We start from the raw sequence: 56,799 nt of genomic DNA on the forward strand, positions 1-56,799 counted from the left end.
GCCGGTATTGACCCAACCGACGGTCGTGCCCGTCGCATTCGGGTCAGTCTGGTAAAACATGTTCCAGGTATCGGCATGGCCCGCGCCGAGCGAGGCGCTGTCGGTCTTGGCCCAGCGCAATTGCAGGTTCACCGGCGTGCCGGCCGCGTTGTAAGCGGTCACCGCGCCACCGCTGATCGATTCCTTGGTGAAGGTGGCGATGTCGTTGCCGATCACGCCGCCGGTGCCGGCAACGCCACCACCGTCACGATTCTTGATGATGGTCGAGGTGAAGCCGAGCGCGGCGAAGGCGGCGCTGTTGGAGCTCGCCACCGAAAGGTTGGAAGCTGTGCCGGTGTTCAGCGTGATCACGCCCCCACTGCTGACTGACGACCCCGTTGCACCGGAGAGAGTGTCGATCTTACCGAGCAGCATCGTGATGTTGTCGGTGACGTTGATTTGGTTCGGGCCTGACGCGCCGGAGGCCATGAAGGTCAGCGACTGACCATTGACGGTGATGACGTCGCCGGCGGAGAAGCCCGATGTGAGCACCTCGGCGCCGCCGGCAGCCGCCGCGCCGCTCAGCACCGTGGCGCCCGAGATCGCGGGCGATGACAGCACGTTGCCGCCGCGCGTCACGCTGCTGATGCCAAGCGCCGTGGCCACCTGGCCGCTACCAACCGGTACGTCGGTGGTGGTGCCGCTGGAGATCACGATGTTGCCGCTGGGGCTGAGCGATGCGGTGACGCCGGGGCCGCCGGCCAACTGGATAGCGGAGATGATGCTGGCCACCGTTGTGTTAGTACCCGAGCCGAGACCAATCGCCGTGCCGCCAAGACCGTCGGGAGTGCTGGTCAAGCTATTATCGAAGACAATATTGTGACCGTTGACGACCAGCGTCTGGCCGCTCAGCTGAGCGAGAATGCTGGAGGCGAGATGCGTACCCAAGGAGTTGTCGAGCGAGGTGGTGCTCGATGCCACCGCCGCGGAGTTATTCTGGAGCGCCGTTGTGCCGGTCGCAGTGGTCGACGAGTATGGCGAGCGGACATTGCCGGTCGCGGCAGCGCCGGACGTTGTGGCGTTTGCATAAGGCGGAGGCGGCGTGCCGACCGGCAGCGGGTTGGCCGCGAAGTCCGACGGGTTCAGTCCGCCGGCCGCCAGCAGCGTCTTGGTTGCCGCCGTCGTGCTCGCCACGGTGTTCGGCTGGGTCGGCAGGTTGGCCGCGTACTGGATCGATGTGGTCGCCTGCGCCGGGATGAAGTTGTTCTGGAATTTCAGGACCGTCGCAACGTTGCCTTGCGGGTTGCCGGTCTTCGGGTCGACCGTGACGCCCATCAGGTAATAGCCGGCGCCGTTGACCAGATTGCCGTTGGCATTGAGCTGGAAGTCGCCGCGCCGTGTGTAATAGGTGACGCCGCTGAACACCGGCGCATTGTCGACGACGCCCGTGGCCTTCTGGATCGAGAAGAAGCCATCACCGGTGATCGCCATGTTGGTGGCGACGCTGGAGCCCGAGATTGTGCCCTGCGTGGTGATGGTGGCCTTAGCGTTGGCGGTCACGCCGCCCGCGACCTGCTTGCTCGGGACCGAGGAGTCGGGAATGAGATCGACGAAGCTGGTGCCGATGCCCTTGTAAGCGGTGGTGGAAGAGTTCGCGATGTTGCCGGAAATGTTCTGCAGCGCGTAGGACTGCGCCTGCAGGCCACCCACCGAGGTGTTCATTGCATCGAAGATACCCATAACTTTGTCTCCAGATCCGATCTCGGCGGCCGGTCGACCACGGCCGCAGTCGGAGGAGACTGTCGCAAGGGCTATGCCAATGCGGGTTTTCTCATCAAATCAATGGCTTGACGAAAAAGCCCCGGCCTGATGACCGGGGCACAATTGCCGGGACCGGCAACAATTGCCGGGACAAAAGCTAGGTTGCGGACGCCGCCGCGGGATGGAAGACCAGCCCGAAACCGTCGATGCAGTAGCGCAATCCGGTCGGCTTTGGACCGTCGTCGAAGACGTGGCCGAGATGGCCGCCGCAGCGCCGGCAATGCACCTCGGTGCGGAGCATGCCGTAGGTCCGGTCCTCGGTCTTGCCGACATTGCCCTCGATCGGCTGGTAGAAGCTCGGCCAGCCCGTACCGCTCTCGAATTTGGTGTCGGAGGCGAACAGCGGCAGGTCGCAACCGGCGCAGGCGAAGACGCCCTTGCGGTGCTCCTTGAGCAGCGGGCTGGAGCCCGGCCGCTCGGTGCCCTCCTTGCGAAGGATCTCATATTGCTGCGGCGTGAGCTGGGCACGCCATTCGGCGTCGGTCTTCTCGATCTCGAATTTCTGCGCGGCTTTCTCTCCAGCCTCCGCGGGCGATGCTCTGAGCCAGCGGAAGGCCGCAAGGCCGAACAGGCCGGCGACAGTCGTCAACAGGATGCGGCGGTCAAACATCTCATTCTCCATGCGGGAGCGTCTACGCCCTGAGATACGGGCTCTAACCGTCGACGTTACACTTCCGGGCGGAGTTTTTCTCACCTTATCGCGAGGCGCTGTCGTCCTGCGGGACTGGTTCCACGGCTTCCGCCACAGGCTTCGGCGGTGGGGCCGGCCGGGGCCGAACCCGGGGCGGCGGACGGCGCGGACCGGTCCCGGCGGCCCGGTTGGCTTCGGCCAGGCGCGCCTCGCGTTCCCGGTCCTTGACCCTGGCACGCTCGCGATAGCGGGCAAGCGAGCCTGCGGCGGCGGAACTCGCCCTGCCCCAGATTCCGACCAGTTGCCCGGCAACCCGCCCCGTCGTTCCCCCCGCCCAGACCAGCTCGAACGGCGAGAACAGCTTCCAGCGCTCGTCGCCCCACAGGATGCTGCGGGCGATCATCTGCCCGGCCATGGCCGAGGTGTTCATGCCTTGGCGGCCGAAGCCGCTTGCGACCCAGAGGCCTTTGCGCAACTGGCCGATCTGCGGCATGCCATGCACGGTCTGCCCGGTGACGCCGCCGAACATCTCGCTGATCTCGACATTGCCGAGCTGGGGGAAGATCGACCGGATCCGCCGCCTGACGCTGCCTGCAAAGCGCTGCGGGCGTGCGGCCCAGGTGGTCTCCGGACTTTCCCACATCAGCCGGTCGCCATCGACGATCCGGAAATGATCGACGCCGTCGGAATCCATCACCGATCCCTTGAAGGCGATGATCTCGTGCACGCGCTCGCCGAGCGGCGCGGTGATGCCGGCATAGCGCCAGACCGGCAGCAGCGTGTCCGACAGGCGCCGCAACGGCGCGCCGAGATGGATGTTGCCGGCGAGCACGATATGGGTGGCGCGCAGCCGCGCCGAGGGCGTGACGATGCGCTTGCGGATGCCGGAATGATCGATGCTGACGACCGGCGTGTCCTCAAAGATGCGGGCGCCTGCGCGCCGCGCCAGCGCCGCGAGGCCGTGCACATATTTGCGCCCGTCGACCTGGAACGCCTTCGGATAATGCACGCCGTGGAAGTAGCGATCGGTCTTGAGTGCGGCGCGGACGCGATCGACCTGCCAGCCCTCGGCCTCGGTGTCGAAATCCTCGTTCAGCATCTGCAACCGGCTGATCAGCCGGTCGCCGGCATCGACGTTGGAGACCTCGAGCACGCCGTCGGTCGGGCCGATCCCGGGCATGTTCTCTTCGGTGGCGTTGGCCCGGACGAACTCGGCGCCCTCTTTCGACAGTGTCCACAATTCCCGCGCATCCTCGAAGCCGATGCGCTCGATCAGCTCGGCGAGCGGCAGCGCGAAGCCCGGCATCACGGTGCCGAGTTGATTGCCGGAAGCGTTCCAGCCGATGTGGCGGCCCTCGAGCACCGCGACGCTGGCCCCCAGCCGGGCCGCCTCGAGCGCAATGGAGAGCCCTGCAAGCCCCGCCCCGATCACGCAGATGTCGGCGTCGAGATCAAACGACAGTCGCGCGCGTTCACGAAAGCCGGCTCCTTCCTGGGACACGCTTGTGAAAGTCTCGCTCATGTCGTTTCTTAGAGCATGATCCGGAAAAGTGTGCAGCGGTTTTCCGAAAAGATCATGCTCAAAACAAAAATTTAAAGCGCGATGGGGATTGTCCTAATCTCATCGCGCTTTAGAGGACTGTGCAGGCCCTTGTCACCTTGCCCTCAACCGGCACCTGTAGATTATTCTGGAACGCGTAACGATTCGAGAGTGCCATGCGCCGTTTGATGCTGCTGCGTCACGCCAAGACCGAGACTGACGCGCCGAGCGGCCGTGACCAGGACCGCCGGCTCGACGACCGCGGCCACAAGGATGCCGCCGAAATCGGCGACTGGATGGCCGCCCATCCCCCCTTTCCCGAGGCCGTACTGGTATCGCATGCCGTCCGGGCTCGGCAGACCTGGGACATTGCCTGGGAGACCATGAAGGACCGCGTCGCAGCGCCGCAGGTCGAGGTCCTGCCGGAACTCTACGCCGCCGATCCCGCCCAGATCCTGGAATCCATTCGCACTGCAACCATTCCGGCTGATCCGAGGCAATTGCTGCTGGTCGGCCACAATCCGGGCATGCACGAGATCGCCCTGATGCTGACGGGCGGCGGCGATCCGGCCGCCGCCAAGGCGCTCGCCGACAACCTGCCCACGTCGGGGCTTGCGATCTTCGATTTTGACGTCAAGGATTGGGGTGACGTGGCTTACCGCCGCGGTAGGCTGGTGCTGTTCGTCAGTCCAAGGCTGCTTCGAAGCTAAGGCTACTTCGAAGTTAAGGTTGATTCGAAGCTAAGGCTGTTTCGATCGGGTTGATCGCGCGACGTGCCGGCAAGACGTCCTGACTGGAAGATTTGGAGGCGCAGATGTTCAAGTCGATCCTCGTGCCCATCGACCTCGCCGACACCGACCTGGCCAAGCCGGCGATCGCGACCGCCGCAACGCTGTCGCAGACCTGGAGCGGCGTGGTGCGCCTGCTCAACGTGCTGCCGATGACGCCGGTGATGCTGGCCGAATACGTGCCGGCAGATTTCGACGAGCAGCAGCGCCAGACCTCGGAAGAAGCCCTCGCCATCGTCGCACGCGAGTCCGGCATCGAGCCTTCCCGCATCTCCAGCGTGGTGCGCCAGGGCGGCATCTATCACGAGATCCTGGAGGAAGCCGTTCACATGAAGGCCGAGCTAATCGTGATGACCTCGCACCGGCCGGCGATGCGCACCTACTTTCTCGGCTCCAATGCCGGGCATGTCGTGCGCTACGCAAAATGCTCCGTGCTGGTGGTGAGGCACTGAGCTCGGAGCAATGTCGTGAAGCAATGGTGGCGGAGATGGACGTACGAGATCCCGCTCGCGATCGGCGATGCTTTGTGGCAGGTGCTGGTCGTGCAACTGGCCGCACTGCTGGACAGGCTGACGGTGCGGAAGGTGATCGCCTTCATCCCCGTCGTGATCCTCGTACTGGCTTACTACCACAGGATCCCAATCCCGCCGGAATTGATGCTGGTCGGCGACTTCCTCGCCTATATCGACATCTTCTCGGTGCTGATCCTGCTCGGCGCGCTTAGCCGCGTCACGACGATGCTGTTCGTCCTTAAACAGGCCGCCGCACGTATCGCCAAGTTCGCGGGCAACGTCGCTGCGCATTTGCCGGGTCGGGATGTCCGGCATCGGCGCCAACGCGGCGCAGCGACACGACCTCACCGCAAGCCCGAGCGCTCTGAAGACGATCGGCGGTGTTTGGGACCAGGCCGCCTTCGCCTGAGCCATATACAAGCTCGTAGCCCGGATGAGCGAAGCGATACCCGCGACGACTCGTATCACGATTCCCGGATATCGCTTCGCTCATCCGGGCTACGAGCCCTTGCATTGCCCGTCGGGCAAAACACCCAAGCTGTCGGTCAACGCCCGCCGCTGAAAATATTCCACTTTACCGAAATTCGGAAACGGCGTATGTGTCGCCGCAACCCGGCCCAAGGAAGAGGGGCGTATCGCGATCGTCACGAACGCGGGCCGGACAGCGGCGGACGCTGGGCCACACCGGCGCGAATGGTTTCGCAGGGCGGGCAACCGTGAGCGAAGGCGTCGCGCACACGACCGGTGCTGACAGCGTACGGCAAAACCGTGTCGTCCTGGCGCCCGGGGTCTGTGCGTCAAGTCTTGTGGTGATGTGGCGGCCCGACCGGGTTCGCGCATCAGCCATCCATGAGGCGACGGGGGCAATAGTGCATCGCTCCTCGGGGAGAGCACGGCATAAGCCGTAAAACCGCTGCGCAGGGAAGGCCGGACGTTTTGGCTTCACCTGTATGCCGCTGTGCAGATTTTTTACTGCAACTTCGCACAGTGGACCGCGGGTGCCAGCCGACGCCCGGTCTTCCCTGCGCCCTCTTTCATTCGAGGGTGAGGCGATCAAGCAAAGCTCGGGCGAACAAGCCGCGAGAGGGAAAGTTGTGTCTGCAATGAAAGCGCGAGCTAAAGGAGCGACAGTGCTATCCACAAAGGCCGTCATTGCGAGCGCAGCGAAGCAATCCAGGGTCTTTCCGCGGTGGGATTTCTGGATTGCTTCGCTGCGCTCGCAATGACGATGTTGAAGCAGGCGTGCCCGAAACGCCAGTCTCGTGCCCCGGACGCAGCGCAGCAGCCTCAGAACGCTGCTGCGCGTCCGGGACAAGGGCGAAAGCGTCCTACAGATACCGCGTTAGCTCTGCTTTCGCCTGACCGTAGACCGCGTCCTCGATCTGGCTGCGCGTGATGCCGATGTCGCGCAAGGCGCGGTCATCGAGGTCGTTCAGCGTCTTGACGGCGGAGCGGCGCTCCAGACTGTCGAACAGCGCATAGGCGCCGTTGGCCAGCTTGCGGAAAAATCCGTTTGACGAGGATGAGCGTAAACTCCGCCCGGCGGTCTGCGAGATCGTGGTCATTGTCCTTCTCCGGCCTGTTGTCCACGCGGCGAAGCGGATGCCGTTGGCGCAAGCGCCTGAACGCATGCACCTCATTTGCCGTCGGATTGCTCTCGCTCTCCTCGGCTCAATCGTGAAGCTTGATGGAACTTAAATGCTCCAGTACACTACTCGGAGCAAGTGAAACATTGCTCTCGGTGCAATAATGTCCAAGTTCGAGTACGTGAAGCTTGCCGATGCCATTGCCTCGGATATCTCTAACGGCACGTTAAGGCCCGGCGACCGGCTGCCGCCGCAGCGCAATTTTGCCTATGACCGCGGCATCGCGGTCTCGACCGCGAGCCGGGTTTATACGGAGTTGCTCCGCCGCGGCCTCGTCGTCGGCGAAGTCGGCCGCGGCACCTTCATCTCCGGCGCCATCAGGCGCGAGGTCGAGGCGCTGAGCGAGCCGCGCGACGCGCGGATCGATTTCGAGGTCAATTACCCGCTGCTGCCGCAGCAATGGGCAATGATCGCCAAAAGCCTTGCGGGCCTCGAGCGTGTCGAGGCGCTCGAATCCGCATTGCGCGTCTCCACCAGCACCGGGACCAAGAGCGCGCGCAATGCAGCCGCCGCCTATCTCGCGCGCAAGGATTTCGCCCCGCAGGCCGAGCAGATCGTCTTCACCGCCAACGGCAAGCAGTCGCTCGCGGCCGCCCTCGCAGCCCTCGTTCCCACCGGCGGCCGCTGCGGCGTCGAGGCGCTGACCTACCCTTACGTCAAGAGCATCGCCGCGCGGCTTGGCGTGACGCTGGTCCCGATACCGATCGACGAATTTGGGGCGCGCCCCGACGCCATCCAGAAGGCGCATCGCGAGGCGCATCTGTCGGCGCTGTATCTCCAGCCCATCATCCAGAACCCGCTCGGCGTCACCATGAACGCGACGCGGCGCGCCGATATCATGCGCGTCGCCGAGAAGCTCGATCTCACCATCATCGAGGACGCCGTCTACGGCTTCCTGGCCGACGACACGCCGCTGGCCGCGCTCGGCCCCGACCGCTGCATCGTGATCGACAGCCTGTCCAAGAAGGTCGCGCCGGGCCTCGCGCTCGGCATCCTGGTCGCGCCGCAGCGATTGCGCGAGGGCGTCATGAGCGCGGTCCGCACCGGCGGCTGGATCGCGTCCGGCCATGCGCTCGCATCCGGGCAGCGGTTGATGGCAGACGGCACCGTCGCCGAGCTGACGCGGCTGAAACGCATCGACGCCGCGCGCCGCCAGCAGACCGCGGCAAGGCTGCTCACCGGCTACCAGCTCGCCGCCGATCCGCGCTCCTATCATCTCTGGCTCACGCTGCCGGCACACTGGCGCTCGCAGACCTTCGTCGCCGCGGCAGCCCGGCGCGGCATCGCGCTGACACCGTCCTCGACCTTCGCGATCGCGCATGGCCACGCACCGAACGCAGTGCGGCTCGCGCTCGCCCCGCCTTCGTTCGAGCAGCTCGATTCCGGCCTGCGCACGATCGCATCGCTGCTCGGCACCAAGGAAGAGGATTTCGACTCGACGGAGTAACGCGCGCTTGCCCCAAGCTCAGGCCTCCGGCCATTCCGCGATGAAGCCCCTCGCCTTGTAAGGCTCGATCTTGTCCCATTCGTGCAGCATGCGGCGGCAAAATTCGGGATCGGTGTGCCAGAGCGCGCGCGACGTCGCAAAGCTGTCGACCGTGAGCAGCATTTTCTCGACCTCCGGCCAGTGCCGGTGCAGCGTCATCGGATAACGCCGCGCGGTCCAGGTGTTGCCGAGGCAGATCACGCGGCGGACATTGTGCAGCCCGAGCGCCGCGTCGATGATCGGCAGCGAGAGGATCACGTTCTCGCCGGTGTTTAGGGCACGATGCTCCTCGAGGATTCGCTCAGCCGGAATGCCCGCCGCGACCATCGCCGCCTTGATGATCGTGCACTCGGATTGCTCCGAGCCCGCCGTCACGCCGCCGCTGACAATCGACCAGCGGAAATAGCCCTGGCGCCACAGTCGTCCCGCCGTATCGGCCCGCAGCGCCACGTCCTCTCGCGTGCCGAACATAAACAGGAGGTCCGCCGGCTGCAGTGGCGTATTGATCAGATGCACGCGATTGATCTCGGAGATCTCATCCGCCGAAGGCCCTCGCGTGCTGCGATCCAGGGTTGACATGGCAGCACGATGCGACACCGCCGCAACGGCGCGAAGTCACGTTTGATTGCGGCCCATTGCACCTAGGGCAGCAAGGCGCTCGGCACGCGATCGAAGCTGTAGCTCCGCGGCTGGTTACGCCGCACGAAGCCGCCGATCTGCCAGACGAACAGCGCGGCAAAGCCGATGATGAACAGCGCGCCGGCGAATTCGCCGATCGCAAGCGCCCGGATCAGGAGCCCCGTCATCGCCACTGCAAGCACCGCAAGAAAAGCCAGCATTGTCACGTAGGTTCTGCGGCCAAGCCCCGCGGTCAACTCGGCGTGGCTGCCGGCCTGCGCCATGCGCGCATGCAACGCGACGATGAAGTGGCGAAAGCCATTGTCCTGCGGCGCCATCAGGGCCGCGGTCTGCCAGCTCGTCGAGAGGATTGCGATGCGGCCGCCACTGGCATGGCTGACATCGGCGCGAAAGCGGTGCTGTTGCATCGACACGGGGCGGAACGACAGCCGAATTGCACTGATCTCGTCATAACGCCACAGGCCCGAACGGCCGGCGATGTGCCAGGACAGCCCCTGCTCGGTCAGTTCGAAGCGATGCGCCGAGCCGATCAGCGACGCCTTGTAGGCATAGCTCGCACCCGCAGCCGGCTCAGCTCCCGAATCCCGCATCTTCACAATCGATCCTATCCGGGCGATCCAGTCTGCGGCCCGCTTGCGTGAGCGCCCTGCCCCATCCTACAAGCGAGACATGGCTGAGACGATTTTTTTTCCGCGCCGCCTGATTCTCGGCGCCGCCGTGATCTCCGGCGTGCTGCTCGCGCTCGCCGTGCACATGCTGGGCGCGCGCTACGGGCTCGATCTCGGCGGCCTCTGGCACTCGGACTCGCACGAGTTCATACCGGCGGGCGCGGCGATCGCCTGGTGGCTGATCGCCTCCGTCGGCTTCTCCGGCGGCTATTTCACGGCGACGTTGATGCAGAGCGCCGTCTCGGGCCAGATCCCGCAACGGATGCGGCAATTCCTGATCGCGGTCGGCGTGCTGCTGCTTGCGGGGGCTGGCCAGGTGGCCTCGGCGCCGAGCCCGGTCCCGACGGTCTCAGGCGTGCTGGCCGGGATTGCCGCGCTGGGCCTCGGTGCCGTGATGGCGTTCTGCGGCGCGCATTTCGCACTGCGCCGCGGCTAATTCCTCCGCACAGTTCATCCGCGCGACGGCGCGCCGATCCCGATCACGGCGGCAGCAAGCACGAGGACGGCGGCCGATACCACCAGCGATGCGTGCAGGCCGGTCATGAACGCGCCTTCCGAGGCCACCAGCGAACCGAACAGCGCAACGCCGAGCACGCTGCCTGTCTGCCGCGTCGCGTTCAGGACGCCCGCCGCGATGCCGGAGCGTGCCTTCTCGACGCTGCCCAGCAAGGTCGAGGTCAGCGGCGGCACCAGCAGCCCAAGCCCGCTGCTGATCGCGATCATCTGCGCAAAGATCGCCCAATAGCTTGTGCCGGCCTCGATCCACAGCAGGCCGAGACAGCCGAGCGCCGAGACGCAGGCGCCGACGACGATGGTCGGGCACGCCCCGATGCGCTCGGCGAGACGCGGCGCCAGCAGATTGACCGGCAGCACCACCGCCATCATCGGCACGAAGGCGAGACCGGTCCACCACGCCGACAGGCCGTTGATCCTCTGGAAGTAAAGGCTGAGCACGAAGATCAGCCCGTAAATCGCGACGTTCACGAGCAGGCCGACGAGCGCGGTCAGGCTGAACAGCCGGTGATCGAACAGGGACAGGGGCAGCATCGGCTGCGTCGCGCGGCTCTCGCGCCAGACGAACAGCACCGCCAGGAAAGCGGCTGAAGCGAACGCCGCGAGCACAGCCGGATGCTGCCAGCCAAGCGCGCCCCCCTCGATGATCGCGCCGGCGAGCGCCCCCAGCGCACCAATTGCCGCGAGCTGGCCGGGCAGATCGATCTCGCGTGAGGGCGCGCGCGTGGTCTCGGTCGCATAGCGCCAACTCAGCCAAAGGCCGATGAGGCCGATCGGAAGGTTGACGAGAAAGATCGCGCGCCAGCCGACCAGCGTGATCAGCGCGCCGCCGACGAAGGGGCCCGCGGTGAGCGCGAGGCTCGCACCGGCGGCCCAGATCGCGACGGCGCGGCCGCGCTCGCGGTCGTCCGGATAGGCATGATTGAGCAGGGCAAGAGAATTCGGCACCAGGATCGCCGCCGCCAGACCCTGGACCAGGCGCGCCCCAATCAGCACGGTCGCATTGGGCGACAACGCACAGGCGAGCGATGCGGCGGTGAAGATTGCGAAACCCGCCATGAAGACGCGCTTGGCGCCGATGCGGTCGCCGAGCGCGCCGGCCGTCAGGATGAAGGCGGCAAACGCAATGGTGTAGGCACTGACAACCCATTGCAGCTCGGCGACGCCGCCGCCGAGCGTCCTGCCCATCGCGTCGAGCGCGGTGTTGACGATGGTGACGTCAAGCTGCACCACGCCATAACCAAGGCTCATCGCGGCAAGGGTGAGGGACGTCGCAAGGCGGGAGCCGGAATGCGGCGCGCCGGCTTCGAAGGCTTCGTATCTGGCGGTGCTTACTCGCATGCTGCCATCTCGGTTGCAGCCCCATGCGAACGATACGCTTCCTGCCCCTCGTCATGTTACGACAAGGGTCGAATGATGGATGCGGGACGGATGCGTCATGTTCGAGCGTCGCGCGGATGACCGCGCGACGCTCGATCCTGGCTACGCCTGGCCCTCAGCTCGCAGCGCGCAGATTCACCTTGCTCTCGGCGATCGTGGTCAGCTTCTTGTCGGTCGCCTTCTCTTCTTCCAACGTCTTGGCGAGCACGCTGGCGCAGTCGTTGCGGCCGAGTTGCTTGGCCCAGGCGATCAGGCTGCCGTAGCGGACGATCTCGTAATGCTCCGCCGCCTGTGCCGCGTTGATCAGCGCGGCGTCGAGCACCGCCTTGTCGGCGACTTCGCCGGCGGTCTCGTCGGCTTCCTCGATGATGCCGTCGATCGCGGGGCAATCGACCGCCTTCACCTGCGCACCGTGCATCTTGAACACTTCCTCGAGGCGCTTGACGTGCTCCCTGGTTTCTTCGAGGTGCGTCAAAAAGCCCTGCTTCAGCTGCGGATCGGTCGCCTTATCCGCCATTTTAGGCAGAGCCTTGGTGAGCTGCTGCTCGGCGTAATAGATGTCCTGGAGCTGATGCACGAACAGGTCGTTCATGGTCTTGATGTCTTTTGTGAACAATCCCATCGGTCCGATCCTCTCGGGTTGTGGGAACACGGAGGCACCGGCTCGCAGGAGAAGCCGGTTATTCCGCCATGCTCGATTGCTGATGGGGCACTAACCAGCGCACGGCATCGTCGTTCCAAAAAAGCCCGCATCCCTTGCGCTGGAACAATGCCGGCCATGCAGGGTCTGAGACTATGTCACGGACGGACGCGACCGGTGCCACGACTCATATGCTTAACGCGCGTCCGATGTGAACCGCGTATGACAAAGTAGCTGGTCCAAGGCAGAACCAATCCTTGTCAAGGGCTGCACAAGTCACTGTTTTTGCCTTAAATGAGCTACATCATGCCTAGCGATCCAAGCCCACATCGGGCACTGATCGCATCCGACCGGCCAATGTCTGGCCTGGTCGGTCTTGCCCCCCGCCGGGAGGATGAATGCACGGACTGCTGACCGCGCTGAAGCGCGGCTTCAAGAGATGGATCGGCTGGCGGCGACTCGGCGTTGCGGCGAGCGTCTTCATCATCGCGTTCGCGATCACCACGCTGGTGCGGACGCTCAAGGGCATCGACACCGGGGTCATCCTGACCGCGTTGACCGAGATCCCCCGCGGCAATATCGGGCTGGCGGCGATCTGCGTATGCTTCGCGTTCTGTACGCTGACCTTCTACGACTTTTTTGCACTGCGAACGATCGGCAAGAGGCACGTGCCTTATCGCATCGCAGCGCTCTCCAGCTTCACGTCCTATTCGATCGGCCACAATATCGGCGCCACCGTCTTCACCGGCGGCGCGATCCGCTTCCGGATCTATTCGGATTACGGGCTGAATGCGATCGACGTCGCAAAAATCTGCTTCCTGTCGGGCCTGACCTTCTGGCTCGGTAACATCTTCGTGCTCTCGATCGGCATGGCCATCCATCCGGATGCCGCCTCCTACATGGATCAGCTGCCGTCGTCGATCAACCGGCTGATTGCGATCGGCGGCCTCGCCTCGATCGGCGCCTATCTGGTCTGGCTGTGCATGGGCGAGAAGCGCCGCGAGCTCGGCCAGAAAGGCTGGAAGGTGGTGCTGCCGTCAGCGCCGCTGACGTTGGTGCAGATCCTGATCGGCGTCGTCGATCTCGGATTCTGCGCGCTGGCGATGTACCTTCTGGTGCCGGCCACTCCGCAGATCGATTTCCTGTCGCTCTCCGTGGTGTTCATTTTGGCGACATTGCTCGGCTTCGCCAGCCATGCTCCCGGCTCGCTCGGCGTGTTCGACGCCGCCATGCTGGTGGCGCTGCCCGAATTCGGCCGCGAGCAGCTTCTGGCCACGCTCCTCGTCTTCCGCATCCTCTATTTCGTGATCCCGTTCGGTCTTGCCATCTCCATCATGGGCGCACGCGAGCTCTGGATGAATGTGGTGGAGCCCTGGCAGGAGCGCCGACGGCTGGCGGAGGCCTGCGCGCAGGCCAACCTGCCCAAGCAGGTGGCAGCGATGGAGCGCGAGCGTTCGCTGCGGCAGGCCAGCAAACGCTGAGCGTGATCCGGAAAAGTGCGAAGTGGTTTTCCGAAAAGATCATGCGCCCACGATAGTCCGCTGGACGCCGGCCCGCAAAACCGTCAGACCAATGTTGCAGGCGGAGAGCAGCTCTCTTATTTCCGCCTCAACTTTGCCGTTGAAGACGCGGGCCATGATCCCTGTATTCCTTTGCCGTTTCCTCGCCGGTGTCCTGCTGCTTGCCGGGCTCCTCACCGCCTTGCCGCCGGAGCGGGCGGCCGCGCAGGACGCGGGCGCCATGCAGATCAGCTGGGAGGTCCGCAACCGCTTCCGGCTGTTCCGCGAGGAGCGCGACTTCCTGCTCCATGTCGAGAACGCGCGTAACCGCAGCATCCTCGCCGCCGAGCAATCACTGGAGCTGCAGAGCGAGGGCCGCGGCTGGGCCCGCAACATGGTCAACCGGCTCTGCATCGACCTCCAGGGTCGGGTCAACCAGCCCTGCACCCGCGACAACACGAAGGAAAACTACCTCACCCCCATCGACCATCCCGTCACTGTGCGCCTCGCCGGCGCGGTGCCGGTCGGCGCCACCTGCGCTTGGTCGTTCGACGACGGCGACGGGCCGCAACAATCCACCTTCGACTGCGCCGAGCCGATCAATCTGCGGGTCCGCTACGGCAAGCAGACGGTCGCGAGCGTCGACGTCTCCTCCGGCTCCGATCCAACCCAGCGGGTCCAGACCGAGATCCAGGTCCGGGACATCTTCGTCGCTGGCCTCGGAGACAGCATCGCCTCGGGCGAAGGCAATCCGGACCGGCCGCTAGCGCTGTCGGACGAAGGTTTTTGCTTCCGCTCCTATCTCGGCACCGCCGGTGCGCAGTATTACCGGCCGAGCCGCGCCGGCTTCAAGGGCGGCCGCGCCTGCGAAGCGCCGGATACGCTTGCCAACTGGCAGCGCTACAGCGCCCTCTGGTTCAACTCGCCTTGCCACCGATCGCTCTACAGCTACCAGGCCCGCACCGCGCTGGCGCTTGCGGTACGCTACACCCACGTCGCGGTGACCTTTCTGCCGCTCGCCTGCACCGGCGCCAGCATCAGCGACGGGCTGCTCGGCTCGCAACGCGCCCGCGAATGCCCGCCCGGCAAGACCGGCGTCTGCAACATCAGCGTGAACGCGCAGGTCGCCGAGCTGCGCGAGGCGCTGACCGCCGCCAGGAAACGCCAGCCCGAGCGCACGCTCGACCTCGTGCTACTCTCGGTCGGCGCGAACGACGTCTATTTCTCCGGCCTCGTCGCCGACGTGATCGTCGAGACCGCAACCGAGCGCGCGATATTCCGCCGCTCCGGCGTGATGGCGAGCGTCGATGATTCCCGCGATGCGCTGGCGCGCGAACTGCCGCAGAATTTCGTCAAGCTGCGCGAGGCGCTGAAGCCGCTGGTCGGCGGCGACCTCTCGCACGTGGTCTACGTCTCCTATGCCAACCCGGCGCTCGCCGATGGCGGCGTGCCCTGCCGCGGCGGCCGCGCCGGCTTCGACATCCATCCGTCCTTCAACGCCGACCCGCAGCGCCTCGCCCGCGTCTCGACCTTCGTCGACACTGAATTCCTGCCGCAACTGAAGGGGCTCGCCACCTGCACCCGTGGCGCGCTGTGCCGCGATCCCGAGGCCGACCGCATGACCTTCGTGGATTCGCATCAGGCGGCGTTCGCCGATCACGGCTTCTGCGCGCATTCGGGCAACGATCCTGAATTCGACCGCACCTGCTTTGCCGAGAACGGCCAGAGCTTCAATCCTGACATCGTGAGCGCGGCGAGCCAGCCAATGCTGTGCGGCCGCGGCGCCTCCGAATTCCGCGCCTATTTGCCGCGCGCGCGCTGGATCCGGGACGCCAATGACAGCTATTTCGCCGCGATGACCTATCCGCAAGGCCTGCCGGCAGCAAGCCAGCCGACTGACATCCATGACGCGACCTGGGGCGTGCTCTCCGCCGTCTATGGCGGCGCCGTGCATCCGAGCGCCGAAGGCCACGCCGCGATGGCGGACGCGGCGCTCCCGGCCGCAAGCGCCGTGCTGGGTCTGGATGCGGCACCGCCGGGCGTGACACGCGGGCTGCTCGCGCCGCTGCTGCCCGGCGCGCGGCAGTAAACGCGCGCGGCCTCTACCCGCACACTGTCGTCGCCCGCGCAGGCGGGCGATCCAGTACTTCGTGACAGACGTAATTGAATCGAGACGTCGCGGCGTACTGGATTTCCCGCCTTGGCGGGCAATGACAACGGCGTGCGTGGTGCCAATCTGGTCCATCACCTCAGTCGTTCCTCCGACCTGCCGTTCCATCAATCCAAAAGCAGCATCGATCGATACTGCCTTGAACTTGGACACTTTGCCGCGCGCACCTCTAGGAGTCGCAGTGGGGAAACGTTTCGAGTTCTAAGGAGGCGCGCAATGAGCGCAGTGATGTCCGCAACGGACGTGAGAAGGTCTCGCGTCAGGCTGTTCATCGTGACCATGTTGTTCCTGGTCACGACCGTCAATTATGCCGACCGCGCCACGTTGTCGATCGCGGGCCCCGCGCTCTCCAAGGAGCTGCATCTCGATCCCGTCGCGATGGGCTACATCTTCTCGGCGTTCGGATGGTCCTATGTGATCGCGCAGGTGCCGGGCGGCTGGCTGCTCGACCGCTACGGCTCCCGCCTCGTCTATGCCTTCAGCATCATCGTCTGGTCGCTGTTCACGACGATGCAGGGCTGGGTCGGCTTCTTCAGCGCCGGCACCGCGATCGTCGTGCTGTTCGGCCTGCGCTTCCTCGTCGGCATCGCCGAAGCGCCGTCTTTCCCCGCCAACGCCCGCATTGTCGCGGCCTGGTTTCCGAGCAACGAGCGCGGCACCGCCTCTGCGTTCTTCAATTCCGGGCAGTATTTCGCCACCGTGATCTTCGCGCCGTTGATGGGCTGGATCGCGCACGACTACGGTTGGCGCTACGTGTTCTTCGTGATGGGCGCGCTCGGAATCATCATGGGCCTGGTCTGGATCAAGACCGTCTACGGGCCGAAAGAGCACCCCGGCATCAACGAGGCTGAATTCGACTACATCAAGGCCGGCGGCGCGCTGGTCGATCTCGACGCGCCCAAAGACGATCTGAAGCAAGAGCGCGCGCCCGAGCCCGGCTCCGGATGGGACCATATCCGCCAGCTGCTTTCCAACCGCATGATGCTCGGCGTCTATCTCGGCCAGTACTGCATCAACACGCTGACCTATTTTTTCCTGACCTGGTTCCCGGTCTACCTCGTCAAGGAGCGCGGCCTCTCGATCCTGCAAGCCGGCTTCGTCGCGACACTGCCGGCGCTGTGCGGCTTCATCGGCGGCGTGCTCGGCGGCGTCATCTCCGACGCAATCCTGCGCAAGACCGGCTCGTTGACGATGGCGCGCAAGATCCCGATCGTCGGCGGCATGCTGCTGTCGATGTCGATCATCGCCTGCAACTATGTCGACGGCCAGGCGCTGGTGGTCGGCTTCATGGCGCTCGCCTTCTTCGGCAAGGGCATCGGCGCGCTCGGCTGGGCTGTCGTCTCCGACACCTCGCCGAAGGAAGCCGGCGGCGTCTCGGGCGGCCTGTTCAACACCTTCGGTAACCTCTCCTCGATCAGCACCCCGATCGTGATCGGCTACATCCTGGCCGCGACCGGCTCGTTCAACGGGGCGCTGCTATTCGTCGGCGCCAATGCGCTGGTGGCCGCATTCGCCTATCTCGTGGTCGTGGGCAAGATCGAGCGCGTGGTGCTCAAACGTTCCTCCTGAGGGCTCCCCATGGGAGCTTGACCAGGCAACTTAACGGCGGCTTCACGGCCGCCGTCTTTGTTTTGGGAGTAATCGATGCTAGAAGCGCCGGGGAAACGCCTTATCCATCTAAGGCATGTATCGATGTTCGACCTCAACCAGCTCCGCTGTTTCGTCACGGTGGCGGAGGAATTGCATTTCGGCCGCGCCGCCGCGCGGCTGAACATGACCCAGCCGCCGCTGTCCCGGCAGATCCAGGTGCTCGAGCACATCATCGATGCGCCGCTGCTGGAGCGTACCAGCCGCTCGGTGCGCCTGACGCCTGCCGGGCGCAGCTTCCTGCCGGAAGCGCGGCGCATCCTGAAGCTTGCTGAAAGCGCCTCGCAGGTCGCCCGCCGTATCGCGCTCGGCAAGTCCGGCTCGCTGAAGATCGGCTTCACCGCAGCCGCAGCCTACGGCTTCCTCCCGGAGCTCGTCGCCGCCTGCCGCGCCAAGCTGCCCGAGGTGGACTTCTCGCTGAAGGAGATGGTGTCGGGCGACCAGTTCGAGGCGTTGACCTCGGGCCAGATCGATGCCGGCCTGCTCAGGCCGCCGATCGCGCGCCCCGAAATCGCCAGCCGCCGCGTCGTCGCCGAGCCCCTGCTCGCCGCGATCCCGAAAAAGCATCCGCTGGCGAATGCCGAGAGCGTCACGATCAAGGATTTCGACAACCAGCCCTTCGTGATGTATTCGCCCTATGAGAGCCGCTACTTTCATGACGTGCTGGTGGCGCTGTTCACCCGCGCCGACATTCTGCCGCGCTATGTGCAGCACCTCAGCCAGATCCACTCCATCCTCGCCATGGTCCGCGCCGGCCTCGGCCTCGCCATCGTGCCGGCGGCGGCGGCGAGCCTGAAGATCGCGGACGTCCGCCTGCGGCCGCTGAAGCTGCGCACCCGCGTCCCGGTCGAGTTGTTCATGGTCTGGCGCCGCGACGATGAGAATCCGCTGCTCTCGGCGCTCGTCAAAATCGCGAGCGAATTGTCCTCGGCGGAGGTGATGGAAGATTGATGCTGATTTCGCATTGGTCGATATAGGCTTTGGCTTGGACCCGCATCGAACGGTCTCCTAAACCACGGCGCATGGACGCGCAGCCTTTGCGTCCTCCACAACACGAGACCAGGGAGCAGCGCCCATGAGCAAGATGACCCCGCAGGAAATGGCCCAGAAGATCGGATCCGGCCTCCTGTCCTTCCCCGTCACGCCGTTCAAGGCGGATTACTCCTTCGACGAGGCGACCTACCGCGCCAACATGGACTGGCTGTGCGGCTATGACGTCGCAGGCCTGTTTGCCGCAGGCGGCACCGGCGAGTTCTTCTCGCTGACGGCGGCCGAGGTTCCGCAGGTCGTCAAGATCGCCGTGGACGAGACCAAGGGCCGCGTGCCCGTCCTCGCCGGCACCGGCTACGGCACCGCCACCGCGCGCGAGATCGCGATCGGCGCGGAGAAGGCCGGCGCCGACGGCTTGTTGCTGCTGCCGCCCTATCTCACCCATGCCGAGCAGGACGGCCTTGCTGCCCACGTGGAAGCGATCTGCGCCTCCGTGAAGATCGGCGTCATCGTCTACAACCGCGACAACGCCATCCTCCAGCCCGATACGCTCGCCCGCCTCGCCGAACGCTGCCCGAACCTCGTCGGCTACAAGGACGGCATCGGCGACATCGAGCTGATGACCCGCGTCTACACCAAGCTCGGCGACCGCCTGACCTATATCGGCGGCCTGCCGACCGCTGAGACCTTCGCGCTGCCCTACCTCGACATGGGCGTGACCACCTACTCCTCGGCGGTATTCAACTTCGTTCCGGAATTCGCCACCAACTTCTACGCCGCCGTGCGCAAGCGCGACCACGCGACGATCCACGCCGGCCTGAAGGACTTCATCCTGCCGCTGATCGCGATCCGCAACCGCAAGAAGGGCTATGCGGTCTCGATCATCAAGGCCGGCATGAAGGTGATCGGCCGCGATTCCGGCCCGGTCCGCCCGCCGCTGACCGACCTCACCGAGCAGGAGATCGCGGAGGTCACGGCGCTGGTGAAGAATCTGCCCGCCATCCGATCGTCACAACAGGCTGCAGAATAACAACAACACAGGGAGGAGCCTGCGATGGTCAACACCGAGATCACTGGCGCACCGGTCGTCACCGCGATGCAGGTGATCCCGGTCGCAGGCCGTGACAGCATGCTCCTCAATTTGAGCGGCGCGCATGCGCCGTTCTTCACCCGCAACATTGTCATCCTCACCGACAATGCCGGTCACACCGGCGTCGGCGAGGTGCCTGGCGGGCAGAAGATCTGGCAGACACTGCAGGACGCCCGTGATCTCGTGATCGGCAAGACCGTCGGCGCGATGAACAACATCCTCGCCGATATCAGGACCGCCTTCGCCGATCGCGATGCCGGCGGCCGCGGCAAGCAGACTTTTGATCTCCGCGTCATGATCCACGCCGTCACGGCCGTGGAGTCCGCGCTGCTCGATTTGCTCGGCCAGCATCTCAACCTGCCGGTCGCAGCCCTGCTCGGCGAGGGCCAGCAGCGCACCAGCGTCGAGACGCTGGGCTATCTCTTCTTCGTCGGCGACGGCCGCAAATCCAAGCTCGACTATGTCGGCGGCGAGACCGGCAAGGCGGAATGGTTCAACCTCCGCCATCAGGAGGCGATGACGCCGGAGACCGTGGTGCGGCTCGCGGAAGCCACCCACGACCATTACGGCTTCGCCGATTTCAAGCTCAAGGGCGGCGTGCTGCGCGGCGAGCAGGAGATCGAGGCCGTCACCGCGATCGCCAAGCGCTTTCCGAATGCGCGCGTGACTCTGGATCCGAACGGCGCATGGTCGCTCGACGAGGCCATCAGCCTCTGCAAGGACATGCACGGCATCCTCGCCTATGCCGAAGACCCCTGCGGCGCCGAAGGCGGCTTCTCCGGCCGTGAGATCATGGCCGAGTTCCGCCGCGCAACGGGCCTGCCCACCGCGACCAACATGATCGCGACCGATTGGCGGCAATTGTCCCATGCGCTGCGCCTCGGCGCGGTGGACATTCCGCTGGCCGATCCCCATTTCTGGACCATGCAAGGCTCGGTGCGCGTGGCCCAGACCTGCCGCGACAACGGCCTGACCTGGGGTTCGCACTCCAACAACCATTTCGACATCTCGCTCGCCATGTTCACCCATGTCGGCGCCGCCGCCCCCGGCAAGGTCACCGCGATCGACACACACTGGATCTGGCAGGACGGTCAGGCCCTGACGAAGGAGCCGCTCCAGATCAAGGCCGGCAAGATCGCGGTGCCGGATAGGCCGGGCCTGGGTATCGAAATCGACAGGGCCGCCATCGACGCCGCGCATGACCTCTACAAGCAGCATGGACTCGGCGCCCGCGATGACGCTATTGCCATGCAGGACCTGATCCCCGGCTGGACCTTCGACGACAAGCGTCCTTGCCTGGTTCGTTAAAAACTCTGGAGGAAGCTATGACTGCGATCCTGAAGAACTTCATCGGCGGCGAATGGGTCGATGGCTCCGCCGTCACCAAGAACATCAACCCCTCCAACACCAACGACGTCGTCGGCGAATACGCCAAGGCCGACAAGGCCCAGACCGAGAAGGCGATCGCAGCCGCCAAGGCCGCCTTCCCCGCTTGGGCGCAGTCGACACCGCAGGCGCGTTATGACGCGCTGAACAAGATCTCTCTCGAAATCATCGCCCGTAAGGAAGAGCTCGGCCGCCTGCTCGCCCGCGAGGAAGGCAAGACGCTGCCGGAAGGAATTGGCGAGGTCGCGCGCGCCGGCCAGATCTTCGCATTCTTCGCCGGCGAGGCGCTGCGCATGATCGGCGAGAAGGGCGCTTCCGTCCGTCCCGGCATCGACGTCGAGCTCACCCGTGAGCCGATGGGCGTCGTCGGCATGATCACGCCCTGGAATTTCCCGATCGCGATCCCGGCCTGGAAGATCGCGCCGGCGCTCTGCTACGGCAACACCGTGGTGTTCAAACCTGCCGAACTGGTGCCGGGCTCGGCGCATGCGCTGTCCGAGATCATCACCCGCTCCGGCATCCCGGCCGGCGTGTTCAACCTCGTTGTCGGCTCGGGCTCCGTGGTCGGCCAGACCCTGATCGAGCATCCCGACGTCGCCGCGATCACCTTCACCGGCTCGGTGCAGACCGGCCGCAAGATCGCGCAGGCCTGCGTGACCTCGAGCAACATGAAGAAATTCCAGCTCGAGATGGGCGGCAAGAACCCGCTGGTCGTGCTCGACGACGCCGATCTCAAGACCGCCGTCGAAGTCGCCGTCAACGGCGCCTATTTCTCCACCGGCCAGCGCTGCACGGCGTCCTCGCGCCTGATCGTCACCGAAGGTATTCACGACCGTTTCGTTGCGGCGGTGACCGAGCGCCTGAAAGGCCTCACGGTGGACGACGCGCTCAAGGCCGGCGTGCATATCGGCCCGGTGGTCGACCAGAGCCAGCTCGACCAGGACCTGCGCTACATCAAGATCGGCCAGGACGAGGGTGCCAAGCTCGCCTGGGGCGGCGAGTTGCTCAAGCGCGAAACGCCCGGCCACTACCTCCAGCCGGCGCTGTTCACCGAGGCCAACAACAACATGCGCATTTCGCGCGAGGAGGTCTTCGGCCCGGTCGCCGCCGTCATTCGCGCCAAGAACTACGAGGAGGCGCTCGCGATCTCCAACGACACCGAGTTCGGCCTCGCCTCCGGCATCTGCACCAGCAGCCTTAAATACGCCTCGCACTACAAGCGCAACAGCGAGTCCGGCATGGTGATGGTCAATCTGCCGACGGCCGGCGTCGACTATCACGTGCCGTTCGGTGGCCGGAAGGGTTCGAGCTACGGCGCCCGCGAACAGGGCTCCTATGCCCGCGAGTTCTACACGACGGTGAAGACCGCCTATACCTATCCCGGCTAACCACGGGCAAGATATCGTAGGGTGGGCAAAGCGAAGCGCGCCCACCGCTTACGTTCGGCACGAAGCATGGTGGGCACGGCGCTTTGCGCCTTTGCCCACCCTACGACTTGAGTTTCCGAGGTAAAGCAGATGGACCAGTCAGTCGCAGCGAAAGAGCAGCCTCGCTACATCAAGCTCAACGAGCGCGACAACGTCGCGATCGTTGTCAATGATTTCGGGCTTCCCGCCGGCTCCCGCTTCGCCAGCGGGCTAACGCTGCGCGCCTTCGTGCCGCAGGGACACAAGACGGCGCTGGTCGACATCCCGCAGGACGCCCCGATCATCCGCTATGGCGAGGTAATCGGCCATGCGCTCGCGCCGATCCTGGCCGGCGAATGGGTGGACGAAGCGCGCATCCGTATGCCGGAGGCCCCTGCCCTCGACAAGCTGGAAATCTCCACCGCCGTTCCCGCGCCGCTGCCGCCGCTCGAAGGTTTCACGTTCGAAGGCTTTCGCAATTCCGACGGCTCGGTCGGCACCAAGAACATCCTCGGCATCTCCTCCTCGGTGCAATGCGTCAAGGGCACGATGGAATATGCGGTGAAGCGCATCCGCGCCGAGCTGCTGCCGAAATATCCGAATGTCGACGACGTCGTGCCGCTGACGCATGCCTATGGCTGTGGCGTCGCCATCAACGCGCCTGATGCCGTGATTCCGATCCGCACGCTGCAAAACATCGCACAGAACCCGAATTTCGGCGGCGAGATCCTGGTCATCAGCCTCGGCTGCGAGAAGCTTGCGCCCGAGCGTCTGGTGCCGGAAGGCGTCAGCAATGCCATCGTGCGCATGCAGGACGAAGCCTTCGACGGCTTTGGCGCCATCGTCGAGGCAATCATGACCCAGGCAGAGGCCCGCCTCAAGACCCTCAACAAGCGCACCCGCGAGACCTGCCCGGCCGCCGATCTCGTCATCGGCCTGCAATGCGGTGGCAGCGACGCGTTCTCCGGCGTCACCGCGAACCCTGCGGTCGGCTTCGCCGCCGACCTGCTGGTGCGCGCCGGCGCCACCGTGATGTTCTCGGAAGTCACCGAAGTGCGCGACGCGATCCAGTTGCTCACGCGGCGCGCCATCAACGAGGACGTCGGCCGCGCGCTGGTCCGCGAGATGGCCTGGTACGATTCCTATCTGGCCCGTGGCGGCGCGGACCGCAGCGCCAATACCACGCCCGGCAACAAGAAGGGCGGCCTCGCCAACATCGTCGAGAAGTCGCTCGGCTCGATCGTCAAGTCCGGATCAAGCGCGATCACCGGCGTCCTCTCGCCCGGCGAGAAGGCGACGCAGAAGGGCATGCTGTTTGCGGCAACGCCGGCGTCCGACTTCATCTGCGGCACGCTCCAGCTCGCCTCCGGCATGACGCTGCAGGTGTTCACAACGGGCCGCGGCACGCCTTACGGCCTTGCGGCTGCGCCCGTGATCAAGGTTTCGACCCGCAGCGAGCTGGCGCGACGCTGGAAGGACCTGATCGATTTCGATGCGGGAGGCATCGCCACCGGCGGGAAGACCATCGAGGAAACCGGCTGGGACCTGTTCCGCCTGATCCTCGACGTCGCCAGCGGCCGCACCAAGCCCTGGTCGGATCGTTGGGGCATCCACAACGATTTGACGCTGTTCAATCCGGCGCCAGTGACCTGAGCGCCGCGCGCGGACGCTGCCTCGCCGCGTGGATGCATTGGTGCCGTTTCGGGACGTGGGGCACCGACGCGTCACCGCGCGACCACTCCCGCGAAACCGTCCGGAAACATTGGCGCGGAAAACTTCCTTCGCGCTTCGTCGCTCGACATCACGCAATCAAATAGATCAGCGACCGCGATCTAATGGTCGCATACGAGCGAACCTGTTGCGGCATCGCCGCGACCTAACCTCCGATTGCCACTTCTCACGGAGATTTTCCAATGCGCGTTCTTTCGATGATTGCCGTTGCCGCAGCGATGATTGCCAACTCGTCAGGCGCGTTCGCCGGCGAGCTTCCCTCTTACGAAGTGACGTCGTTTCCAATCTCGGCGACGCAAGTCCAGGTGCTCGGCGGCGCGGGCGTCGAGGAGCAGTCGACTGCGCCCGCGATGATCGTCGCCGGCATGCCCGCCTCGCCCGCGCAGATGTCGGTGCTGTCGCCACGCGTGAAGCGGCTTGCGAACGTCAGCGCGAACAACGAGGCGCGCTAAGCCTCGACGCCATTCCGGGTTCGACGCTGCGCGGCGCCCGGGATGACGTTTCACTCTAGGTCATGCTGCCCGGCATGAAGCAGCGCACCCGCGGATGGCCGTCGATATAGTGCTTCCACACCATGGTGCGGCCGATCTTGTTCGGCTCGGTGATGACGGCGCCGTCGGGCACGACCACCCATTCGCCGTCGAGATGCACCCGATAACGGCCCTTGTCGGATTCCCAGTCCACGTCGGCGACCATATAGCCATCGGCATCCGAGCAGCATTGGCCGTATTCGCTGTGCAGGCTCTCGAACCAGGGTTTTAATGGCGAGTTGGCGTAGCGCCCGTCGTCGCGCGCCATCATCGGGACCGTCAGCAGCACCGTCAGGACCAGCAGCATGGCGGCACACGATATTGCACGTCTCATGTCGTCTCCGCGGGTCGAGATCATCGCCGCGGGGCGATAGCTGCCGTCCGCCTTCCGCGACTCGGCGAAGGCGTCAAGGACGGCGACTCATCCCCCAACAGCTTTGCGGATAGCTATGCAAATCCGGCGCCACCGCGCATTCCGGGGAACTACTGGCGCGCGTCCGGCACGCATTGGTCATTCGACGGGTATGACCGCTGCTCGCGCGCCAAGTTCTCCGCTGTCTCGGCCGGCCGCATGCGCGATTGCGCACGGGGTCCACGGACACCGCGCAAGAACACCGAGAGGCTGCGGCGTACTGGAGTCCCGCCTTCGCGGGCAATGACGGCGGTGTGTGGAGCTACGGAAGTTCAGGCGGCACAGCGCGTGACGTAGATCCTACTGCTTCGGCACCGGCGCCATCATCGCGCCGCCCTTCTTCGCCGCGGGCACGGGCACGGGCTTGGTCGCGGCGGTTGCTTGCGCCGGGAGATATTTGGCGACGATGGCGGGATCGACCTGCGCGATGTTGGCGTCGGGAAGACGCGTCCAGGTCTCGTCCTTGCCGAACAGGGAGATGCCGAGGAAACCCCGCATCGTCAGCGTCTGCCCATCCGGGCTGACCGTCATCTTGGCCTTCCAGATGTTGCCGTCGCGAGGATTGACCACGTTGCCGCCGTCATACTTCAGGCCGTCGCGCTTCATGTCGCGGATGAAGGAGAGCCCAAGCACCGGCGCGTTCTTGCGATCGTCCGTGCATTTCGCGCAGACCTCGTTCGGGTCGTCGCCGGGCCGCGGGAAGGTTTTTGCGATAACTCCTTCGAACACACCGTTGTGGTCGATGAAGAGAAACCATCCCACCGTCTTGCCGTCTTCGACCTTCTGCCAGAGGCCTGCGGCGGTCGGCTGCTGCACTTGCGCCACAACCGGGCTCACCGCACCGAGCGTCATCGCGAGCGCGAGGAGTGAGAACAGCCGAAAGCTGGAAAAGAGAGTCCGCATTATCATCACCTTGCTGAGCCAATCGCCTTGCTAAGCCGCCAACTGCAATGACCGCAGACTACGGCGATTTCGCGAACTGTTCCAGCACCAGAAACATGGGGCATCGCCCGCCGCCATTAGTTGACGCCGAGCTTCTTTTGCAGGCTGGAGGACGACGTCGTGTACTGGAACACGAGCCGCTTCTCCGGATAGACGTAGCGATGGGCTTTTTGCGACATCAGCGCGCCCTCGTGGAAGCCGCACAGGATCAGCTTGATCTTGCCGGGATAGGTGTTGATGTCGCCGATCGCGAAGATGCCTGGCACGTTGGTCTCGAACGCGGATGTCTCGACCGGCACCAGATTGTTCTCAAGCGCGATGCCCCAGTTCGCGACCGGACCGAGCTTCATGGTCAGCCCGAAGAACGGCAGCATGGTGTCGCAGGTGATTTCGTTCACGCTGTTGTCGTTGCCCTTCACGGTGGCGCCGCTCAGCTTGCCCTCGCTGCCTGACAGCGCGGTGACCTGGCCGAGGCGCAGATCCATCTTGCCGACAGCGACCAGCGCGCGCATCTGCTCGACGCTGTGGGGGGCGGCGCGAAAATCGTCGCGACGGTGCAAGAGCGTGATGCGCTTGGCGATCGGATGCAGATTGAGCGTCCAGTCGAGCGCGGAATCGCCGCCGCCCACGATCAGCACGTTCTTGTCGCGGAACGTCTCCATCTTGCGCACGGCGTAGTGCACCGAGCTTCCTTCATAGGCTTCGATCCCCGGCACCGGTGGACGCTTGGGCTGGAACGAGCCGCCGCCGGCAGCGATCACCAGCACCTTGCATTCGAACACCTTGCCGGCGTCCGTGGTGCAGCGGAACAGCGGATCGCCGATTTTCTCGACGGTCTCGATCATCTCGCCGAGATGGAAGGTCGGATGGAACGGCTTGATCTGCTCCATCAGCGCGTCGGTGAGGCCCTGCCCCGAAACCTGCGGAATGCCGGGAATGTCGTAGATCGGCTTTTCCGGATAGAGTTCTGCGCACTGGCCGCCGACCTTGTCGAGGATGTCGACGAAATGCGTCTTCATGTCGAGAAGGCCCAGCTCGAAGGCGGCGAACAGACCGCAGGGGCCGGCACCAATAATCAGCACATCGGTTTTGATCGCGTCGCTCATGTCGTCTCTTTATCGGTCGTTCGGTGGGACGGCGCCCTTTGGGCCGAGGTGACCCTGCCTGTCTAGCCAACAGGGATGGATCAGGGAAGGCATAAAAGCGGGAGCGCCCCGCGGCCGCGCCCACTTGCCGGGTCAGGATAACTGGGCTGTAACCAGCAACGATATGACGGAGATCAATCGGTGAACGCACCAAGTCGCCTCGATACGACGCCGCGCCTGGAGGACTACCCTTTTCGCCTCAGCGACAATGTCCGCTTCGGCGATCTCGACCCTAACCAGCACGTCAACAACGCGGTCTACGCCACCTATTTCGAGACCGGCCGTGTCACGCTGATGAAGCTCCCGGAATACGGCCTGACGCCGCCCGGACTTGCCTGGATCATGGTGCGGCTCGACATCCATTTTCGCGCGGAGCTGCATTGGCCGAACACGATCGAGCTCGGTCTCGGCGTCGTGAAGCTGGGACGAACGTCGGTGACGTTCGAGCAGGTGGTGTTTTCGGAAGGGAAGTGCATTGCATCGGCGACATCGGTCGCCGTGATGATCGACGAAGCGTCGCGCCGGCCGACGCCACTGATCGCGGAAGTGCTTGAGAAGCTCAGCCCCTGGCACAAGCGCGGCATCCAGGTCGCGCCGCCGAGCACATGATAGCTAACAGAGTTAGGCTTGGCGTTCCGGCGTCGCCACCACCAGGCCGTCGAGCTCGTCGGAGACCTTGATCTGGCAGGACAGGCGCGAGTTCGGGCGCACGTCGAAGCCGAAGTCGAGCATGTCCTCTTCCATCGGCGTCGGGCTGCCGACCTTCTCGCGCCACGCTTCGTCGACATAGACATGGCAGGTGGCGCAGGCGCAGGCGCCGCCGCATTCGGCCTCGATGCCGGGAATGCTGTTGCGGATGGCGGCTTCCATCACAGTCGCGCCGTTCTCGACGTCCACCGTACGGGTTTCGCCCTTGTGATCGACAAAGTGGATTTTCGCCATGTGTGCTCGTGCTGCCGCGATCTAGGGAATGAAGGAGGGTCCGGGCTGTCCTATAACGGGTCGGTCAGCCCGGCGCCATAGCGTTTTGATGAAGTCGCGAATACCGCTTCGCGGGAAGAAGACCCGTCAAAACAAAAGACTAGACTACAGGTCTGGTGTTATCGCCTAAGGGTTGAGGATCGCCTCGATGGCGGCGCGCGCCTCGGTCACCGCCTCTTTCAGCGCGGCGAAGGCGTGAGGCCGGCCCTGCCCGGTCTGGATCGCGGTCTCCAGGCTGGCTGCGGCGTCCGCCACCGCAAAGGCGCCGATCCCGCGCGCCGATCCCTTGAGCTTGTGGGCGAGCGCGCCGGCTTCGGCCGGGAGCGCTGCCATCGCCGCGATCAGGCGCACCGCCTGCTCGGCAAACATCGCCAGCACTTCCTGTTTCAGCTCGGAATCGCCGAGCGTCATGCGGGAGAGATGATCGAGGTCGAGCGGGCTGTCGATGGGTGCAAGCGGGGGCGAGGGCATCCAGTCCATCCGTTGCAGTTCAGGCATGGCGCAGGCCCCGGCATCGCGCGATGTCCGCCGGTCCGGCGGTCAAGTTCCCTCCACCCAAGCACGGAATGGTTAACGAAATGTTCCGGCCGTTTTGCGCAAATCTGCCCGTTTATTGACGAAAAGTTGCCGCAATCCGGCGAGTTCCGTGGAGAATTCCATTTATTGCTAAGGTCTTACGGCACGATCCTGTTAACGATGATTAAGAATGTCTTAATCGCGGGCATTTCATTCGCGACGCTCTGCCAATAGGATGTTGGAGAAATTGGCGGACAAGCCGTCCGGGTGGGGATGGCTCGGAGATCCGCGTAAGCGGCATGATCCGGACTGTGGGCTTGCGTAGCGCGCAGAGCTCGCGGGGGGACGCGTACAAGTAACGAGGGCTCGGACTGAACATGGCAAACACTCCGAAAAAGGTCAAAGACCCCACGGAAGATGCGCTTTCTGCAATCCAGGAAGCCCTGAACATCAGCGACACGGCCGCGGACACCAGCCGCAACGCCTCGATGCGCAGCGAAGCGTCGCCCCCCGTCGCGCCACCGGCTCCCCCGATGTTCGACGAACCGAGCTTCGACGCGCGCCCCGCCGCGAACGAACGCGCGATGTTTGACCAGATCGAGGAGCCGCGCTCCCCGCGTCGCGCCGCCAATGACGACCGCGCGACCATCGGCCAGCTCTTGCAGACGTTGCAGACGGGACGCCCGACCCGCAACATCTACACCGGCGCGACAATCTTCACCGTCATCTGGCTGGCCGCCTGCGCCGCGCTGACGGTCGGCTTCCTGCCATCGATCCAGGCCGCGATGGGCCAGAGCGGCGGCGTGTTGGCCATTGCCGGCCTCGTCACGATGTTCTTCGCGCCGATCATGCTGTTCTTCTTCCTGGCGAGCCTCGTCTGGCGCGGCCAGCAAATGAGCTCGGTCGCGCAGGCTATGGCCCAGGTTGCGATCCGCTTCTCCGAGCCGGAAGGCTCGGCTTCGGATTCCATGGTGACCGTCGGCCAGGCCATCCGCCGCGAGGTTGCGGCGATGGGCGACGGCATCGAGCGCGCCATCGCGCGCGCCGGCGAGCTCGAGACGTTGGTCGCCAACGAGGTCGCGGCGCTCGAACGCGCCTATTCCGACAACGAAGTTCGCATCCGCGCCCTGCTTCAGGACATCGCGCATCAGCGCGACAATCTGGTCGGCCAGGCCGAGCAGGTCCGCAGCGCCATCTCCGGCGTGCAGATCGATTTGCGCCATGACATCGCCCTGATCTCGGACGCGATTGCCTCGCGCGTCGACGAGGTCGCCAAGTCCATCACCGGCGCGCTCGAAGAGCGCGGCGCCCACATCACCGGTGCGCTCAGCAACGCCGGCGACAACATGATCCTCGCGCTCGGCGAGCGCGGCGGCGACCTGCTCGACCGCCTCGAGGAGGCCAGCAACGAGACCACGCGCGCCGTGCTCGACGCCAGCGAGCGGCTGACCACCAGCCTCAATTTCAAGACCGGCCACGTTCACGACGAATTCGTCGACCTCGCCGACCGCGTCCACGAGATGCTGAACGAGCGCATCGACCGCATCACGGGCGAGTTCGAGCAGCGCTCCGCCGCGATTGTCGACGGCATCTCCGAGCGCACGGAGCAGGTGCACGACAGCCTGAAGAATTCTTCGGACTCGCTGCTGCTCGAGCTCGAGCTGCGCTCCAACGACCTCTCCGCCAAGATCGACGACGCCGGCAACCGCCTCGCCGGCCAGATCATGACCTCCGGCGACAAGGCGAGCGAAGCGCTCGACGCCACCGTCAACACGCTGGTCGCCAAGGTCGTCAGCCAGACCGAGACCGCGCACGACTCGCTGTCGCTCCAGATGAGCGCCTTCGACGAGCTGGTGAAGAACCAGGGCACCGAGCTGGTCGAGAAATTCGCCCGCGACTCCGGCACGCTGGGCGCGCTGATCACCCGCCACATCTCCGAGTTCGACCGCACCGTGAAAACCTTCGGCGGCGAGATCGTCGATCGGATGGGCCAGCGCACCCAGGACATCCATGAGTCGCTGAAGACCTATGTCGATAATTTCGACACCCGCTTCACCGCCAACGGCGGCGCGATCACGGCCGTGCTCGACCAGCGCCTGGTGCAATTCGAGACCACGATCGGCGAACGTGTCAGCAATCTCGATGCCTCGCTGAACGGCAAGATCTCCAGCCTCGACTCCACGATCGACGGTCACATCAAGACCTTCGACGAGCAGCTCGTCGGCCGCGTCGCCGCGCTCGAACAGTCGTTCGATACCCGTGCGAAGTCGGTTACCGAGACCATCGACGGACGGCTCAACACCCTCGCCGAGTCGCTGACCGACGGTGCCGCGCAGGCGATCCAGTCGATCGACTCCCGCCTCACCCACCTCACGACGTCGCTGACCGATGGCGCATCGCAGGCGGTCGAGACGATCGACAACCGCCTCAACCATCTCGCGAGCTCGCTGACGGATGGCGCATCGCAGACCATCCAGAGGATCGACACGCGCCTCACGCATCTGACGACCACCCTCACCGGCGGCGCGTCGCAGGCGCTCGAATCCATCGACACGCGCCTCACCTACCTGACCACCGCGGTGACGAACGGCGCCTCGCAGGCCGTGCAGTCGATCGACACCCGCCTCACCCTCCTGACCTCGACGCTCACGGACGGCACCGCGCAGGCGATCGAGGCGGTCGACCGCCGCATCACCGGCGTCGCCGAGATCATTGACGGCCGCAGCATGCACCTGACCGACACAGTCACGGCGCGCTTCCAGGACATCCAGCAGGCCATCGAGACCAAGGTCGGCTCGGTCGCCAGCGACATCGACGTGCGCGTGGCGCAATTCGAGGACCTGCTCGGCTCGCGCGTCGAGGCCGTCGCCGGCCGCATCGAGAGCAGCGGACGCCAGGCCAGCGAGGACATGATGTCCCGCGCCGAGATGATCTCGACCGCGATTCGCTCGCATGTCGAGGACGCCGAGCGCTCGCTCACCAACCTCGTGGTCAACACCAGCGAGACCATCCAGACCGGTGCGCGCACCGCGCAGCAGTCGCTGATGACGGTCTCCTCCGACGTCAACGCCCAGCTCAAGATGACCTCCGCCGAGGTCGAGCGCGCGCTGACCGCCGTCGGCACCGGTGCCGCGAACTCGATCCTGACCAGCGCCCGCGAAGCCCAGTCGACGCTGGTCGCCGCGTCGGGCGATGCCTCCAACCAGATCAAGGGGCTCGCGGCCGACGTCGAACGCACGCTGTCGTCGGCAGGCTCGGCGACCGCCGCCTCGATCCTGGCCGGTGCCCGCGAGGTGCAGACCACGCTCGTGACGGCGTCCTCGGATGCGGCCAACCACGTCAAGACTCTCACCGCCGACGTCGAACGCACGCTATCGTCAGCAGGCTCGGCGACCGCCGCCTCGATCCTGGCCGGTGCCCGCGAGGTACAGACCACGCTCGTCACGGCGTCCTCGGACGCCGCCAACCACGTCAAGACCCTCACCGCCGACGTGCAGCGCTCGCTGTCGATGGCCGGCACCACAACGGCGGAATCGATCACGGCCGGCGCCCGCGATGCGCAGAGCGCGCTGATCGCGGCCTCGAGCGAGACCGCCAACCAGATCAAGGCGCTGTCCTCGGACGTGCAGCGCTCGCTCTCGATGGCGGGAACCGCGACGGCAGAGACCATCATGACCGGCGCGCGCGAAGCCCAGAGCACGCTCGTCAACGCGTCCTCGGATGCGGCGAGCCAGGTCAAGTCTCTCGCCGCCGAAGTGCATCGCTCGCTCTCGCAGGTCGGCCAGTCGACCGCCGAGACGATCACGACCAGCGCCCGCGATGCCCAGAGCACCCTGCTGGCGGTCTCCGCCGAACAGACCGGCCAGGTTCGTTCGCTGGCGGCCGAGATGCAGCGCGCGCTGGCGACCGCCGGCGGCGCCACCATCGAGGCGCTCACCAGCGGCGTACGCGAGGCCCAGGGCACGCTGATCTCTGCCTCGACGGACGCTGCGAGCCAGATCAAGTCGCTGACCATAGACATCGAGCGCACGCTGAGCTCGGTCGGCGCCGACACCGCCTCGACCATCCTCAACAGCGCGCGTGAGGCGCAGACCTCGCTGACCTCGACCTCGGCGGATGCCGCAAGCCAGATCCGCACGATCTCGAGCGAGATCGAGCGTACGCTGAGCACGGCCACCGCGAACGCGACCAACGACATCCAGACCAGCGCGCTCAACGCCCAGAACGCGTTGATCAACGCCTCCAACGAGGCGAGCTCGCGGGTCAAGTCGAGTTCGGCCGACGTCGAGCGCTCGGTGCTCGCCGCCAGCAGCAGCTTCGGCCAGGCCATGACCGGCAAGACCGACGAGATCGTCACCTACGTGCAGCAGCAGTCCGACCGTCTCGCCAACATGATCGACGCCAAGCGCGGCTCGCTCGTGGACGCGATCGGCTCCAAGACCAGCCAGCTCACGCTCGACATCGACCGCGTCACATCCGACGCGCTGAAGTCGATCGAGAAGCGCGGACATGCGTTCTCGCAGACCATGATGGGCAACGGCTCCGAGGTGGCGCGGACCATCAACTCGGCGAGCGAGATGGCGACGGGTGCCGTCAACAAGTCGCTCAAGGACCTCGAGCAGGCCTCCCGCGCGGCAATCGACCAGTCGCGCCAGGTCTCGGTCGCGGCCGTCACCGAGATGCAGGAGACCAGCAAGATCCTGCGCACGGACACGGTCGCCCTGTTCGAGCGCCTGCGCGAAGGCAACATCCTGCTCCAGGAGGTGCTGACCGGTGCGCACGACAACCTCAACTCGCTCGAACGGGCGCTGGTGACGCGCGTCGCCGACTTCGTCTCGGCGATGAACGACGTCACCTCGCGCAACGGCGCTGCGACGCAGAACCTGGAAGACCAGCTCAACGTCTTCAACAGCAAGACCACCCGGGCGCTCCAGGATCTCGGCGAGCTGTCGACCCAGTTCGACGCGCACGGCAAGGCACTCGTCGAGGCCGCGCAGGTGGTGGAACAGAGCAACAAGAACACCACCGCCTCGCTCGCCGAACGCAAGGAGGCGCTGGAATCGCTCGTCACCACGATTGACCTGCGCACGGCCGATCTCGACCAGCGCCTGTCGCGCTTCACCGGCCTGCTCGATGAATCGCTGGCGGCTGCCGAAGAGCGTGCCCGCGACATCGCCCGCGTCGTCGCGGAGACCGCCGGCGCCGGTTCCGCCGCAATCACCCGCCAGTTCGAGGCGGTGCGGTCGGCCTCCGAAGAGGAGCACCGGCAGACCGTCGAGGCCATGCACGACATCTACCGCCAGACCACCGACGAGGCGGATGCGATGTTCAAGCAGTCGACCGAGAAGTTCACCAATCTCGTCTCCAGCATGAAGCAGATGGCCTTCGAGATGCACAACGAGCTCGAAGCCACCCGAAACGAGCTGCGCCGCGGCGTGCTCGAGATGCCGCAGGAGGCCGCCGAGAGCACTGCGCAGATGCGCAAGGTGATCGTCGACCAGATCGAGGCCCTCGCCGAGCTCAACCGCATCGTGGCCCAGCACGGCCGCGGCCTCGACGTCTCCACGACGGGCCGCGCCAGCGTGCAACGCCAGGAAGAGCCGATGCTGGCGGCCGTCGGCGCGCGCAGCACCGAGACGCGCATGCGCGAGAGCGCCAGCGCCTCGACGCTGCCGCCGCCGGACCTCGGCATGCCGGCCTCCTCGCGCCGCACCGAAGCCCCGCCGGTGGCGCCGGCCGGCAACGACCAGGGCCGTGACGGCTGGCTGTCCGACCTGCTGAGCCGCACGGACGCCAACCAGGGCGCGCCCAGCGGACGTGAGCCCCAGCGCGGCCGCCAGGCTGCACCGGCTCCGCAGCCGCAGGCTCCGCAAGGTGGCGGCAATCCGCTGGAATCCTTGTCGCTCGACATCGGCCGGCTGATGGACCGCAACCTCGCCTCCGAGATGTGGGACCGCTACCAGCGCGGCGAGAACAAGGCCTTCACCAAGCGCCTCTACACGCCCGCCGGCCAGAAGGCCTTTGACGAGGTCGCCCGCAAGTATCGATCCGACCGCAACTTCAAGGCCACGGTCGACCGCTATGTCGCCGAGTTCGAACGCCTGCTCGACGAAGTCGCCCGCGACGGCCGCGGCCCGCAGGAGCTGCGCAACCACCTGACCTCGGAGACGGGCCTGGTGTACACGCTGCTCGCTCACGCAGCAGGCCGGCTGGGGTAAGCGGTCAGTCGCCAAGACGGATGACGAATGAAAACGGAGGCCTCACGGCCTCCGTTTTGTTTTGGGAACGTCGTTGCGCCTCTACAAACTCGTCATTGCGAGGAGCTCTTGCGACGAAGCAATCCAGACTGCTTCTGCGAGGCAGTCTGGATTGCTTCGCTTCGCTCGCAATGACGAAGGAGAGGGTCGAGTGCAACGCGCCTACTACCGCCTGCGCTCCGGCACGGCGGGTTTCGGCGGCTCGGGCGGCGGCGGCGGAGCGGCTGGCGGCGCGTTGTTGCTGGCGCCGAACAGGACGCGGGTCGGGTTGCGGTCGAAATTGTTGACGGCGCGGCTGATGTCGCCGAGCGTGCGGCGGCCGTCGGTCATCAATGCGCCGGAGCGTTTGTCGAAATCGTCGGCCAGTTCGCGGATCGACTTCACCGCCTGGAACAGCTCGCCGCCGTCCTTGCCGCCGGCGAGCGTGTTGAGGCCGAGCATGAGGCTATCGGCCTTGAGCATCACGCCGTCGACCTTGGCCATCACGCCGTCGATCTTCTCGGAGTTGCGGGCGAGCGAGTTGGTGAAGGTCTCGAGGTTCTTCAGCGAGTTCTTCACCGACTCCTGATTGTCGGCGACGATCTTGTTGATGTTCTGCAGCGTGCCGCGGATCGCCTCGGTGACGTCCTGGAGCTTGTTGGGATCGGCCGTCAGCGTCGGAATGCCGTCCTCGTCGAGCGGCGGTGACGGCGCCGCCTCTTCGCCGCCCTTGAGCGAGATCGCGGCGACGCCGGTCAGGCCCTGGAATTCGAGGCCGACCAGGGTGTCCTTGCGGATCGGGGCATTGTTCTCGACCATAGCAAGTGCGACAACCCGCCGCGGGTTGTCGAGCTTCACCGAGACCACCTCGCCCACCCGGATACCGTTGAAATTGACGCTGCCGCCGTTGCGCAGGCCCGCGGCCGGGCCCTCGAACACGACGCGCAGGGGGCTGCGCTGCTTGGTGGTGTGCAGCGACTGAAACCACAGCACGAAGCCGATCGCGGCGGCGATCACCGCCAGCGTAAACGACCCGATCAGCACGTAATTTGCGCGCGTTTCCATCAGCTACTCCGGCACCTCAGCCCATCACCGCGCGAGCGCGCTTGCCATGGAAATATTGCCTCAGCCAGGGATGCTGCGAGGCCTGCATGTCGGCGATCGACCCTGCCGCAATGATCTTACCGTTGCCTAAAACGGCGATGCGGTCACATGCTGTGTAAAGGCTATCGAGGTCGTGGGTTACCATGAAAACGGTCAGCCCCAAAGTACGCTGCAGCGTCCTGACCAGCTCGTCGAAGTCGCCGGCGCCGATCGGGTCCAGGCCCGAGGTCGGCTCGTCCAGGAAGACGAGATCCGGATCGAGCGACAGCGCGCGCGCCAGCGCCACGCGCTTGATCATGCCGCCCGACAGTTCCGACGGAAAGCGATCCGCGACCTCGGGCTTGAGACCGACCATGGTGAGCTTGGCGATGGTGATCTCGTCCATCAGCCGCTGCGACACCCGCAGATATTCGCGCATCGGAAACTGGATGTTCTGCCGCACCGTGAGCGAGGAGAACAGCGCGCCCTGCTGGAACAGCACGCCCCAGCGCCGCTCCACGGCGCGCCGCTGCGACGTATTGGAGGCATCCAGATCAACGCCGAACACCTCGATGCTCCCTGCGACCTTCGGCACGAGGCCGATGATCGTGCGTGTCAGCACGGACTTGCCCGCGCCGGAAGGGCCGACGAAGCCTAAAATCTCGCCGCGCTTGACGTCGAGGTCGAGCCCGTCGAGCACGCGCGTCGCGCCGAACTGCACGGTGATGTCGCGGACGCGGATGATGGGGTTCTGGATCTCGCCTGCCATCGTCACATCCCGATCGAGGCGAAGAAGATGGCGAACACGCCGTCCATGACGATGACGAAGAAGATGCCCTTCACCACCGAGGCCGTCGTGTGCTGGCCGAGCGATTCCGCACTGCCCTGCACGGCGAGGCCCTCGACGCAGGCGACGATGCCGATCACCGCAGCCATCACCGGCGCCTTGACGATGCCGACGATGAAATGGTCGATCGAGATGGCGTCGCGCAGGCGCAGCAGGAAGGCTTCGGGATCGACGCCGCCGTAGAGCCAGGCGACAAGACCGCCGCCATAGAGTGCGGCCATCGCGCCGAGGAAGGCCAGGATCGGCAGCGCCAGCACCAGCGCCAGCATGCGCGGCAGCACCAGCACCTCGATCGGATCGAAGCCCATGGTGCGCAGCGCGTCGATCTCCTCGCGCATCTTCATCGAGCCGAGCTCGGCCGTATAGGCGCTGCCCGAGCGGCCGGCGACCATGATCGCGACCAGCAGCACGCCGATCTCGCGCAACACCAGTACGCCGAGCATGTCGACGACGAAGATGTCGGCGCCGAACCTGCGGAAATGGAAGATGCCCTGCTGGGCAATGATGCAGCCGATCAGGAAGGTGATCAGCACCACGATCGGCACCGCGCGCCAGCAGACCTGCTCGAGATGATGCACGGTCGAGGTCAGGCGGAACGAGCGCGGATGAATCAGGGTACGCGCGCCCGCTGCGAGCACCGCGCCGAGCATGTCGATCAGGCCTGCCACGGTGCCGGCAACGCCGGCCACGGTCTGGCCGATCTGCTCCAGCATGCCGGTGATGGTGATCGTGCTGGTGTCGATGACGGGCGTTGCCCTGACCCGCCGCACCTCGTCCACGAGGCTCGAATAATTGGCGGAGAGGCCGGCGATCTGCGCCTCGACGGCGCCCTGCGTCAGGCTGCGGCGCAGCCGCTCGATCAGCCAGGCACCAAAGGTGTCGAGCTTGGAGACCTCGGACACGTCGATGAAGATGCTTTGTGGGCCGCCGGCGAGCTTCTCGGCGTCAGCCACCATCCGCTCCAGGACCGGCGCGAAGCTCGCGGTCCAGGTTCCGGTGGCGCAGAGTGCCAGCGCATTGCCCTTCGCAATCCGTTCCAGCTTCGGATCGCCGTTCAAGATGTCCGCTCCCGTGCCGGGGCGCGAGAAACGGTTGAAATCAGATGGTTGCGCACGCGCCCTTACCCGGAGAAGGTATCCCCAACTGGTTAACCTTAGTTGCTAGAGGTAACCAGCAGGTTCAGATTTCGCCAGAGTTCAAAATGACTTCCAGCAAAGTTCCTGCCCTCGCCGCGCGAATCGAGCGCTTTCCCATCGCAGGCAGTTTCACCATCAGCCGGGGCGCCAAGACCGAGGCCGTCACCGTTGTGGCCGAGGTCCGCCGGAAGGGCCTGACCGGCCGCGGCGAATGCGTGCCCTATCCCCGCTATGGCGAGACGCCGGAGGCGACCCTTGCCGCCATCCAGGCCATGCAGGACGCCGTGGCCCGCGGTCTCACCCGTCAGGCCCTGCAAGCCGCCATGCCGCCCGGGGCGGCCCGCAATGCCCTGGATTGTGCCCTGATCGATCTGGAAGCCAAGGCGGCCGGATTGCGGGCCTGGAGCCTGCTCGACCGCCCGGCGCCGGGCGAGCGCACCACGGCCTACACGATCTCGCTGGACACGCCCGAGGCCATGGCGGCGGCGACCGCCAAGGCGGCGCACCGGCCGCTGCTCAAGATCAAGCTCGGCGGCGACGGCGATCCGGAGCGGATCACGGCGGTGCGCGAGGCGGCGCCCGAATCCGAGCTGATCGTGGATGCCAACGAAGCCTGGACCGAAGCCAATCTGGAGCAGAATCTTGCGGCCTGCGAGGCCGTCGGCGTCACCTTGGTCGAGCAGCCGCTGCCCGCGGGCCAAGACGACGCGCTGGCGCGGATCAAGCGGCCGCTGGTGGTTTGCGCCGACGAGAGCGTGCACGACCGCACTTCGCTGGCGTCACTCCGAGAGCGCTACGACGCCGTGAACATCAAGCTCGACAAGACCGGCGGCCTGACCGAGGCGCTGGCCATGGCGGACGCCGCGCAAGCGCTCGGCTTCGAGATCATGATCGGCTGCATGGTCGCGACCTCGCTGTCGATGGCGCCTGCGATGCTGGTGACGCCGCAGGCGCGCTTCGTCGATCTCGACGGCCCGCTGCTGCTGACGCGCGACCGCGATCATGGCCTGCGTTATGATGACAGCCTGGTCTACCCGCCGGACTCGTCGCTCTGGGGATGAGCTTTCAGCCGGTGCCGCGCCGACCAGATCACAAGCGCACCGACACCGGCCATCGCGGCCATGACGTAATACAGGCCGTCGCCGATGCGGGCGTAGATCGCGCCCGACGCGATCGAGGTGGTCGCACCCAGCAGCCCGTTGCACGCGGCGTAATAGCCCTGCCCCCGCGCGATTTGATGCGACGGCACGCGCTGCACCAGCAGACTCATCGTGCCGAGAATGGTCATCCCGAAGGTGAGGCCGTGGCCGAGCTGCACGACCGCGAGCAGCGCGAGCGGCGGGTCGTACGCGGTGACGACCCAGCGCACGACCGCGCTCGCGCCCCCGATCGCCATGAGCGAAGACGGGTGCAGCGAGAAGCGCGGCGACAGCGCGAACACGACGATCTCCGCGATCACCCCTAACGTCCAGAGGCCCGCGATCGTCAGCCCGCCGAGACCGTGGGCCTGCCAGTTGATGGCCGAGAACGTATAGTACGCGACGTGACTGCCCTGGATCAGCGCGGCCGAAACGATGATGGCCCTGAAGCCGGCATCGCGCAGCAGCGCCTTGCTGGCGTGCACCGCCGTCGTCCGTCGCCTGACATCGTCAAGCGGCTGCAGCAGCATGCCGGCGGCGACCGCAACCACGGCCCAGGCGACGATGACCCAGATCAGATCGCGCGCCGCGATGTGGTCTACGAGATAGCCGCAGGCGAGCGAGCCGGCCGCGAAGGCTGCCGAACCCCACAGCCGCACCGGCCCGTAATCGAGCCGGTAGCGGGCGACGCCACGCAGCGCATAGGCGTCGGTCAGCGGCATGGTCGGCGTCCACATCATGCAGGTCAGCGCATAGATCAGGAACAGCGCCAGCGGCTGCTGCTGCAAGCCGACCGCCGTGAACCCGATCGCCGTCGCCAGCACGGAGATCATCATGCCGGCGCGAATCGCATGTCTCTTTTCAGCAAAGGCGGTGATCTGCGGCAGCGTGGTGAAGCGTGTGATCGCCGGCAGCGCGTTGATGAGGCCGATCCAGGCCGCGTCGATGCCGATCGCCTTCAGCCAGACCGGAAAGAACGGCAGATGCGTTCCCGACACCGCGAACACGGCCGAGTAGAACAGCGCGAGGCTCACGGCGAATCGCCGCTTCTGAGATGCTGCGATGGGGATTTGTGATTCGCCTGCCATCAAACCAATTGCGATTCGGTCGATATCGTGATGATCGTTACTGTAACGCGCGGTGATTTGCGCGACGAGATTGACATGGCCAACGAAGCATTCGCCCTCTCGCCTATGTCTGCCCGTGCGGCCGAGCCGAACGAGCAGGATTACGACGCGATCCGCGAAGCCTTCATGGAGACCGCGCGCGGCCGCTGGTTCCTCGGCGAATACGCCAAGCGCAACCGCAATGCCGATACCCGCATGGTGCTCGACGCGGTCGCGAAAATCGAAGAAGCCCTTGCGGCACAGCGCCAACCCGTCGTCGAGGACCGCCTCCCCGAAGCCTTGGTCGCCATCCGGCACGCGATTCGTGAAGCCGAGACGATCGCAATCGCGGCGTTCGATCCTGCTGCGATCGAGGCGAGCCTCGCACCGATCCCGCGCGGCCTGCGCATCATCAAGGAGATCTCCTGGCGCTGGCGCGAGATCGGTGCCGACGGCCGAATCTGCGACCTGATTGATTCGCAGCTCGCCTCGATCGAGGCGGCCTGCGCGCAGGTTTCGACCATCGACCCTCGCTCCGACCTCAAGGCCGCATTCGATCTGCTCAAGGACCGGATCGACCAAACCGACGCTGACGCAACACCGCAGGCCGCGCGCCCCTCGCCGGCTCCGGTGCAGGAGACACCGTCGTCCGCTGCGGAAGCTCCGCTGGCGGAGGCCGCGCCTGCGGCGATGGCCAGCGAAGCACCCGTGGCTTTTACGGAGGCGCCGCAGGACATCGCAGAGGCGATCGAGCCCGAAGCCGCCACGGACGCGGCCGGAATCGTCTCCGAGGCCTTCTCCGTTGCCGAGCAGGCGACGGACGCCGCGCTCGAGCCGGAGACCATCGCCGAGAGCCGGATCGCGCCTGAAGACATCGCTTTTGAAGAGCCGGCCACTGAGGCTTTCGCGGAGGTGACGGACGAATTTTCGCTCGATGCCGCCGCCGAAGCCGAGGACGAAGCCATCCTCGAGGCCATCGCGCTGGAGATGGCCGCGCCCGACCCCGAATTCGACGAGATCATCGAACCGGTCGAGATGGAAGCGACGATTCCGGAGCCGGTGGTTGCGGAGGCCGCAGCGCCCATCGCAGCCGAGATACCGGAGCCGATCACACCTGAGCCGGCCGCAGCCGAGCCAGTCGCCGCCGCAGCGGTCGTGGAGGAGCCCGTAGAGGAAGCGCCGATCGCGATGGAATCGCTGGCGCGCCTCACCAACGCCATTGCGGAAGCCGCCGCCGAAGTGATGGAGCAGCCGGCGCCCGTCATGGCAGCATCCGCGACATTCGGCGCGGCGCAGGCCACGACGCTCCCGATGACGTCGCCGGTTCCGGAAGCTTCGCTTGGCGCCACCATCCTCGCCAGCGGCATCCTGCAAAAGCCCCGCGCCGCCGCCAACGATCCCATGGCGCCAATCCGCCGCATGACCCAGGCCGAGAAGATCGCGTTCTTCTCGTAAGGGGATGCGGCCTGCTCCGTCTCGTGTCCCGGACAAGCGAAGCACAGATCCGGGATCCAGGAGCCACAGCTTCCGTCGCCACATGGCCCCGGCTCTGCAGCGCACCATCGAAGAGAGGCTGCGCTACGTCGGGGGCACGAGAGCCGCGTGAGGAAAACGCTCTCTCCTCAACGTCATTGCGAGCGCAGCGAAGCGATCCGGATTGTCACCGCGGAAAGACTCTGGATTGGTTCGCTACGCTCGCAATGACGGATGATCAGCGATCACCCGCAATTCCACACCGCACCGATCGGCGTCCGCGTCCAGCACGGCCCAAAACTGCCGCCATTGTAGCGGCCGCCGCCGAAGCCGGGCCGGCCGAAATAGCGCCACTCACCATCCCAGCCGTAATATTGGGGAACTGGATCGATGTACCAATGGCGCCGGTCGCTAGGCGATATCCGCCGCATCGCTTCCTTCTGCTTGTAGAGGGGAATGCTGTTGCTCAGCGGCTGGCGATAGCCCGGCAGGAAGCCGTAACCATGCCAGGCTTGCTTGGGACGCTTTTGGATCGGAGCAGCCGGCGCGACTGCCGGCAGCAGCGATAGGACGATAGCGACAGATAGACATAAAAGGCGTGACATGGATGCACGATAGACGGCCGCTTGCGGAATGACCATTCAAATTCGAGTGCCAAGTAACAAAGCCCTCACGAAACCGAATAGCAGATCGAGCGGCAGGAATCCTATCGATTAAGGTGTAGAAATATGATTGGCGAAGTGATTGTCATTGGCGATCTGCAATTGCGTAACGGCGCCTCTGTCGACGAACACGACCGGCTCGGCGCGCGCATGTACGACATCGTCAGCCGCCTTCCCGGCTTTGTGTCGGTCAAGTCGTTCAAGGCCGACGGCGGCGAGGAGCTCACCGTGTTCCGCTTTGCCTCGGAGGAAGCGCTCGAAGCCTGGCGCACCCATCCCGAACATGTCGAGACGATGAAGCGGGGACATGCCGAATTCTACGCCAGCGGCTTCCTGCAGATCTGCAAGGTGATCCGCGAGGTCGGACCATTCGAGCACGCGTGACGCGGACCCGCATCGTTCGATCGTGCGCTGCTAGCTGATCACACCCTTCCTGATCAGGAAGCATCCGTAACTGCTGCTGTCGCCGACCTGTACGACGCCAAAGCTCGCCGCCGCCGCGCGATAAAAATCCGGCCGCGAGAGTTTTCCGGGCGTGACGGGCCGGCCGGCGGCACGCTCGATCTCCGCGAGCACCGCGCGCTGCACGTCGGGGACGCGGTCGGGATCGTCGACCGGCATCATCACGCGGACCGGATCGGGATCGAAATCGTCGAGCGGATAGACCGACATGATGGCGCGAATCGCGGTCTCCATGCTCATGCCCGGCAACTGGATCAGGCGCTGCGAATGCGTGCTCTGCGCGATGCGCGCCGAGGGGTGATTGGCATCGACGAAAGCAAGATCGTCGCCGTGGCCCATGGAAGCCAGTAGCCAAAGCAGGTCGGGCGTGAGGATCGGATCGATCGATTTCAGCATGTGACGGACTGTCCTCCCATTGGGCGCCCACCTTGGCAGGTTCCAAGCGTGATTCAGATCACGCAGCCTACCATGGTGATGGGGATCACGGACATCAAACTCGAACGCGGCCAAGTTTGCCGGCAACCAATACCGTATCGAGATCAGTGCCAAGGGAGCACGCCATGTTCCGCCTAAAACCTTTCCTGATGACGGCTAGCCTGCTGGGGAGCCTGTTCGGCTTTGCCTGCGGCCCAGTTTCCGCGCAAGTCGCCCCGGTCGAGCCGGCCCCGACCGCGCTGCAAGGCCCGGAACAGCGTGTCGCGCTGGTGATCGGCAATTCGAACTATCAGAACGCGCCGCAGCTCGCCAATCCGGACAACGACGCGGAGTCCATGGCGAAGTTCCTGAACTCCGCCGGGTTCGAAGTGGTCGCCGCGACCGACCTGACCCAGAACGACATGCTCCGCGCCGTCCAGGACTTCTCCGCCAAAGTGTCGGCGCGTGGTCCGAACACGGTGGCGATGGTCTACTATGCCGGTCACGGCGTGCAGCTCGCCGGCGAGAACTACCTCGTTCCTGTCGACGCCAAGGTCTCGAGCCAGACCGAACTCGTCAACAACTCCGTCCGCCTGGTCGACGTGATGTCGACGCTGGAGACGATCCCGAGCCGTATGCGCATCGTCATCCTCGATGCCTGCCGCAATAACCCGTTCCCGAACGTGAACGATGCCGGCCGCGGCCTGGCCATCGTCGATGCCCCGAACGGCTCGATCGTCGGCTACTCGACCGCGCCGGGCGCCGAAGCGCAGGACGGCACCGGCGGCCACAGCCCCTACACGCAGGCCTTCCTGAACGTCGCGCGCGAGCCCAACGTGCCAATCGAGCAGCTGTTCAAGCGCGTGCGCCTCGAGGTGAACCAGACCACCAGCGGCGCGCAGATCCCGTGGGAGAGCTCGTCGCTGACGTCTGACTTCACTTTCTTCGGCGACACCGCCGTTGCCGCCAGCCGCACGCCGGTGAATACGCCTGTGGTGCAGATGGCCTCCAATCTGCCGAGCCGCTCGACCCGCCAGGCCTATGACTACGTGGTGTCCGAGGCTCGGCCGGAGTACTATCAGGAATTCATCACAATGTATCCGCACGATCCGCTGTGCGATCACGTCCGCTGGCTGCTCAACAATCTGCTGCTCACGCAGGCCTGGCACAAGGCGGTGCTCGCGAACTCGCCGCTCGGCTACAAGAACTTCTATGACAGCTACGGCAACACGCCCTATGCGCAGGTCGCGCTGAAGCTCCAGATGCAGCCGAAGCAGATCCCCTTGATGCAGGCGACCAAGTTCCTGGCGCCGCAGAATATCGCCCCGACCTTCAAGATCGGCAATCTCGGCCAGCCCAAATACATGCCGCTGCAGCAGGGCAATGGCGGTGCGCAAGTGAACAGCAATTTGCCGATCGTGCAGAAGTCGGGCGACAATAACGGCATCGGCAAGCTCGGCAATGGCGGCCAGATCGTCAACCTGCCCGCGGGCAACAACCAGCCCAACCAGCAGAACGGCACGCCGTCGCAGACCCCGGGCAAGATCGTGACCCTGCCTGCGCCAACCAACACCACCAACAACAATGGCGGCATCGGCAAGATCGTGACGCTGCCTGCGACCAACAAGACGCCGAACGGCGGCAGCAATGCCGGCACTGCCAACGGCACAAGCAACGGCACTCCCGGCAAGATCGTGAGCATGCCGGTCAATGTCGGCAAGGGCGGCACGACCATCGATACGAAGCCCGTCAATGTTCAGACGCAGAACAACCCGATCCGCATCAACAACGGGGCGAAGATCAGCAACAACCCCGTGAACAAGGTGCAGGTGCAGAACAACAATCACCCGCAGTTCAATGAGACCAACCGGAACGTCAACAGTGGCAGCAACAACTTCCGGCAGTCGATGAACCTGAGCCAGGGTGGCAATGGCGGCAACAACCACCGCGGCTTCATGCACTGATCGCGGTCGGCCACACACGACAAAGGGCAGAGCGGAGACGCTCTGCCCTTCTTGATGTCAGAAGATTAGAATATCAGGCCACCAGCTCGGCAAACAGATCAGCGTCGACATTGCCGCCGGAGAGCACGATGATGACGTTCTTGCCGGCAACATCAAGTCGTCCCGCAAGCAGCGCGGCCAGGCCGACCGCTCCGCCCGGTTCGACCACGAGCTTCAGCTCGCGATAGGCAAACGCGACGGCCGCGCCGACTTCCTTGTCCGAGGCGGTCACGCCGCGCGCGAGCAGCTTGCTGTTGATCGCAAACGTCATCTCGCCGGGGATCAGGGCCATCAGCGCATCGCATATGGTGCGGCCGGCGGGTGCGTGCGGCTCGCGGTGGCCCGCGGTCAGCGACAGGCCGTGATCGTCGAACGCGTCGGGCTCGGCCACCACGATCTCGGCCAGCGGAAAACGCGCCTTCACAGCCGTTGCAACGCCGGCGATCAGGCCGCCACCGGAGGCTGGCGCCACCACGATGTCGGGGCTGAGGCCGAGCGCCGCCATGTCCTCGGCGATTTCGCGGCCGGCGGTGCCTTGGCCGGCGATCACGAAGGGATCGTCATAGGGCCTGACCAGCGTCGCGCCGCGCTTCTCCGCGATGCCGCGCGAGATCGCCTCGCGGTCGTCGCGGTCGCGGTCGTACAGCACGACCTCGGCACCGTAGGATTTGGTGCGCTCGCGCTTCGACAACGGCGCATCCGCGGGCATCACGATGGTCGCCTGCATGTCGAGGATCTTTGCCGCCGCCGCCACGCCCTGGGCATGGTTGCCGGAGGAGAACGCAACCACGCCGCCGGCGCGCTTGTCCTGCGGGATCGAGGCGACCTTGTTGAAGGCACCGCGAAACTTGAACGACCCGGTGCGCTGGAGCATCTCCGGCTTGAGATAGACCTTTGCACCGACACGCTCGTTGAGCACGGGAAAGGACAACAGCGGGGTGCGGACGGCGAAGGGTGCGATCACGCGTGCTGCGGCGTCGATATCGGCAGGGCCGATCGGGAGAAGCTGTTCTGTCATGCCTGATGTTATCGCGCCGGATGAGGCGCGGGCAAGGCATCTCCGCGCGAGGGCTTCTTCCCCTCAGGCGACGAATCGCGCCGGTTCTGCCCCGTTCCGGCCGGGCATCACGGCGCCGACGGCCAAAATGCTGTCGACAAAAGCCCGGGCCGAGGCCTCCCAGGTGTAGTTGGCGGCGAATTCCACGCAGTCCTGCCGGCAGATATCCAGCGCGGCGAAGCAGGCGCTGCGCAGATCGTGATCGAGCGCGCCGACCGGCGCATCGCCGATCACGTCGCGGGGCCCCTTCACCGGAAACGCCGCGACAGGCAGGCCGCTCGCCAAGGCTTCGAGCAGAACGAGGCCGAACGTGTCGGTCTTGCTCGGAAACACGAAGACATCGGCGGCCGCGTAGATGTCCGCCAGCTCCTCGCCATGCTTTTCGCCGAGGAAGATCGCGTCCGGATAGGCCTCCTCCAGCGCGACACGCGCCGGGCCGTCACCGACGATCACCTTGGTGCCGGGCAGCTCGAGGTCGAGGAACGCCTCGAGATTCTTCTCCACCGCGACCCGACCGACCGAGAGGAACACCGGCGCCGGCAGGCAGAGATCGATCGCGCGGGGATGGAACAGATGGGGGTCGACGCCGCGCGGCCACAGCACGACATTGTCGAAGCCGCGCTCGGTCAGCTCACTGGCGAGCGCCGGCGTCGCCGCCATCACGGCGCGGCTGGGGCTATGGAATCGGCGCAGCGCCCGCCAGATCAGCGAGCCCGGCACCGGCACGCGGGCGCGGACATATTCGGGAAAGCGGGTGTGGAAGCTGGTCGTGAAGGGCAGCTTGCGCTGCCGGCAATAGCGGCGGACCATCAGGCCGATCGGCCCCTCCGTCGCGATGTGGATGCTGTCCGGGCGCGCCTCTTCGATCAGCTTCGCGATTCTGCCCGGGCGCGGCATGGCCACCCGCACGTCCCGATAGCTCGGCATCGCAAAGGTGCGGAACGATTGCGGCGTCAGGAACGAGAATTCGACGTCGAGACTTTTCGCGGCGTCGGCAAGCTTGGTCAGCGTCCGAACCACACCGTTGACTTGCGGGTGCCAGGCGTCGGTCGCGACCAGGATGCGCATCAGGCTGCCTTTCATGCAGCTCTGGCTGCGACCTGCGGGACCTGTGCCGGCTTCTCGGCCTGGTCCGCCCAGGTGATGATCTCGAAATGGCCCTCGTCGTGCTCGACCAGCGCCGTGCAGCTCTCGACCCAGTCGCCGCAATTCATGTAGCGGATGCCGCCCTCGTCGCGGATCACCGCGTAATGGATGTGGCCGCAGATCACCCCGTCGGCATCGTGGCGTCGCGCCTCGGCGGCGAGCGCCTGCTCGAACGCGCCAATATAGTTGACGGCGTTCTTGACCTTCTGCTTGGCCCATTGCGACAGCGACCAATACGGCACCTTGAACATGCGCCGGAAGAAGTTGACGAAGCGATTGAGCTGAATCGCGAAATCGTAGGCCTTGTCGCCGAGATGGGCGAGCCAGCGTGCGTTCTGCACCACGAGGTCGAAGATGTCGCCATGGATGACGAGATACCGCTTGCCGTCCGCGCCGGTGTGGACGGTGTTCTCGACCACGTCGATGCCGCCGAAATGCGTGCCGTAATAGTTGCGCAGGAACTCGTCGTGATTGCCGGGGATGTAGATGACCTTGGCGCCCTTGCGCGCCTTGCGCAAAAGCTTCTGGACGAGGTCGTTATGCGATTGCGGCCAATGCCAGCTCGATTTCAGCGCCCAGCCGTCGACGATATCGCCGACGAGATAGATCGTGTCGGCATCATGGAAACGCAGGAAATCGAGCAGAAGATCGGCTTGAGAACCGCGGGCTCCGAGATGAACGTCGGAGATGAACAACGTGCGAAAGCGCCGCTCCGGGCTCTCGTCACTCACATCGTAACTTCCCATGCGCCAGCCTGTAACAATGTCCCGTGACAGGGGGATGACCAATCGAACCTTTGAGGCACCCTCAGATACGAATCGCGCTTGCCTCGCCCACCCCGCGAATATCAGTCGCATGCGACAATCAGGCGACATGGCGTCGCGGCAGCCTCCGCAAGAACCCGGAGCTGCATGGCGGGAGGGACTAGCGGTGGCGCGCTCGCGACCGGCGTTCAGTAAAATTTATGGAAATGATGGATCGGGCCGTGTCCGTGGCCGACGCTGAAGCGGTCGGCGGCGGCGATCGCCGCGCTGATCCAGGTCTTGGCGTTGCGCACGGCGCGCTCGAGATCTTCGCCTCTGGCGAGCCCTGCGGCGACCGCCGAGGACAGCGAGCAGCCGGTGCCATGGGTGTTGCTTGTGGCAACGCGCGGCGCGGCGAGCGCGATCGTGGTGCTGGCATCGACGAGATAATCGATACTCTCGGCGCCCTCGCCGTGGCCGCCCTTGATCAGGACCGCACGACTGCCGAGCGCCAGCAGCCGGCGCCCCTGGCTTTCGATCTCGGCCTCGCTGGCCGCGACCGGCTCGTCGAGCAGAGCCGCGGCCTCGGGCAGATTGGGTGTGATCACCGAGGCCAGCGGCATCAGCTTGATGCGCAGGGCATCGACGGCATCGGACGCGAGCAGGCGATCGCCCGACGTCGCCACCATCACGGGATCGAGCACGATATGCCCGGGCGCCCAGCGCGACAGCGCGGCCGCGATCGCATCGATGCTGGCGGCTTGCGCCACCATGCCGATCTTGACCGCGCCGACCTCGAGATCGGAAAACACCGCGTCGATCTGCGCGGTGACGAATTCGGCGGGCACGGCGTGAATGCCGGTGACGCCGCGGGTGTTCTGCGCCGTCAGCGCCGTGATGGCGGAAGCGCCAAAAACGCCGAGCGCGGCAAAGGTCTTCAGGTCGGCCTGGATGCCGGCGCCTCCGCTCGAATCGGAGCCGGCAATGGTCAGCGCTACGGGTGTCGTCATGGGGCGCTCTTCAGCGTTTTCGAAGCCATGGCCCGTCCTAGCGCGCCTCTCCCAGCCCAGCAAGTTCGCTTGCTAAATCCGGCCGGGTTTGGCCTATTAGCCGTCAGATATGCTTTCGGAGTGACCGCGATGGTTCCCTTTTTCGTCCAGATCAAATGCAAGCTCGGCCAATCCTATGTGGTCGCCAATGCGCTTGCCGAAGCCGAGATCGCCTCCGAGATCTATTCCACGGCCGGGCAATACGACCTGCTGGTGAAGTTTTACGTCGACAACGACACCGATATCGGCCACTTCGTCAACGAGAAGGTGCAGGTGCTGCCCGGCATCCAGGACACCCTCACCATCATCACCTTCAAGGCGTTTGGCGCGAGTTGACCGTCCGAAAAAGGGCAGGCCCGATCAGGTGCCGCCCTCCTTGCGCTTGGGACGCGGCGGACCGTCCACCGGCGGCAGCGATTTGAGATAGTCCGCCATCGCCGCGAGATCGTCGTCCGGCAGTTGCGAGGTGTTCTTGATCACCCGCGTCATCGCGCCGCCGACGCTGTCGCCGTCGGGCAATTCGCCGGTCTTCAGGAAATAGGCAATATCCTTCGCGCTCCACTCGCCAAGGCCCTTCTGGGTGATGTTGGGAACCCATCCCTCGCCTTCCGGATTGGGGCCTCCAGCGAAGCGTTGTGCGGCGGTGATGCCGCCAAGCGCGTTGCGCGGGCTGTGGCATTCCGCGCAATGGCCAAAACTGTCGACGAGATAGGCGCCGCGATTCCACTGCGGTGACTTCGCGCTGTCGGGGACGAAGGGCTTGTCGTCCAGAAATAAGAATTTCCAGATGCCGACGTTGCGCCGGATGTTGAACGGAAAGGGCACGTCGTGGTCGCGCACCTTGCCTGCGACGGCCGGCAGCGTTTTCAGGTACGCAAAGAGATCGAGCACGTCCTCGCGCCTGGCGTGCTGATAGGACGTGTAAGGAAAGGCCGGAAAATAATGCTGTCCGTCGGGCGAGACTCCGTGCATCACCGCGTTGACGAATTCGGCGTCGTTCCATTTGCCGATGCCATCGGTCGGATCGGACGAGATGTTCGGCGCATAGAACGTTCCGAACGGCGACTTGATCGCGACGCCGCCGCCAAGCCTGAGACGATCGGGCTGGTCGGGGACGGCATGGCATGAGGCGCAGCCGCCGGCGTTGAACATCACCTGGCCATTGGCAAGATCAGGGACGCGGGCAGGCGCGGTGCCGGCGGCCGCCCCCACCGGCGCGCTGAGCCACCAATAGACGCCGGCCGCGGCGAGTGCGGCGAGCAGCGCCACGGGGATTGTTCGTCGCAACATGCGGTCCTTTTCGTCGTCGCGGCGAAGCTTATGACCGATGTCCTCGCGGCTCCAGCCACGAAGAATTTAGCCCACCGCGGCTTGAAACGGGAATAAACTGCAATGCCGGCTGTTGGAAGTTTGGCAGCCCAAACGGGTTCAGCAGGGAGAAAAATCATGAACAAGATCGTCATCGCCATGTCAGTGCTTGGCGCCGTTGCTTTTGCGGGTTCCGCCAGCGCGGAAAAGCTGAAAGCAACGCTCGACGCCAAATCCGAGGTCCCCGCAACGACCAGCAGCGGCACCGGAACGGCCGATCTGGATTACGACGCCGCCAGCAAGAAGCTGTCCTGGAAGGTCACCTATTCCGGCCTGTCCGGGCCCGCCACCGCCGCGCATTTCCACGGACCTGCCGAGCCCGGCAAGAACGCCGGCGTTGCGATTCCGATCCCAGGCGCTGCCACCAGCCCGGCCGAGGGCTCGGCGACACTGACCGACGCGCAGGCCGCCGATCTGCTCGGCGGCAAGCTCTACGTCAACATCCACACCGCGGCCAATCCGGGCGGCGAGATCCGCGGTCAGGTGACGAAGTAAGCTTCGCACAGTCCAACAAAAAGGGCGGCTGCCATCGCAGCCGCCCTTTTCGATTCCGCGTAGCGCTGGCGCAGGCGTCACACCTCAGGTTCGGCCGCGTTCAGCGCCTGCGCGAGGTCGGCGATCAAATCCGACGGGTGTTCGATGCCGATCGACAGCCGGATCGTGGAATCGAGCACGCCGATCTTCCGGCGGATGTCGGCGGGAACGCCGGAATGAGTCATGGTGGCAGGCAGGCTCGCAAGCGACTCCGTTCCACCAAGGCTCACCGCCAGCTTGAGGATCTGCAGCGCGTTGAGGAACTTCATCGCCGCGGCCTTGCCGCCGACGATGTCGAACGAGAACGTGGACCCTGCCCCCGAGCATTGCCGCGCAAATACAAGTCCATCCGGCGACGCCGCGTCGTGATGACCGAGATAGTGCACCTTGGCCACTTTGGGATGATCGCGCAGATAGTCCGCCACGAGGCGCGCATTCGCATCCGCCTTTTCCATGCGCAGGCTCAGCGTCTCGAGCGAGCGGTTGATCATCCAGCAGGAATGCGGATCGAGCTGGGTGCCGATGGCGCCCCGCAGCGCCTTGATCCCTTTCACCACCGCCTTCGCGCCGAGCGCGGCGCCCGCGATCAGATCTGAATGACCGCCGACATATTTCGTGAGCGAGTACAGGGAAATATCGGCGCCGTGTTCGATCGGTCGCTGAAACACCGGCCCGAGCAGCGTATTGTCGCAGGCGATGATCGGAACGTGTCCTTGCGTCTTTCCGATGGTCTCGGCAACGCGCCGCATCATCGCGATGTCCACCAGCCCGTTGGTCGGGTTGGCCGGAGTTTCGATCAGGATCATCGAAACCCGGCCCTTGCGCATGGCCTCCTCCGCGGCTTGGCTGACCACGGCTTCATCGACGCCATCGGCGAAGCCGACGGCGCCGATCGACAGACGCGCAAGCGTATTCGTCAGCAGCGTTTCCGTGCCGCCATAGAGCGGCTGCGAGTGTAGAATGACGTCGCCGGGGCGGACGAACGCCAGGATCGTGGTCGCGATCGCCGCCATGCCGGACGAGAACAGCGCACAGCTCTCGGTGCGCTCGTAGATCGCGAGCCTGTCCTCGACGATTTCGCTGTTGGGGTGATTGAAGCGTGAATAGACCAGGCCCGCGCCCATCCCTTCCGGCGGCTCGCGCCGGCCGGAGACGAAATCGAAAAAGTCCTGTCCGTCCTCGGCCGTCTTGAACACGAAGGTCGAGGTCAGGAACACCGGCGGCTTGACGGCGCCTTCCGACAATTGCGGATCGTAGCCATAGGTCAGCATCAGCGTTTCCGGATGCAGCATATGGTTGCCGATGTGCGTCTTCGACGGGAACGGTTTTACCATGGCTTGTCTCGCTGTTGCTGATTGAGGCACTCGCCGTAGGTTGGAACTCCTGATGTCGTGACGCAGTCAGGAGCGAGATGCGTCAGCGTCAAAAGCTCACGCCAATGCCGCGGCGGCTGGAGCAAAGATAGCTGCTCCGGCAGCGATCCGTCAGGCCTTGCGGATAGAATTTCCCGAAAAGGCGGCTGCTTTCGCAACCGCCCTTTCTCGACTCAACAGTAGCGCGGATGGAGCGAAGCGCAATCCGACCGCTACTTCAACTTGACCCGATAAGTCTCATGGCAGTCGTTGCAGCGCTCGTTGATAGCCGTGTAGGCGGCCTTCAGGCTCGCCACATCGCTGATCTTGCCCTTGACGTCGGCGATCGCCTTCTGCACCGGCGGAATCTTGGAGTCGAAATCGACCTTGTTCTGCCAGACTTTTGCTGAAGCACCGTAGGTGGCGTTCACCACGTCCTGCTTGGGATTGACCTCGAAGGTCTTTGCGATCTTGGCGACGTCGGTCTCGATGCTGGCAATGGCCTGATCGACGGCCTTCTGATCGTAGGGGATATCGCCCTTCGTCATCTTCTGGATGATGCCATACTGGTTCTTGGCGATCGAGCGCATGAGATTGTCCTGCTGCACGGCAATCTCCTGCTGCGCCATCACGGCGCCCGCACCCAGCGAGAGGATGCCCACAACAATCATCATCCGTTTCATCGGTTTGTTTCTCCGCTCGTAGAGTTTGGGGTGCGCCATCATGGATAGAACCCGGCGACGGGCGTTTATTCCCGCCGTGGGAGGTCGCAGCTTAGAGGCTGTGACGGCGATGGTGCTCGTTGATGGCGATCCACACCCGTTCCGGAGTCGCCGGCATGTCGATGTGGTCGATTTTGTATTCGCGCCAGAGCCCGTCGACGATGGCGTTGACGACGGCCGGGCAGGATCCGATCGCGCCGGCCTCGCCCGCCCCCTTCACCCCCAGCGGATTGGTCTTGCAGGGAACGTTGGCGGTCTCGAACACGAAGGCCGGCCCGTCCGCCGCGCGCGGCAGCGCGTAGTCCATGAAGGTCGCGGTGACGAGCTGGCCGTCGCCCGCGCCATAGACCACCTGCTCCATCAGCGCCTGGCCGATGCCCTGCATGGCGCCGCCATGGACCTGGCCGGCCAGCAGCAGCGGATTGAGCGTCATGCCGAAATCGTCGACGATCACGTAGTTGACGATTTTGATGATGCCGGTGGCCGGATCGATCTCGACCTCCGCGACATGGGTGCCGTTGGGATAGGTGCCGTCGGCGCTGGCGAAGGTCGCGCTCGCGTTCAGCTTCGAGGGATCCGCGCCGGGTCGCTTGGCGAGATCGGCGAACGAGATCGAGCGGTCGGTGCCGGCGATGCGCACAATGCCGTCGGTGATCTCGAGGTCGCCGGCGCTGCCTTCCAGCGCCTGGGCCGCGATTTCCTTCAGCTTCTGCCCGAGCTCGCGGGTCGCGCGCTCGACGCTGACACCGCCCGACGGGATCGAAGCCGAGCCGCCGGTGCCGAGGCCCGTGGCGATCATCTCGGTGTCGCCCTGGTGGACGTGCACGCGCTCGGGCGCCACGCCGAACTGCTCGGCAACGATCTGCGCATAGGCCGTCTGATGGCCCTGCCCGCTCGACTGGGTGCCGATCAGGACCGTGATATCGCCATTGGGGTCCATCCGCACATTGGCGGTCTCCTCGCCCATGGTGCCGCAGACCTCGACATAGCTCGCAAGTCCGATGCCGCGGATCAGGCCGTTCTTCTTGGCCGCCTTGGCACGCTTGCCAAAATCCTTCCACTCGGCGATCTCCATCGCGCGCTTCAGATGCGCGGCAAAGTCGCCGGAATCGTAGACCTTGCCGGTCGCGGTCTTGTAGGGCAGCGCCTTCGGCTGGATGAAATTCTTGCGGCGGATGGCATCCACCGTCATGTCGAGTTTTCGCGCGCAGGCGTCCACCAGGCGTTCGATGACGTAAGCAGCCTCAGGCCGCCCGGCGCCGCGATAGGCATCGACCGGCACGCTGTTGGTGAAGACAGTGCGCACACGGCAGTGGAACGCCTGGATGTCGTACAGGCCCGGCAGCATGCCGGCGCCGCCATGCGGGATATAGGGCCCGAAGGTCGACAGATACGCGCCCATGTCGCCCATCAGGTCGCAATCCATCGCGAGGAACTTGCCGTCCTCGGCCAGCGCCATCTTCGCGGTGGTGACGTTGTCACGGCCCTGCGCGTCGCCCATGAAATGCTCGGTGCGGTCGGCCGCCCATTTCACCGCCTTCTTCAGCTTACGGGCGGCGACTGCCAGGAGGGCGTATTCCCGATAGGGAAACAGTTTCGTGCCGAAGCCGCCGCCGACGTCGGGGCAGATCACCCGCATCTTGTCGGTCGGGATGTTGAGCACGTTCTGGCAGAGGATATCACGCAGGCGATGGCTGCCCTGGCTGCCGACCGTCAGCGTCAAATGGTCGCGCTTCGCGTCGTATTCGCACACCGCCGCGCGCGTCTCCATGAAGTTCGCCACCACGCGCGGATTGACGATCGAGATCTCGGCCACCGCATGCGCTTTGGCAAAGGCCGCTTCAGTCGCTTTCTTGTCACCGATCGAGACGTCGAACAGCACGTTGCCGGGCTTGTCCGGCCAGACCAAGGCTGCGCCCTTCTTCACGGCGTTGACGACGCCGGTTACCGCCGGCAGCGGGCTCCATTTGACCTCGATCGCCTCGATCGCGTCGCGGGCCTGGTCGATGGTCTCGGCGACCACAAAGGCGATGGAATCGCCGACATGGCGTACCTCGTCCTTGGCGAGGATCGGGTAAGGCGGGCCGGTGAAGGGATCAGTCTCGAGATTAAACAGGCAGGGCAGATTGCCGAGATCCTTGACGTCGTCGGCAGTCAGGATCAGCGCGACGCCGGGAAGGGTGCGGGCGCGACTCGCATCGATGGTGTATTTGGCATGCGCATGCGGCGAGCGCAGCATCAGGCAGCGCAAAGCGGCCTGCGGCGCATAATCGTCGGTATAGCGGCCCTTGCCGCGGATGAGCGCGTCATCCTCCTTGCGCAACACGCTTTGGCCAACGCCGAACTTGATGGGAGCCGCCATTTTCTCGTCCCGTTTCTCATGGTTGTTTTGCCGGCATATTGCCGTGGAAAAACTGGCAAGGCAAACGGGTTTAGACGGGCCGCGCCTGTCAAGGCCGATGATTCGAAGCCGCCCTCGGGGCTTCGGGCGACCCCGCGCCTCAATGGCTGAATTTCCTGACCATGAGGTATTTGTCATACGTGATATGACCAATACGGACTGCAGCGGGATCCGTGCCGTAGACCTCGAATCCGTTGCGCTTGTAGGTCCTGATTGCAGCGGTTGCTTCGAGCAGGACCTCAAGATGTACCTGCTCGACGCGTGCCTTGGCATGGTCAAGAAGCTCCTTGATGAGTCGATCTCCGATTCCTTTACCTCGGCCATCTTTCCTCACGTAAACCGTGAAGATGTGACCCCTATGCTGCGACCGAAGAGCTGGCGACACGTAGAAGCCCGCGACTCCGATCAGATTTCCCCGCCAGAGGGCGCCAAGGATCGCCCCGCTGAGCCAATGCCGATAGGCAGTCAGCATCGCCTCTCCGCCCTCGTCCTCTTCGGCAGAACCAAATGTTTGAGGGTGCGTCCGAAGCGCCTCCGCGCGAATGTCACGAAAGAGGTCGAGATCATCGACAGTCAATCGGCGGATTTCCAAATCCGCCGGGGCCCTCGGCGCATGCGACATCATGGTCGCTTCCTCTCCTTGTCGCTGCGAAGGTCGGCAGGACCGCTGGTCTGTCACATCCCACCGCGGCCCCACAGGGTCCTCGCATTATCCCTCAGCCTGTCGATAGCCCGTTCCGGCGAGATGTAGTCGACCTCGCCACGCGTCAGGCCGATATCCATCAGCTCCCTGTCACTCAGGTCCTGCAAGGCGATTTGTGGACCCTGCCGCCAGCGCCAGTCCTGGAGCGCACGCCAGTATCGCGCGAGCAAGCCTGGGATGCTGCGCGTCGACGCAAGTTCGAGGGAGAGTCCCTCGGCCTCGGATGTGATGTTCGTCTGTTGGGGTGGCATCGGACGCTCCTGCTGTTGTGCCGGCAGGGAAGCGTGGCCAAACAAAAGGCCCCGTCCGATGCCGGCGGGGCCTGGTGGAAAGATGTCGTCGTCGAATTCTTAGCGCGCGACTCCTTCCACGGCCCAGCCGAAGCGGGTCATGTGGTTGCGGTTGAGTTTGCGCACTGATTTGATCATGCGACGCGATTACCACAGCAATCGCGCAAAATCAAGAGATGTGTAGA

General features: G+C 65.0%; 51 protein-coding genes (1 of these 51 cut by a window edge). 22 read left to right on the top strand and 29 right to left on the bottom strand.

Annotated elements, in window-relative coordinates:
- From IVB19_RS24445 to IVB19_RS24455, 3 genes are all read right to left on the bottom strand, one after another.
- On the bottom strand, positions 1 to 1,719 hold the 5' portion of the coding sequence (locus IVB19_RS24445) for a flagellar hook-basal body complex protein (RefSeq protein ID WP_018459565.1). It extends 537 nt beyond the left edge of the window; 1,719 of the gene's 2,256 nt are visible here — the first part of the coding sequence; its start codon is at positions 1,717 to 1,719; its stop codon lies beyond the left edge, outside the window.
- Positions 1,720 to 1,897: 178 nt separating this feature from the next.
- Positions 1,898 to 2,410, bottom strand: coding sequence for a peptide-methionine (R)-S-oxide reductase MsrB (gene msrB / locus IVB19_RS24450; RefSeq protein WP_026233843.1), 513 nt, complete (start codon positions 2,408 to 2,410; stop codon positions 1,898 to 1,900).
- A gap of 85 nt (positions 2,411 to 2,495) precedes the next feature.
- A complete protein-coding gene (locus IVB19_RS24455) occupies positions 2,496 to 3,953 on the bottom strand; it encodes an NAD(P)/FAD-dependent oxidoreductase (protein WP_247819901.1) in 1,458 nt (485 codons plus the stop codon).
- 194 nt (positions 3,954 to 4,147) lie between these two features.
- Between IVB19_RS24455 and IVB19_RS24460 the strand changes: the two genes are divergently transcribed.
- The 3 genes from IVB19_RS24460 (at position 4,148) to IVB19_RS24470 (ending at position 5,991) form a co-directional block, all read left to right on the top strand.
- Entirely contained in the window at positions 4,148 to 4,681 is a 534-nt protein-coding gene (locus IVB19_RS24460; RefSeq protein WP_247297167.1) for a SixA phosphatase family protein, read from the top strand.
- 104 nt (positions 4,682 to 4,785) lie between these two features.
- Positions 4,786 to 5,211 (top strand): universal stress protein, encoded by a 426-nt coding sequence (locus tag IVB19_RS24465; protein ID WP_007602088.1) that lies wholly within the window; start codon positions 4,786 to 4,788, stop codon positions 5,209 to 5,211.
- A 15-nt stretch (positions 5,212 to 5,226) separates the two neighbouring features.
- Complete coding sequence (locus IVB19_RS24470) at positions 5,227 to 5,991, top strand: hypothetical protein (protein ID WP_247475880.1); 765 nt, start codon at positions 5,227 to 5,229, stop codon at positions 5,989 to 5,991.
- 608 nt (positions 5,992 to 6,599) lie between these two features.
- Here IVB19_RS24470 and IVB19_RS24475 read toward each other — a convergent pair.
- Positions 6,600 to 6,836 (bottom strand): DUF1127 domain-containing protein, encoded by a 237-nt coding sequence (locus IVB19_RS24475; RefSeq protein ID WP_162496269.1) that lies wholly within the window; start codon positions 6,834 to 6,836, stop codon positions 6,600 to 6,602.
- Between the two features lie 184 nt (positions 6,837 to 7,020).
- Here IVB19_RS24475 and IVB19_RS24480 point away from each other — a divergent pair, with 184 nt between their 5' ends.
- Positions 7,021 to 8,364, top strand: a complete 1,344-nt coding sequence (locus tag IVB19_RS24480; protein WP_247398570.1) for an aminotransferase-like domain-containing protein — start codon at positions 7,021 to 7,023, stop codon at positions 8,362 to 8,364.
- A gap of 18 nt (positions 8,365 to 8,382) precedes the next feature.
- On the opposite strand, the gene IVB19_RS24485 is transcribed toward IVB19_RS24480, so the two are convergent.
- Both IVB19_RS24485 and IVB19_RS24490 read right to left on the bottom strand, forming a co-directional pair.
- Complete coding sequence (locus tag IVB19_RS24485; RefSeq protein WP_247398567.1) at positions 8,383 to 8,982, bottom strand: YdcF family protein; 600 nt, start codon at positions 8,980 to 8,982, stop codon at positions 8,383 to 8,385.
- 62 nt (positions 8,983 to 9,044) lie between these two features.
- The gene (locus IVB19_RS24490) at positions 9,045 to 9,632 is read right to left on the bottom strand and encodes a hypothetical protein (protein WP_247398578.1); all 588 of its coding nucleotides are present in this window, start codon (positions 9,630 to 9,632) and stop codon (positions 9,045 to 9,047) included.
- A 79-nt stretch (positions 9,633 to 9,711) separates the two neighbouring features.
- Here IVB19_RS24490 and IVB19_RS24495 point away from each other — a divergent pair, with 79 nt between their 5' ends.
- Entirely contained in the window at positions 9,712 to 10,146 is a 435-nt protein-coding gene (locus IVB19_RS24495) for a hypothetical protein (RefSeq protein ID WP_018457549.1), read from the top strand.
- A 14-nt stretch (positions 10,147 to 10,160) separates the two neighbouring features.
- Here IVB19_RS24495 and IVB19_RS24500 read toward each other — a convergent pair whose 3' ends face one another.
- Together IVB19_RS24500 and IVB19_RS24505 are read right to left on the bottom strand one after the other, a co-directional pair.
- On the bottom strand, positions 10,161 to 11,564 hold the full coding sequence (locus IVB19_RS24500; RefSeq protein WP_247455108.1) for an MFS transporter: 1,404 nt from the start codon (positions 11,562 to 11,564) through the stop codon (positions 10,161 to 10,163).
- Between the two features lie 154 nt (positions 11,565 to 11,718).
- Positions 11,719 to 12,225, bottom strand: a complete 507-nt coding sequence (locus tag IVB19_RS24505) for a YciE/YciF ferroxidase family protein (RefSeq protein ID WP_007612365.1) — start codon at positions 12,223 to 12,225, stop codon at positions 11,719 to 11,721.
- Positions 12,226 to 12,641: 416 nt separating this feature from the next.
- Here IVB19_RS24505 and IVB19_RS24510 point away from each other — a divergent pair, with 416 nt between their 5' ends.
- The 9 genes from IVB19_RS24510 to IVB19_RS24550 all read left to right on the top strand — a co-directional run bounded on the left by IVB19_RS24510 (position 12,642) and on the right by IVB19_RS24550 (position 24,614).
- Complete coding sequence (locus IVB19_RS24510) at positions 12,642 to 13,724, top strand: lysylphosphatidylglycerol synthase transmembrane domain-containing protein (protein ID WP_247297161.1); 1,083 nt, start codon at positions 12,642 to 12,644, stop codon at positions 13,722 to 13,724.
- A gap of 154 nt (positions 13,725 to 13,878) precedes the next feature.
- Positions 13,879 to 15,831 (top strand): SGNH/GDSL hydrolase family protein, encoded by a 1,953-nt coding sequence (locus IVB19_RS24515; protein ID WP_247819902.1) that lies wholly within the window; start codon positions 13,879 to 13,881, stop codon positions 15,829 to 15,831.
- A 297-nt stretch (positions 15,832 to 16,128) separates the two neighbouring features.
- Positions 16,129 to 17,481, top strand: coding sequence for an MFS transporter (locus tag IVB19_RS24520; RefSeq protein WP_247819903.1), 1,353 nt, complete (start codon positions 16,129 to 16,131; stop codon positions 17,479 to 17,481).
- Between the two features lie 123 nt (positions 17,482 to 17,604).
- Positions 17,605 to 18,510 carry a LysR family transcriptional regulator gene (locus tag IVB19_RS24525; protein WP_007602059.1) on the top strand — a complete coding sequence of 302 codons (906 nt, stop codon included), beginning with the start codon at positions 17,605 to 17,607 and terminating at the stop codon, positions 18,508 to 18,510.
- A gap of 124 nt (positions 18,511 to 18,634) precedes the next feature.
- Positions 18,635 to 19,579: a 5-dehydro-4-deoxyglucarate dehydratase gene (kdgD, locus tag IVB19_RS24530; protein ID WP_007602056.1), complete on the top strand. Its 945-nt coding sequence runs from the start codon at positions 18,635 to 18,637 to the stop codon at positions 19,577 to 19,579.
- 24 nt (positions 19,580 to 19,603) lie between these two features.
- Positions 19,604 to 20,947: a glucarate dehydratase gene (gene gudD / locus IVB19_RS24535; protein WP_247819904.1), complete on the top strand. Its 1,344-nt coding sequence runs from the start codon at positions 19,604 to 19,606 to the stop codon at positions 20,945 to 20,947.
- A 17-nt stretch (positions 20,948 to 20,964) separates the two neighbouring features.
- Entirely contained in the window at positions 20,965 to 22,413 is a 1,449-nt protein-coding gene (locus IVB19_RS24540) for an aldehyde dehydrogenase family protein (protein ID WP_085357952.1), read from the top strand.
- Positions 22,414 to 22,542: 129 nt separating this feature from the next.
- Positions 22,543 to 24,084 (top strand): galactarate dehydratase, encoded by a 1,542-nt coding sequence (garD, locus tag IVB19_RS24545; RefSeq protein WP_247819905.1) that lies wholly within the window; start codon positions 22,543 to 22,545, stop codon positions 24,082 to 24,084.
- Positions 24,085 to 24,344: 260 nt separating this feature from the next.
- Positions 24,345 to 24,614, top strand: coding sequence for a hypothetical protein (locus IVB19_RS24550; RefSeq protein ID WP_085394480.1), 270 nt, complete (start codon positions 24,345 to 24,347; stop codon positions 24,612 to 24,614).
- Positions 24,615 to 24,669: 55 nt separating this feature from the next.
- On the opposite strand, the gene IVB19_RS24555 is transcribed toward IVB19_RS24550, so the two are convergent.
- From IVB19_RS24555 to IVB19_RS24565, 3 genes are all read right to left on the bottom strand, one after another.
- Positions 24,670 to 25,026, bottom strand: coding sequence for a hypothetical protein (locus tag IVB19_RS24555; RefSeq protein WP_247819906.1), 357 nt, complete (start codon positions 25,024 to 25,026; stop codon positions 24,670 to 24,672).
- A gap of 378 nt (positions 25,027 to 25,404) precedes the next feature.
- Positions 25,405 to 26,007 carry a DUF2147 domain-containing protein gene (locus tag IVB19_RS24560; RefSeq protein ID WP_204511761.1) on the bottom strand — a complete coding sequence of 201 codons (603 nt, stop codon included), beginning with the start codon at positions 26,005 to 26,007 and terminating at the stop codon, positions 25,405 to 25,407.
- 116 nt (positions 26,008 to 26,123) lie between these two features.
- Positions 26,124 to 27,152: an NAD(P)/FAD-dependent oxidoreductase gene (locus tag IVB19_RS24565; RefSeq protein WP_247819907.1), complete on the bottom strand. Its 1,029-nt coding sequence runs from the start codon at positions 27,150 to 27,152 to the stop codon at positions 26,124 to 26,126.
- Between the two features lie 180 nt (positions 27,153 to 27,332).
- Between IVB19_RS24565 and IVB19_RS24570 the strand changes: the two genes are divergently transcribed.
- A complete protein-coding gene (locus IVB19_RS24570; protein ID WP_085357942.1) occupies positions 27,333 to 27,800 on the top strand; it encodes an acyl-CoA thioesterase in 468 nt (155 codons plus the stop codon).
- 12 nt (positions 27,801 to 27,812) lie between these two features.
- On the opposite strand, the gene IVB19_RS24575 is transcribed toward IVB19_RS24570, so the two are convergent.
- Both IVB19_RS24575 and IVB19_RS24580 read right to left on the bottom strand, forming a co-directional pair.
- Complete coding sequence (locus tag IVB19_RS24575; RefSeq protein WP_045008721.1) at positions 27,813 to 28,133, bottom strand: 2Fe-2S iron-sulfur cluster-binding protein; 321 nt, start codon at positions 28,131 to 28,133, stop codon at positions 27,813 to 27,815.
- A gap of 165 nt (positions 28,134 to 28,298) precedes the next feature.
- Positions 28,299 to 28,643 (bottom strand): Hpt domain-containing protein, encoded by a 345-nt coding sequence (locus IVB19_RS24580; RefSeq protein ID WP_085383991.1) that lies wholly within the window; start codon positions 28,641 to 28,643, stop codon positions 28,299 to 28,301.
- A 422-nt stretch (positions 28,644 to 29,065) separates the two neighbouring features.
- On the opposite strand from IVB19_RS24580, the gene IVB19_RS24585 reads away from it, so the two are divergent.
- On the top strand, positions 29,066 to 34,906 hold the full coding sequence (locus IVB19_RS24585; protein ID WP_247819908.1) for an apolipoprotein A-IV repeat region-like domain-containing protein: 5,841 nt from the start codon (positions 29,066 to 29,068) through the stop codon (positions 34,904 to 34,906).
- 204 nt (positions 34,907 to 35,110) lie between these two features.
- On the opposite strand, the gene IVB19_RS24590 is transcribed toward IVB19_RS24585, so the two are convergent.
- Genes IVB19_RS24590 through IVB19_RS24600 form a run of 3 tightly spaced genes read right to left on the bottom strand, consistent with a single transcriptional unit; the run spans position 35,111 to position 37,912 of the window.
- Positions 35,111 to 35,989: an MlaD family protein gene (locus IVB19_RS24590; RefSeq protein WP_247362629.1), complete on the bottom strand. Its 879-nt coding sequence runs from the start codon at positions 35,987 to 35,989 to the stop codon at positions 35,111 to 35,113.
- A 16-nt stretch (positions 35,990 to 36,005) separates the two neighbouring features.
- Positions 36,006 to 36,776: an ABC transporter ATP-binding protein gene (locus IVB19_RS24595; protein ID WP_247819909.1), complete on the bottom strand. Its 771-nt coding sequence runs from the start codon at positions 36,774 to 36,776 to the stop codon at positions 36,006 to 36,008.
- Positions 36,777 to 36,778: 2 nt separating this feature from the next.
- Complete coding sequence (locus tag IVB19_RS24600; protein WP_085394489.1) at positions 36,779 to 37,912, bottom strand: MlaE family ABC transporter permease; 1,134 nt, start codon at positions 37,910 to 37,912, stop codon at positions 36,779 to 36,781.
- A 143-nt stretch (positions 37,913 to 38,055) separates the two neighbouring features.
- Between IVB19_RS24600 and dgcA the strand changes: the two genes are divergently transcribed.
- Entirely contained in the window at positions 38,056 to 39,051 is a 996-nt protein-coding gene (gene dgcA, locus IVB19_RS24605; RefSeq protein WP_247361742.1) for an N-acetyl-D-Glu racemase DgcA, read from the top strand.
- Here dgcA and IVB19_RS24610 read toward each other — a convergent pair.
- Entirely contained in the window at positions 39,021 to 40,217 is a 1,197-nt protein-coding gene (locus IVB19_RS24610; protein ID WP_247361739.1) for an MFS transporter, read from the bottom strand. The genes dgcA and IVB19_RS24610 overlap by 31 nt on opposite strands.
- A gap of 75 nt (positions 40,218 to 40,292) precedes the next feature.
- On the opposite strand from IVB19_RS24610, the gene IVB19_RS24615 reads away from it, so the two are divergent.
- Entirely contained in the window at positions 40,293 to 41,690 is a 1,398-nt protein-coding gene (locus IVB19_RS24615) for a hypothetical protein (protein WP_247819910.1), read from the top strand.
- A gap of 263 nt (positions 41,691 to 41,953) precedes the next feature.
- Here the strand turns inward: IVB19_RS24615 and IVB19_RS24620 are convergent, their stop codons facing one another.
- Positions 41,954 to 42,349, bottom strand: coding sequence for a hypothetical protein (locus IVB19_RS24620; RefSeq protein WP_247361734.1), 396 nt, complete (start codon positions 42,347 to 42,349; stop codon positions 41,954 to 41,956).
- Positions 42,350 to 42,436: 87 nt separating this feature from the next.
- On the opposite strand from IVB19_RS24620, the gene IVB19_RS24625 reads away from it, so the two are divergent.
- Positions 42,437 to 42,754: an antibiotic biosynthesis monooxygenase family protein gene (locus IVB19_RS24625; protein ID WP_247361730.1), complete on the top strand. Its 318-nt coding sequence runs from the start codon at positions 42,437 to 42,439 to the stop codon at positions 42,752 to 42,754.
- Positions 42,755 to 42,784: 30 nt separating this feature from the next.
- Here IVB19_RS24625 and IVB19_RS24630 read toward each other — a convergent pair whose 3' ends face one another.
- Positions 42,785 to 43,228, bottom strand: coding sequence for an RbsD/FucU family protein (locus tag IVB19_RS24630; RefSeq protein WP_018457525.1), 444 nt, complete (start codon positions 43,226 to 43,228; stop codon positions 42,785 to 42,787).
- Between the two features lie 164 nt (positions 43,229 to 43,392).
- On the opposite strand from IVB19_RS24630, the gene IVB19_RS24635 reads away from it, so the two are divergent.
- Entirely contained in the window at positions 43,393 to 45,210 is a 1,818-nt protein-coding gene (locus IVB19_RS24635) for a caspase family protein (RefSeq protein ID WP_247406835.1), read from the top strand.
- A gap of 73 nt (positions 45,211 to 45,283) precedes the next feature.
- Here IVB19_RS24635 and IVB19_RS24640 read toward each other — a convergent pair whose 3' ends face one another.
- The 4 genes from IVB19_RS24640 to thiD form a co-directional block, all read right to left on the bottom strand.
- Positions 45,284 to 46,267: a threonine/serine dehydratase family protein gene (locus tag IVB19_RS24640; protein WP_247361722.1), complete on the bottom strand. Its 984-nt coding sequence runs from the start codon at positions 46,265 to 46,267 to the stop codon at positions 45,284 to 45,286.
- Between the two features lie 63 nt (positions 46,268 to 46,330).
- The gene (locus tag IVB19_RS24645; RefSeq protein ID WP_247364618.1) at positions 46,331 to 47,374 is read right to left on the bottom strand and encodes a glycosyltransferase family 4 protein; all 1,044 of its coding nucleotides are present in this window, start codon (positions 47,372 to 47,374) and stop codon (positions 46,331 to 46,333) included.
- An 11-nt stretch (positions 47,375 to 47,385) separates the two neighbouring features.
- Positions 47,386 to 48,198, bottom strand: coding sequence for a UDP-2,3-diacylglucosamine diphosphatase (locus IVB19_RS24650; RefSeq protein ID WP_247361719.1), 813 nt, complete (start codon positions 48,196 to 48,198; stop codon positions 47,386 to 47,388).
- Positions 48,199 to 48,404: 206 nt separating this feature from the next.
- Positions 48,405 to 49,205, bottom strand: coding sequence for a bifunctional hydroxymethylpyrimidine kinase/phosphomethylpyrimidine kinase (gene thiD, locus IVB19_RS24655; RefSeq protein WP_247361715.1), 801 nt, complete (start codon positions 49,203 to 49,205; stop codon positions 48,405 to 48,407).
- Between the two features lie 129 nt (positions 49,206 to 49,334).
- Here thiD and IVB19_RS24660 point away from each other — a divergent pair, with 129 nt between their 5' ends.
- Complete coding sequence (locus IVB19_RS24660) at positions 49,335 to 49,580, top strand: Lrp/AsnC ligand binding domain-containing protein (protein WP_007602021.1); 246 nt, start codon at positions 49,335 to 49,337, stop codon at positions 49,578 to 49,580.
- 24 nt (positions 49,581 to 49,604) lie between these two features.
- Here the strand turns inward: IVB19_RS24660 and IVB19_RS24665 are convergent, their stop codons facing one another.
- The gene (locus tag IVB19_RS24665; RefSeq protein WP_247819911.1) at positions 49,605 to 50,534 is read right to left on the bottom strand and encodes a c-type cytochrome; all 930 of its coding nucleotides are present in this window, start codon (positions 50,532 to 50,534) and stop codon (positions 49,605 to 49,607) included.
- 156 nt (positions 50,535 to 50,690) lie between these two features.
- Here IVB19_RS24665 and IVB19_RS24670 point away from each other — a divergent pair, with 156 nt between their 5' ends.
- Positions 50,691 to 51,107 (top strand): CHRD domain-containing protein, encoded by a 417-nt coding sequence (locus tag IVB19_RS24670; RefSeq protein WP_007602019.1) that lies wholly within the window; start codon positions 50,691 to 50,693, stop codon positions 51,105 to 51,107.
- Between the two features lie 77 nt (positions 51,108 to 51,184).
- Here IVB19_RS24670 and IVB19_RS24675 read toward each other — a convergent pair whose 3' ends face one another.
- The 5 genes from IVB19_RS24675 to IVB19_RS24695 form a co-directional block, all read right to left on the bottom strand.
- Positions 51,185 to 52,480: a cystathionine gamma-synthase family protein gene (locus IVB19_RS24675; RefSeq protein WP_247819912.1), complete on the bottom strand. Its 1,296-nt coding sequence runs from the start codon at positions 52,478 to 52,480 to the stop codon at positions 51,185 to 51,187.
- Between the two features lie 251 nt (positions 52,481 to 52,731).
- On the bottom strand, positions 52,732 to 53,181 hold the full coding sequence (locus tag IVB19_RS24680; RefSeq protein ID WP_346283628.1) for a cytochrome c: 450 nt from the start codon (positions 53,179 to 53,181) through the stop codon (positions 52,732 to 52,734).
- A 91-nt stretch (positions 53,182 to 53,272) separates the two neighbouring features.
- Positions 53,273 to 55,582: a xanthine dehydrogenase family protein molybdopterin-binding subunit gene (locus IVB19_RS24685; protein WP_247819914.1), complete on the bottom strand. Its 2,310-nt coding sequence runs from the start codon at positions 55,580 to 55,582 to the stop codon at positions 53,273 to 53,275.
- Between the two features lie 139 nt (positions 55,583 to 55,721).
- The gene (locus IVB19_RS24690) at positions 55,722 to 56,246 is read right to left on the bottom strand and encodes a GNAT family N-acetyltransferase (protein ID WP_247819915.1); all 525 of its coding nucleotides are present in this window, start codon (positions 56,244 to 56,246) and stop codon (positions 55,722 to 55,724) included.
- A 50-nt stretch (positions 56,247 to 56,296) separates the two neighbouring features.
- Positions 56,297 to 56,575 (bottom strand): DUF1127 domain-containing protein, encoded by a 279-nt coding sequence (locus IVB19_RS24695; protein ID WP_247819916.1) that lies wholly within the window; start codon positions 56,573 to 56,575, stop codon positions 56,297 to 56,299.
- Positions 56,576 to 56,799 lie beyond the last annotated feature (224 nt).

It is taken from the genome of Bradyrhizobium sp. 187 (assembly GCF_023101005.1).
Classification (GTDB): domain Bacteria; phylum Pseudomonadota; class Alphaproteobacteria; order Rhizobiales; family Xanthobacteraceae; genus Bradyrhizobium; species Bradyrhizobium canariense_D.

Coding starts and splice junctions, on each gene's coding strand:
- msrB (WP_026233843.1), bottom strand. CDS start 2,410: ATGTTTGACCGCCGCATCCTGTTGACGACTGTCGCCGGCCTGTTCGGC.
- IVB19_RS24455 (WP_247819901.1), bottom strand. CDS start 3,953: ATGAGCGAGACTTTCACAAGCGTGTCCCAGGAAGGAGCCGGCTTTCGT.
- IVB19_RS24460 (WP_247297167.1), top strand. CDS start 4,148: ATGCGCCGTTTGATGCTGCTGCGTCACGCCAAGACCGAGACTGACGCG.
- IVB19_RS24465 (WP_007602088.1), top strand. CDS start 4,786: ATGTTCAAGTCGATCCTCGTGCCCATCGACCTCGCCGACACCGACCTG.
- IVB19_RS24475 (WP_162496269.1), bottom strand. CDS start 6,836: ATGACCACGATCTCGCAGACCGCCGGGCGGAGTTTACGCTCATCCTCG.
- IVB19_RS24480 (WP_247398570.1), top strand. CDS start 7,021: ATGTCCAAGTTCGAGTACGTGAAGCTTGCCGATGCCATTGCCTCGGAT.
- IVB19_RS24485 (WP_247398567.1), bottom strand. CDS start 8,982: ATGTCAACCCTGGATCGCAGCACGCGAGGGCCTTCGGCGGATGAGATC.
- IVB19_RS24490 (WP_247398578.1), bottom strand. CDS start 9,632: ATGCGGGATTCGGGAGCTGAGCCGGCTGCGGGTGCGAGCTATGCCTAC.
- IVB19_RS24495 (WP_018457549.1), top strand. CDS start 9,712: ATGGCTGAGACGATTTTTTTTCCGCGCCGCCTGATTCTCGGCGCCGCC.
- IVB19_RS24500 (WP_247455108.1), bottom strand. CDS start 11,564: ATGCGAGTAAGCACCGCCAGATACGAAGCCTTCGAAGCCGGCGCGCCG.
- IVB19_RS24505 (WP_007612365.1), bottom strand. CDS start 12,225: ATGGGATTGTTCACAAAAGACATCAAGACCATGAACGACCTGTTCGTG.
- IVB19_RS24510 (WP_247297161.1), top strand. CDS start 12,642: ATGCACGGACTGCTGACCGCGCTGAAGCGCGGCTTCAAGAGATGGATC.
- IVB19_RS24515 (WP_247819902.1), top strand. CDS start 13,879: ATGATCCCTGTATTCCTTTGCCGTTTCCTCGCCGGTGTCCTGCTGCTT.
- IVB19_RS24520 (WP_247819903.1), top strand. CDS start 16,129: ATGAGCGCAGTGATGTCCGCAACGGACGTGAGAAGGTCTCGCGTCAGG.
- IVB19_RS24525 (WP_007602059.1), top strand. CDS start 17,605: ATGTTCGACCTCAACCAGCTCCGCTGTTTCGTCACGGTGGCGGAGGAA.
- kdgD (WP_007602056.1), top strand. CDS start 18,635: ATGAGCAAGATGACCCCGCAGGAAATGGCCCAGAAGATCGGATCCGGC.
- gudD (WP_247819904.1), top strand. CDS start 19,604: ATGGTCAACACCGAGATCACTGGCGCACCGGTCGTCACCGCGATGCAG.
- IVB19_RS24540 (WP_085357952.1), top strand. CDS start 20,965: ATGACTGCGATCCTGAAGAACTTCATCGGCGGCGAATGGGTCGATGGC.
- garD (WP_247819905.1), top strand. CDS start 22,543: ATGGACCAGTCAGTCGCAGCGAAAGAGCAGCCTCGCTACATCAAGCTC.
- IVB19_RS24550 (WP_085394480.1), top strand. CDS start 24,345: ATGCGCGTTCTTTCGATGATTGCCGTTGCCGCAGCGATGATTGCCAAC.
- IVB19_RS24555 (WP_247819906.1), bottom strand. CDS start 25,026: ATGAGACGTGCAATATCGTGTGCCGCCATGCTGCTGGTCCTGACGGTG.
- IVB19_RS24560 (WP_204511761.1), bottom strand. CDS start 26,007: ATGCGGACTCTCTTTTCCAGCTTTCGGCTGTTCTCACTCCTCGCGCTC.
- IVB19_RS24565 (WP_247819907.1), bottom strand. CDS start 27,152: ATGAGCGACGCGATCAAAACCGATGTGCTGATTATTGGTGCCGGCCCC.
- IVB19_RS24575 (WP_045008721.1), bottom strand. CDS start 28,133: ATGGCGAAAATCCACTTTGTCGATCACAAGGGCGAAACCCGTACGGTG.
- IVB19_RS24580 (WP_085383991.1), bottom strand. CDS start 28,643: ATGCCCTCGCCCCCGCTTGCACCCATCGACAGCCCGCTCGACCTCGAT.
- IVB19_RS24585 (WP_247819908.1), top strand. CDS start 29,066: ATGGCAAACACTCCGAAAAAGGTCAAAGACCCCACGGAAGATGCGCTT.
- IVB19_RS24590 (WP_247362629.1), bottom strand. CDS start 35,989: ATGGAAACGCGCGCAAATTACGTGCTGATCGGGTCGTTTACGCTGGCG.
- IVB19_RS24595 (WP_247819909.1), bottom strand. CDS start 36,776: ATGGCAGGCGAGATCCAGAACCCCATCATCCGCGTCCGCGACATCACC.
- dgcA (WP_247361742.1), top strand. CDS start 38,056: ATGACTTCCAGCAAAGTTCCTGCCCTCGCCGCGCGAATCGAGCGCTTT.
- IVB19_RS24610 (WP_247361739.1), bottom strand. CDS start 40,217: ATGGCAGGCGAATCACAAATCCCCATCGCAGCATCTCAGAAGCGGCGA.
- IVB19_RS24615 (WP_247819910.1), top strand. CDS start 40,293: ATGGCCAACGAAGCATTCGCCCTCTCGCCTATGTCTGCCCGTGCGGCC.
- IVB19_RS24620 (WP_247361734.1), bottom strand. CDS start 42,349: ATGGTCATTCCGCAAGCGGCCGTCTATCGTGCATCCATGTCACGCCTT.
- IVB19_RS24625 (WP_247361730.1), top strand. CDS start 42,437: ATGATTGGCGAAGTGATTGTCATTGGCGATCTGCAATTGCGTAACGGC.
- IVB19_RS24630 (WP_018457525.1), bottom strand. CDS start 43,228: ATGCTGAAATCGATCGATCCGATCCTCACGCCCGACCTGCTTTGGCTA.
- IVB19_RS24635 (WP_247406835.1), top strand. CDS start 43,393: ATGTTCCGCCTAAAACCTTTCCTGATGACGGCTAGCCTGCTGGGGAGC.
- IVB19_RS24640 (WP_247361722.1), bottom strand. CDS start 46,267: ATGACAGAACAGCTTCTCCCGATCGGCCCTGCCGATATCGACGCCGCA.
- IVB19_RS24645 (WP_247364618.1), bottom strand. CDS start 47,374: ATGCGCATCCTGGTCGCGACCGACGCCTGGCACCCGCAAGTCAACGGT.
- IVB19_RS24650 (WP_247361719.1), bottom strand. CDS start 48,198: ATGGGAAGTTACGATGTGAGTGACGAGAGCCCGGAGCGGCGCTTTCGC.
- thiD (WP_247361715.1), bottom strand. CDS start 49,205: ATGACGACACCCGTAGCGCTGACCATTGCCGGCTCCGATTCGAGCGGA.
- IVB19_RS24660 (WP_007602021.1), top strand. CDS start 49,335: ATGGTTCCCTTTTTCGTCCAGATCAAATGCAAGCTCGGCCAATCCTAT.
- IVB19_RS24665 (WP_247819911.1), bottom strand. CDS start 50,534: ATGTTGCGACGAACAATCCCCGTGGCGCTGCTCGCCGCACTCGCCGCG.
- IVB19_RS24670 (WP_007602019.1), top strand. CDS start 50,691: ATGAACAAGATCGTCATCGCCATGTCAGTGCTTGGCGCCGTTGCTTTT.
- IVB19_RS24675 (WP_247819912.1), bottom strand. CDS start 52,480: ATGGTAAAACCGTTCCCGTCGAAGACGCACATCGGCAACCATATGCTG.
- IVB19_RS24680 (WP_346283628.1), bottom strand. CDS start 53,181: ATGAAACGGATGATGATTGTTGTGGGCATCCTCTCGCTGGGTGCGGGC.
- IVB19_RS24685 (WP_247819914.1), bottom strand. CDS start 55,582: ATGGCGGCTCCCATCAAGTTCGGCGTTGGCCAAAGCGTGTTGCGCAAG.
- IVB19_RS24690 (WP_247819915.1), bottom strand. CDS start 56,246: ATGATGTCGCATGCGCCGAGGGCCCCGGCGGATTTGGAAATCCGCCGA.
- IVB19_RS24695 (WP_247819916.1), bottom strand. CDS start 56,575: ATGCCACCCCAACAGACGAACATCACATCCGAGGCCGAGGGACTCTCC.